The 57,671-nt window shown below is 41.3% G+C and carries 57 protein-coding genes and 1 riboswitch (2 of these 58 only partly in view); of the genes, 19 read left to right on the plus strand and 38 right to left on the minus strand.

The window, feature by feature from the left end; genetic code table 11:
• Nucleotides 1-60: the 3' portion of an FMN reductase gene (msuE, locus tag F909_RS13420; protein WP_005147600.1), read on the plus strand. The gene continues 681 nt to the left of window position 1, outside the view; 60 of the gene's 741 nt are visible here — the last part of the coding sequence; the start codon falls outside the window, past its left edge; its stop codon occupies nucleotides 58-60.
• Nucleotides 61-87: 27 nt separating this feature from the next.
• Nucleotides 88-1,194 (plus strand): dimethylsulfone monooxygenase SfnG, encoded by a 1,107-nt coding sequence (gene sfnG / locus F909_RS13415; protein ID WP_005147605.1) that lies wholly within the window; start codon nucleotides 88-90, stop codon nucleotides 1,192-1,194.
• A gap of 76 nt (nucleotides 1,195-1,270) precedes the next feature.
• Here the strand turns inward: sfnG and F909_RS13410 are convergent, their stop codons facing one another.
• A complete protein-coding gene (locus F909_RS13410) occupies nucleotides 1,271-1,684 on the minus strand; it encodes an Lrp/AsnC family transcriptional regulator (RefSeq protein ID WP_004659927.1) in 414 nt (137 codons plus the stop codon).
• 104 nt (nucleotides 1,685-1,788) lie between these two features.
• Between F909_RS13410 and F909_RS13405 the strand changes: the two genes are divergently transcribed.
• The gene (locus tag F909_RS13405) at nucleotides 1,789-2,331 is read left to right on the plus strand and encodes a cysteine hydrolase family protein (RefSeq protein ID WP_005147609.1); all 543 of its coding nucleotides are present in this window, start codon (nucleotides 1,789-1,791) and stop codon (nucleotides 2,329-2,331) included.
• A gap of 58 nt (nucleotides 2,332-2,389) precedes the next feature.
• Here F909_RS13405 and acs read toward each other — a convergent pair whose 3' ends face one another.
• On the minus strand, nucleotides 2,390-4,333 hold the full coding sequence (gene acs / locus F909_RS13400) for an acetate--CoA ligase (RefSeq protein ID WP_005147614.1): 1,944 nt from the start codon (nucleotides 4,331-4,333) through the stop codon (nucleotides 2,390-2,392).
• 337 nt (nucleotides 4,334-4,670) lie between these two features.
• On the opposite strand from acs, the gene F909_RS13395 reads away from it, so the two are divergent.
• Together F909_RS13395 and F909_RS13390 are read left to right on the plus strand one after the other, a co-directional pair.
• Nucleotides 4,671-5,234: a DUF805 domain-containing protein gene (locus tag F909_RS13395; protein WP_005147616.1), complete on the plus strand. Its 564-nt coding sequence runs from the start codon at nucleotides 4,671-4,673 to the stop codon at nucleotides 5,232-5,234.
• A gap of 131 nt (nucleotides 5,235-5,365) precedes the next feature.
• Entirely contained in the window at nucleotides 5,366-6,337 is a 972-nt protein-coding gene (locus F909_RS13390; protein WP_005147618.1) for a mechanosensitive ion channel family protein, read from the plus strand.
• Here the strand turns inward: F909_RS13390 and F909_RS13385 are convergent.
• A complete protein-coding gene (locus F909_RS13385; protein WP_005147620.1) occupies nucleotides 6,326-7,036 on the minus strand; it encodes a 16S rRNA (uracil(1498)-N(3))-methyltransferase in 711 nt (236 codons plus the stop codon). The genes F909_RS13390 and F909_RS13385 overlap by 12 nt on opposite strands.
• Nucleotides 7,033-8,352 carry a 3-deoxy-D-manno-octulosonic acid transferase gene (locus F909_RS13380; RefSeq protein ID WP_005147624.1) on the minus strand — a complete coding sequence of 440 codons (1,320 nt, stop codon included), beginning with the start codon at nucleotides 8,350-8,352 and terminating at the stop codon, nucleotides 7,033-7,035. The genes F909_RS13385 and F909_RS13380 overlap by 4 nt, the downstream gene beginning before the upstream one ends.
• A gap of 547 nt (nucleotides 8,353-8,899) precedes the next feature.
• On the opposite strand from F909_RS13380, the gene F909_RS20505 reads away from it, so the two are divergent.
• On the plus strand, nucleotides 8,900-9,361 hold the full coding sequence (locus F909_RS20505) for a hypothetical protein (protein WP_157407582.1): 462 nt from the start codon (nucleotides 8,900-8,902) through the stop codon (nucleotides 9,359-9,361).
• A gap of 80 nt (nucleotides 9,362-9,441) precedes the next feature.
• Here F909_RS20505 and F909_RS13375 read toward each other — a convergent pair whose 3' ends face one another.
• The 3 genes from F909_RS13375 to prfB form a co-directional block, all read right to left on the minus strand.
• The gene (locus F909_RS13375; protein WP_005147629.1) at nucleotides 9,442-10,506 is read right to left on the minus strand and encodes an alkene reductase; all 1,065 of its coding nucleotides are present in this window, start codon (nucleotides 10,504-10,506) and stop codon (nucleotides 9,442-9,444) included.
• Between the two features lie 27 nt (nucleotides 10,507-10,533).
• The gene (locus F909_RS13370; protein ID WP_032863220.1) at nucleotides 10,534-10,836 is read right to left on the minus strand and encodes an ArsR/SmtB family transcription factor; all 303 of its coding nucleotides are present in this window, start codon (nucleotides 10,834-10,836) and stop codon (nucleotides 10,534-10,536) included.
• Between the two features lie 162 nt (nucleotides 10,837-10,998).
• A protein-coding gene (prfB, locus tag F909_RS13365) for a peptide chain release factor 2 (protein WP_096089470.1) occupies nucleotides 10,999-12,094 on the minus strand; the annotation gives its coding sequence in 2 pieces (ribosomal slippage) (nucleotides 10,999-12,021 and nucleotides 12,023-12,094; 1,095 coding nt in all).
• Between the two features lie 411 nt (nucleotides 12,095-12,505).
• On the opposite strand from prfB, the gene F909_RS13360 reads away from it, so the two are divergent.
• Nucleotides 12,506-13,318, plus strand: a complete 813-nt coding sequence (locus F909_RS13360) for a putative porin (protein ID WP_005147640.1) — start codon at nucleotides 12,506-12,508, stop codon at nucleotides 13,316-13,318.
• A 55-nt stretch (nucleotides 13,319-13,373) separates the two neighbouring features.
• Here the strand turns inward: F909_RS13360 and recJ are convergent, their stop codons facing one another.
• From recJ to F909_RS13305, 11 genes are all read right to left on the minus strand, one after another.
• Entirely contained in the window at nucleotides 13,374-15,074 is a 1,701-nt protein-coding gene (gene recJ / locus F909_RS13355; protein ID WP_005147641.1) for a single-stranded-DNA-specific exonuclease RecJ, read from the minus strand.
• The gene (pdxH, locus tag F909_RS13350; RefSeq protein WP_005147642.1) at nucleotides 15,075-15,725 is read right to left on the minus strand and encodes a pyridoxamine 5'-phosphate oxidase; all 651 of its coding nucleotides are present in this window, start codon (nucleotides 15,723-15,725) and stop codon (nucleotides 15,075-15,077) included.
• 12 nt (nucleotides 15,726-15,737) lie between these two features.
• Complete coding sequence (glmM, locus tag F909_RS13345; RefSeq protein ID WP_005147643.1) at nucleotides 15,738-17,075, minus strand: phosphoglucosamine mutase; 1,338 nt, start codon at nucleotides 17,073-17,075, stop codon at nucleotides 15,738-15,740.
• 127 nt (nucleotides 17,076-17,202) lie between these two features.
• A complete protein-coding gene (gene guaB / locus F909_RS13340; RefSeq protein ID WP_005147644.1) occupies nucleotides 17,203-18,669 on the minus strand; it encodes an IMP dehydrogenase in 1,467 nt (488 codons plus the stop codon).
• A gap of 141 nt (nucleotides 18,670-18,810) precedes the next feature.
• Nucleotides 18,811-19,176 carry a YkgJ family cysteine cluster protein gene (locus F909_RS13335; protein ID WP_005147646.1) on the minus strand — a complete coding sequence of 122 codons (366 nt, stop codon included), beginning with the start codon at nucleotides 19,174-19,176 and terminating at the stop codon, nucleotides 18,811-18,813.
• Nucleotides 19,177-19,303: 127 nt separating this feature from the next.
• Nucleotides 19,304-20,110: an oxygen-binding di-iron domain-containing protein gene (locus tag F909_RS13330; protein ID WP_005147647.1), complete on the minus strand. Its 807-nt coding sequence runs from the start codon at nucleotides 20,108-20,110 to the stop codon at nucleotides 19,304-19,306.
• A gap of 162 nt (nucleotides 20,111-20,272) precedes the next feature.
• Nucleotides 20,273-20,848 carry a TMEM165/GDT1 family protein gene (locus tag F909_RS13325; RefSeq protein WP_004657162.1) on the minus strand — a complete coding sequence of 192 codons (576 nt, stop codon included), beginning with the start codon at nucleotides 20,846-20,848 and terminating at the stop codon, nucleotides 20,273-20,275.
• 84 nt (nucleotides 20,849-20,932) lie between these two features.
• A riboswitch (yybP-ykoY riboswitch) is annotated at nucleotides 20,933-21,073 on the minus strand.
• A gap of 34 nt (nucleotides 21,074-21,107) precedes the next feature.
• A complete protein-coding gene (locus F909_RS13320; protein ID WP_005147650.1) occupies nucleotides 21,108-21,395 on the minus strand; it encodes a hypothetical protein in 288 nt (95 codons plus the stop codon).
• A 137-nt stretch (nucleotides 21,396-21,532) separates the two neighbouring features.
• A complete protein-coding gene (locus F909_RS13315) occupies nucleotides 21,533-23,503 on the minus strand; it encodes a 2-oxo acid dehydrogenase subunit E2 (protein WP_005147652.1) in 1,971 nt (656 codons plus the stop codon).
• Between the two features lie 2 nt (nucleotides 23,504-23,505).
• Nucleotides 23,506-26,223, minus strand: coding sequence for a pyruvate dehydrogenase (acetyl-transferring), homodimeric type (aceE, locus tag F909_RS13310; protein WP_005147655.1), 2,718 nt, complete (start codon nucleotides 26,221-26,223; stop codon nucleotides 23,506-23,508).
• A gap of 204 nt (nucleotides 26,224-26,427) precedes the next feature.
• Nucleotides 26,428-27,129: a M23 family metallopeptidase gene (locus F909_RS13305; RefSeq protein ID WP_005147657.1), complete on the minus strand. Its 702-nt coding sequence runs from the start codon at nucleotides 27,127-27,129 to the stop codon at nucleotides 26,428-26,430.
• Nucleotides 27,130-27,234: 105 nt separating this feature from the next.
• Here F909_RS13305 and F909_RS13300 point away from each other — a divergent pair, with 105 nt between their 5' ends.
• Nucleotides 27,235-27,675, plus strand: coding sequence for a DciA family protein (locus tag F909_RS13300; RefSeq protein ID WP_005147659.1), 441 nt, complete (start codon nucleotides 27,235-27,237; stop codon nucleotides 27,673-27,675).
• 98 nt (nucleotides 27,676-27,773) lie between these two features.
• On the opposite strand, the gene lpxC is transcribed toward F909_RS13300, so the two are convergent.
• The 9 genes from lpxC to F909_RS13255 all read right to left on the minus strand — a co-directional run bounded on the left by lpxC (nucleotide 27,774) and on the right by F909_RS13255 (nucleotide 37,723).
• A complete protein-coding gene (lpxC, locus tag F909_RS13295) occupies nucleotides 27,774-28,676 on the minus strand; it encodes a UDP-3-O-acyl-N-acetylglucosamine deacetylase (protein ID WP_005147660.1) in 903 nt (300 codons plus the stop codon).
• A gap of 111 nt (nucleotides 28,677-28,787) precedes the next feature.
• Nucleotides 28,788-29,969, minus strand: a complete 1,182-nt coding sequence (ftsZ, locus tag F909_RS13290; protein WP_005147661.1) for a cell division protein FtsZ — start codon at nucleotides 29,967-29,969, stop codon at nucleotides 28,788-28,790.
• Between the two features lie 164 nt (nucleotides 29,970-30,133).
• Nucleotides 30,134-31,396 (minus strand): cell division protein FtsA, encoded by a 1,263-nt coding sequence (ftsA, locus tag F909_RS13285; RefSeq protein ID WP_005147662.1) that lies wholly within the window; start codon nucleotides 31,394-31,396, stop codon nucleotides 30,134-30,136.
• A 62-nt stretch (nucleotides 31,397-31,458) separates the two neighbouring features.
• Entirely contained in the window at nucleotides 31,459-32,316 is an 858-nt protein-coding gene (locus tag F909_RS13280) for a cell division protein FtsQ/DivIB (protein ID WP_005147664.1), read from the minus strand.
• 6 nt (nucleotides 32,317-32,322) lie between these two features.
• On the minus strand, nucleotides 32,323-33,249 hold the full coding sequence (locus tag F909_RS13275; RefSeq protein ID WP_005147672.1) for a D-alanine--D-alanine ligase: 927 nt from the start codon (nucleotides 33,247-33,249) through the stop codon (nucleotides 32,323-32,325).
• A 39-nt stretch (nucleotides 33,250-33,288) separates the two neighbouring features.
• The gene (murC, locus tag F909_RS13270; protein WP_005147674.1) at nucleotides 33,289-34,734 is read right to left on the minus strand and encodes a UDP-N-acetylmuramate--L-alanine ligase; all 1,446 of its coding nucleotides are present in this window, start codon (nucleotides 34,732-34,734) and stop codon (nucleotides 33,289-33,291) included.
• A 13-nt stretch (nucleotides 34,735-34,747) separates the two neighbouring features.
• Nucleotides 34,748-35,845: an undecaprenyldiphospho-muramoylpentapeptide beta-N-acetylglucosaminyltransferase gene (gene murG, locus F909_RS13265; protein WP_081401904.1), complete on the minus strand. Its 1,098-nt coding sequence runs from the start codon at nucleotides 35,843-35,845 to the stop codon at nucleotides 34,748-34,750.
• A 230-nt stretch (nucleotides 35,846-36,075) separates the two neighbouring features.
• Complete coding sequence (gshB, locus tag F909_RS13260) at nucleotides 36,076-37,020, minus strand: glutathione synthase (RefSeq protein ID WP_005147678.1); 945 nt, start codon at nucleotides 37,018-37,020, stop codon at nucleotides 36,076-36,078.
• Between the two features lie 223 nt (nucleotides 37,021-37,243).
• Nucleotides 37,244-37,723, minus strand: coding sequence for a glutathione peroxidase (locus tag F909_RS13255; RefSeq protein WP_005147681.1), 480 nt, complete (start codon nucleotides 37,721-37,723; stop codon nucleotides 37,244-37,246).
• A 177-nt stretch (nucleotides 37,724-37,900) separates the two neighbouring features.
• Here F909_RS13255 and F909_RS13250 point away from each other — a divergent pair, with 177 nt between their 5' ends.
• Both F909_RS13250 and F909_RS20765 read left to right on the plus strand, forming a co-directional pair.
• Nucleotides 37,901-38,353 carry a MarR family winged helix-turn-helix transcriptional regulator gene (locus F909_RS13250; protein WP_005147683.1) on the plus strand — a complete coding sequence of 151 codons (453 nt, stop codon included), beginning with the start codon at nucleotides 37,901-37,903 and terminating at the stop codon, nucleotides 38,351-38,353.
• The gene (locus F909_RS20765) at nucleotides 38,354-38,548 is read left to right on the plus strand and encodes a DUF3565 domain-containing protein (protein ID WP_081401905.1); all 195 of its coding nucleotides are present in this window, start codon (nucleotides 38,354-38,356) and stop codon (nucleotides 38,546-38,548) included. It begins immediately after the preceding gene.
• A gap of 79 nt (nucleotides 38,549-38,627) precedes the next feature.
• Here F909_RS20765 and F909_RS13245 read toward each other — a convergent pair whose 3' ends face one another.
• From F909_RS13245 to F909_RS13235, 3 genes are read right to left on the minus strand one after another with little or no spacing between them, the layout of a single operon-like run.
• Entirely contained in the window at nucleotides 38,628-39,383 is a 756-nt protein-coding gene (locus tag F909_RS13245) for an SDR family NAD(P)-dependent oxidoreductase (protein ID WP_005147685.1), read from the minus strand.
• Nucleotides 39,384-40,685 carry an FAD-binding oxidoreductase gene (locus tag F909_RS13240; RefSeq protein WP_005147687.1) on the minus strand — a complete coding sequence of 434 codons (1,302 nt, stop codon included), beginning with the start codon at nucleotides 40,683-40,685 and terminating at the stop codon, nucleotides 39,384-39,386.
• Complete coding sequence (locus F909_RS13235) at nucleotides 40,686-41,099, minus strand: GtrA family protein (RefSeq protein WP_005147688.1); 414 nt, start codon at nucleotides 41,097-41,099, stop codon at nucleotides 40,686-40,688.
• A 25-nt stretch (nucleotides 41,100-41,124) separates the two neighbouring features.
• Between F909_RS13235 and F909_RS13230 the strand changes: the two genes are divergently transcribed.
• The 4 genes from F909_RS13230 (at nucleotide 41,125) to F909_RS13215 (ending at nucleotide 45,213) form a co-directional block, all read left to right on the plus strand.
• Nucleotides 41,125-42,003 (plus strand): decaprenyl-phosphate phosphoribosyltransferase, encoded by an 879-nt coding sequence (locus tag F909_RS13230; RefSeq protein ID WP_005147690.1) that lies wholly within the window; start codon nucleotides 41,125-41,127, stop codon nucleotides 42,001-42,003.
• Nucleotides 42,004-42,022: 19 nt separating this feature from the next.
• Nucleotides 42,023-42,436: a divergent PAP2 family protein gene (locus F909_RS13225; protein WP_005147692.1), complete on the plus strand. Its 414-nt coding sequence runs from the start codon at nucleotides 42,023-42,025 to the stop codon at nucleotides 42,434-42,436.
• A 126-nt stretch (nucleotides 42,437-42,562) separates the two neighbouring features.
• Nucleotides 42,563-44,272, plus strand: a complete 1,710-nt coding sequence (locus tag F909_RS13220) for a tetratricopeptide repeat protein (protein WP_005147697.1) — start codon at nucleotides 42,563-42,565, stop codon at nucleotides 44,270-44,272.
• 221 nt (nucleotides 44,273-44,493) lie between these two features.
• Nucleotides 44,494-45,213 carry an SDR family oxidoreductase gene (locus F909_RS13215; protein ID WP_005147699.1) on the plus strand — a complete coding sequence of 240 codons (720 nt, stop codon included), beginning with the start codon at nucleotides 44,494-44,496 and terminating at the stop codon, nucleotides 45,211-45,213.
• A 4-nt stretch (nucleotides 45,214-45,217) separates the two neighbouring features.
• On the opposite strand, the gene F909_RS13210 is transcribed toward F909_RS13215, so the two are convergent.
• Entirely contained in the window at nucleotides 45,218-46,054 is an 837-nt protein-coding gene (locus F909_RS13210) for a GNAT family N-acetyltransferase (RefSeq protein WP_005147701.1), read from the minus strand.
• Nucleotides 46,055-46,227: 173 nt separating this feature from the next.
• Here F909_RS13210 and F909_RS13200 point away from each other — a divergent pair.
• Nucleotides 46,228-47,393 (plus strand): IS3-like element ISAba22 family transposase gene (locus F909_RS13200; RefSeq protein ID WP_085940844.1). Its coding sequence is split into 2 segments (ribosomal slippage): nucleotides 46,228-46,486 and nucleotides 46,486-47,393, totalling 1,167 coding nucleotides; the frame shifts between segments, so codons are not numbered across the junction.
• A gap of 520 nt (nucleotides 47,394-47,913) precedes the next feature.
• Here F909_RS13200 and pyrE read toward each other — a convergent pair.
• Nucleotides 47,914-48,564 (minus strand): orotate phosphoribosyltransferase, encoded by a 651-nt coding sequence (pyrE, locus tag F909_RS13195; RefSeq protein WP_005147704.1) that lies wholly within the window; start codon nucleotides 48,562-48,564, stop codon nucleotides 47,914-47,916.
• 41 nt (nucleotides 48,565-48,605) lie between these two features.
• On the opposite strand from pyrE, the gene F909_RS13190 reads away from it, so the two are divergent.
• Nucleotides 48,606-49,430 carry an exodeoxyribonuclease III gene (locus tag F909_RS13190; protein ID WP_004657129.1) on the plus strand — a complete coding sequence of 275 codons (825 nt, stop codon included), beginning with the start codon at nucleotides 48,606-48,608 and terminating at the stop codon, nucleotides 49,428-49,430.
• 430 nt (nucleotides 49,431-49,860) lie between these two features.
• Nucleotides 49,861-50,211, plus strand: a complete 351-nt coding sequence (locus F909_RS13185; RefSeq protein ID WP_032877723.1) for an arsenate reductase — start codon at nucleotides 49,861-49,863, stop codon at nucleotides 50,209-50,211.
• A gap of 71 nt (nucleotides 50,212-50,282) precedes the next feature.
• Here the strand turns inward: F909_RS13185 and F909_RS13180 are convergent, their stop codons facing one another.
• Nucleotides 50,283-50,720, minus strand: coding sequence for a DUF2147 domain-containing protein (locus F909_RS13180; RefSeq protein WP_005147721.1), 438 nt, complete (start codon nucleotides 50,718-50,720; stop codon nucleotides 50,283-50,285).
• 204 nt (nucleotides 50,721-50,924) lie between these two features.
• Here F909_RS13180 and F909_RS13175 point away from each other — a divergent pair, with 204 nt between their 5' ends.
• Together F909_RS13175 and F909_RS13170 are read left to right on the plus strand one after the other, a co-directional pair.
• Nucleotides 50,925-51,836, plus strand: coding sequence for an alpha/beta hydrolase (locus tag F909_RS13175; RefSeq protein WP_005147723.1), 912 nt, complete (start codon nucleotides 50,925-50,927; stop codon nucleotides 51,834-51,836).
• Nucleotides 51,837-52,108: 272 nt separating this feature from the next.
• Entirely contained in the window at nucleotides 52,109-53,296 is a 1,188-nt protein-coding gene (locus F909_RS13170) for a GGDEF domain-containing protein (protein ID WP_005147724.1), read from the plus strand.
• Nucleotides 53,297-53,334: 38 nt separating this feature from the next.
• Here the strand turns inward: F909_RS13170 and F909_RS13165 are convergent, their stop codons facing one another.
• From F909_RS13165 to F909_RS13145, 5 genes are all read right to left on the minus strand, one after another.
• The gene (locus F909_RS13165; protein ID WP_005147726.1) at nucleotides 53,335-54,030 is read right to left on the minus strand and encodes a glutathione S-transferase family protein; all 696 of its coding nucleotides are present in this window, start codon (nucleotides 54,028-54,030) and stop codon (nucleotides 53,335-53,337) included.
• A 5-nt stretch (nucleotides 54,031-54,035) separates the two neighbouring features.
• Complete coding sequence (gene dsbD / locus F909_RS13160; RefSeq protein ID WP_005147730.1) at nucleotides 54,036-55,883, minus strand: protein-disulfide reductase DsbD; 1,848 nt, start codon at nucleotides 55,881-55,883, stop codon at nucleotides 54,036-54,038.
• Between the two features lie 83 nt (nucleotides 55,884-55,966).
• Complete coding sequence (locus F909_RS13155) at nucleotides 55,967-56,734, minus strand: transporter (RefSeq protein ID WP_005147731.1); 768 nt, start codon at nucleotides 56,732-56,734, stop codon at nucleotides 55,967-55,969.
• A 32-nt stretch (nucleotides 56,735-56,766) separates the two neighbouring features.
• Complete coding sequence (locus F909_RS13150) at nucleotides 56,767-57,312, minus strand: ankyrin repeat domain-containing protein (protein ID WP_005147732.1); 546 nt, start codon at nucleotides 57,310-57,312, stop codon at nucleotides 56,767-56,769.
• Nucleotides 57,313-57,456: 144 nt separating this feature from the next.
• On the minus strand, nucleotides 57,457-57,671 hold the 3' portion of the coding sequence (locus F909_RS13145; protein WP_004803557.1) for an HPF/RaiA family ribosome-associated protein. It continues 160 nt past the right edge of the window; only the last 215 of its 375 coding nucleotides appear in the window; its start codon lies off the right edge, out of view — the gene reads right to left on this strand; it ends in the stop codon at nucleotides 57,457-57,459.

Here is a 57,671-nt window from a genome sequence, read left to right on the forward strand (position 1 = left end):
GATGCAGCTGAATCTCGCTTACACCCGAAGTCAGCCAAGAATTTAACCCACGTCGCATAAACCATATCTTTTATGGAGGATACAACGATGACAATAACAGCATCAGCAATTAAATTTGCCTACTGGGTTCCTAATGTGAGTGGCGGTCTCGTTGTAAGCAACATTGAACAACGTACTGACTGGAGCTACGACTATAATGTACGCCTAGCACAAGCAGCAGAAAAAAGTGGCTTTGAATATGCCCTCACACAGATCCGCTTTACCGCTGGCTACGGCGCAGAGAACCAACATGAATCAGTGAGTTTTAGTCATGCTTTACTGGCAAAGACCGAAAAACTCAAGGTAATTGCAGCAATCTTACCTGGCCCTTGGAAGCCTGTGCTTGCAGCCAAACAGCTTGCAACCATTGACTATCTCACCCAAGGGCGTATTGCGATTAATGTGGTCAGTGGCTGGTTCCGTGGCGAATTTGACGCTATTGGCGAACCTTGGCCTGAGCATGATGAACGTTATGTTCGCTCAGAAGAATTTATCCGTACTCTGAAAGGTATCTGGACCACTGACAATTACAGCTTTGAGGGTAAGTATTACCAGTTCCAGAATTACACGCTTAAACCGAAACCGCTGCAAAAACCATATATTGAGGTGTTTCAGGGTGGAAGTTCACGTGCAGCACGTGATATGGCTGCACGTGTATCGGACTGGTATTTTACCAATGGCAACAGTGTCGAAGAAATTAAAAAACAGGTCGATGATGTTCGCGGCAAGGCCAAGTTAGCCAACCGAGACGTCAAAATAGGTGTTAATGCCTTTATCATCGCGCGTGATACTGAGGAAGAAGCCAAAGCCGTACTGAATGACATCATTGCACAAGCCAATGTCGAAGCCGTGAATGCCTTTGGTGATGCGACCCGTGAAGCAGGTGCGGCAGCACCTGAACGCGAAGGTAACTGGGCAAAATCGACCTTTGATGATCTGGTTCAATACAATGATGGCTTTAAGACCAATTTGATTGGTACACCGCAACAAATTGCAGAACGGATTGTGGCCTTAAAGAATGTTGGCGTTGATCTGATTCTTTCAGGCTTTCTACATTTTATTGAAGAAGTAGAATATTTTGGCGAAAAAGTACTTCCACTGGTTCGTCAGCTCGAACAACAACAGGAAATTCAACTGGAGGCAAAATCAGCATAAGCTTGGCATTAAATAAGAAGAAAAATAAAAGCGATTGAATATTTCTTCCCCAAGGCTCGGCTTGGGGATTTTTAATTTAAGCAGTCTCAATTTCTCGCATGACCGTTTCAACCGAATATCGGCACCACTGCGATAGTTGCTCAATAAACTCATTTAATTGTGATGGATTAAAATGACTGACAATCATATAGCAAGCATTCCCGAGAATTTTAAAACATTCATCCACCTGCTCGTATTGTTTAACCAGTAATTCAACTTCGATAAAAGCTTGCTGATCATTCATAAACAGTTGAATAAACTGCTTATGTTCGTACTTGATCGCAACGGTGTAATTTTTGATGATTCCTGCATCCATCAATTGAGCAATACGTGCTCCAACAGCTTGCCCAGTACGATGCACTCGCTGCCCTATTTCTTTATGGCTTAAACGCGAATCTTGTTTGAGAAGTTCAATAATTTTTAAGTCGATGGGATCAAGTTCAATATTCATTTTTCATTACGAAAGAAAACCAGCAACAATGCTTTCATCTGAATATAGCGGATTTTTCACGCTTCCCCTACTCTTGTTTTAACTTAACACTGGAAGTACAAACGATGAAACAGGCCCTCCTGATTATTGATGTCCAAAACGATTATTTTAAAAATGGCAAAATGGAATTGGTCAATCCAGACCTTGCTCTAGCGCAAACCAACCGATTAGAAGATCATTTTATTCAAAACAATTTACCCATTATTTACATTCAACACATCAACCCTGCCTCTGCCAGTTTCTTTCAGGAAAATACAGTGGGTGTTGAATTACATCCACAACTTAAGGTCACAGATCGCTCACTGATTGTTGAAAAACATTTTCCCAATAGCTTTCTAGAAACCAATCTTCAAACCATCCTTGAGCAACATCATGTCGAGCAACTGGTGATTACAGGCATGATGACGCATGTCTGTATTGACTCAGGGACACGTGCTGCCAAAGAGCTCGGCTACCAACCTATCGTGATTGCGGATGCGACTGCAACGCGTGATCTTGAACATGATGGTAAGATCGCCAAAGCAGCCGATGTACAAACTGCATTCTTATCTGCACTCGGTTTCTTTGCCACAGTACAAAGCACGGCTGATTTTTTAGCAAACCATTAAGTAATGCACATAAAAAAAGAGCGTCCTATTGAACGCTCTTTTTAAATTTAAATGGTTTTTATCGGTTTGGATAAACCGTCGCAATCAAATGATCAACCACCGCTGGTTCTGCCAGTGTTGAAGTATCACCAAGCGTATCGAGTTCATTGGCCGCAATCTTTCTCAAGATACGGCGCATGATTTTACCTGAACGAGTTTTTGGCAAAGCAGGTGCCCAATGCAGTGCATCAGGGGTGGCCACTGGCCCAAGCACTTTACGCACCCAGTTGACCAACTCCTTACGTAGCTCCTCAGATTCAGCGACATCAGCTTGTAAAGTGACAAAGGTACAAATCCCCTGTCCTTTAATATCATGCGGCATACCCACCACCGCAGCCTCTGCAACCGCTACATGCGAAACTAAAGCACTCTCAATTTCCGCAGTCCCTAAGCGATGACCTGATACGTTGAGTACATCATCGACACGTCCCGTAATCCAATAGTAGCCATCAGCATCACGTCGTGCGCCATCACCTGTGAAATAGTAATTTTTAAAGGTCGAGAAATAAGCTTCTATAAAACGTTGTGGATCCCCCCAAATGGTTCGCATTTGACCTGGCCAGGAATCCTTAATCACCAGATTGCCTTCAGTTGCACCTACTAGTTCATTGCCTTCACCATCGACCAATGCAGGTTGTACCCCAAAGAATGGACGTGTCGCTGAACCCGGTTTTAAAGCAGTCGCTCCTGGCAATGGTGAAATTAAAATACCGCCTGTTTCTGTTTGCCACCATGTATCGACAATTGGGCAACGGCCTTCACCGACCACTTCATGATACCAATTCCATGCTTCTGGGTTGATCGGCTCACCCACCGAACCGAGTAATCGTAAGCTACTACGGTTACTCTCACGTACATAAGCATCGCCTTCACGCATCATGGCGCGAATCGCAGTCGGTGCCGTATATAGAATGGTGACGTTATGCTTATCAATCACATGACCAATACGTGCCCATGTTGGATATTGTGGAATCCCCTCAAACATCACCGTGGTGGTGGCATTACTGAGTGGCCCATAAAGTAAGTAACTATGGCCCGTAATCCAGCCTACATCTGCGGTACACCAATACACATCATCTTCACGTAGATCGAAGACTTCTCTAAATGTGGTATTCACATACACCAGATAACCACCTGTCGTATGCAATACGCCTTTCGGTTTACCAGTTGAACCCGAGGTATACAGAATAAATAGAGGATCTTCTGCTTTCATTGGTTCTGGTGGACAGTGTTCATCTACTTCCATGATCGCCAAGTGATACCAAACATCACGTTCTGCATTGAACTGAATTGGGTTGCCTGTGCGATGTACCACGATGACGTTTTCAACACTACTGGTGCCATCAATTTCTAAAGCTGCATCCACATTTTCTTTCAGTGGCAGTAACTTTCCACCACGCATGCCTGCATCCGCAGTAATCACCAGTTTTGCTTGACAGTCTTCAATTCGGCTCGCCAATGAATCTGGTGAAAAACCACCAAATACCACACAATGCACTGCACCAATTCGTGCACAGGCCAACATCGCAATTGCCGCTTCAGGCACCATTGGCATATACAGCACAACGCGATCGCCCTTGCGAATACCTTGTTTCTTTAACACATTGGCAAAACGACAAACTTCATCATGCAGTTCAGAAAATGAGATAATTTTATGGCGTGAAGGATGGTCGCCTTCCCAGATAATTGCTGGCTTTAAAGGATTATCTTTGAGATGACGATCTAAACAGTTGGCTGAGACATTCAACTCACCATCAGCAAACCATTCGATTTTGAAATTATCTTGATTAAAACTGGTATTTTTGACCTGTGTGAACGGCTTGATCCATTCAATCTTGTTGGCTTCTTCTGCCCAAAATGCTTCAGGTTGCTCAATCGAATGCTGGTAACGTTTGAAATAGTCTGCTTCAGAGATTCTTGCCGTTTCTTTGAATTTATCAGGCACTGGGTAGATTTCTTTCATAGCTCACTTCCTTGGTTTTTTATCTCATACCTTAGATGTTCTCATCTATTACACGGGTATGTTTTGTTCTCACTTGCAGTATTGACACCATTTACAAGCGCAAACAATGCGGCTTTGGTCGTAGAAATGTCAGGGCTTTTAATCTTTCGACCTAGACTAAGTTATAGGCTAAAATAACAAAGCCCACGCTTTTACGATCACTTTATTTTCAAAAATTTACTCAAAATAATTGAAATTTGAACTGCTTGTCTATGCTTTTTGTTTTTAAAATAAGTGATTATTTTGATCATTGCCAAACCTTTAAAAGATTTAATAATCAGAAAAATAGGAACACTCTATGTTTGATCCTGCAATAACTGCTCAAGTACAACCCAGCAATGACCATCCGCTCTCCCCAAATGGTCGTTTCAACCGTCTCAGCTATATCGCTTGGTATGCCTTACTCAGCTTCATATGTATAGCAGCTTTTTTTGGTATTTTTGCCTTCGCTGGCATTTTTAGTCTCAGCCATGTTGATGAAACATTCTTCTCTACATTTTCAGGTATGACGATCTTTGCTCTGATCGCACTGTGGTTAGTCGCATTTTATTTCCAAATCGTATTTATCATCCGTCGCCTGCATGACCTGAATAAAACAGGGTGGCTATGTTTACTGCTCTTAGTTCCTGTGCTGCAATTTTTATTTAGCTTATATGCCTTATTGGCACCTGGAACACCTCATCGCAATGATTATGGTGATGTTCGCCCATCTAGCGCATGGGAAAAAATATTAGCTTGGATCATGATTCTGTTCAGTCTGTTAATGATGTTGGGGATGTTTGTTTTTGCGTATTATTTTGCCAGCCCAGATTTATGGGATGCACCAACCCAAATCATTCAAAATACAACCGAATATTTTTAAGGAAGCTCATCCAGCGAATTGATTTGATCATTATAGGAAGCAAAAACTGAATTTTGCATGCGTGTTGGCAATAAATTCATTATGATTGCTTCCCTTATTTACTCCTTCCTTTGCGAAATAGAGATCTTGCTGTGGCAAATGAACAAACAACATTGACTGAAGTGGCAAAAGATACGGGTGCGCTGATTCATCAAGCAAGTACCAAGACCACTGAAACAGTTTTGGCCCATACTGAAAAGTATCACGATGCCTATACCACGATTGATAAAATCATGGATAGCTTTTGGGAGCGTATTCCCTACATCGGGATTGCGATCACGGTATTCATCATTTTTTGGCTACTCACCAAGTTGTTTAAATTCTTTATTCGCAAGACACTAGAAAATCGCAGCTATACCCGCCAGAACCTAGTATTGGTACTGAATCGGGTCGGTAGTACGTTTATTATCTTCTTTGGCTTTCTGATTGCGCTGGTCATTGCCATCCCAGGCTTCACCCCAAGTCAGTTGATTGGTGCACTCGGGATTGGTTCAGTTGCGATCGGTTTTGCGTTCAAAGATATTTTTCAAAACTTACTGTCAGGGATTCTGATTTTGATCAGCGAACCTTTCCGTATCGGTGATGATATTGTGGTGAATGGCTTGGAAGGAAATGTTGAAGATATTCAAATCCGAGCAACCTTCTTACGCTCTCCAGATGGCCGCCGTATTGTCATTCCGAATGCAACGGTGTATACCAGTGCTGTTACGGTGAATAATGCCTATCAACGTCGTCGTTGTGAGTTTGTGGTCGGTATTGGCTATGAAGATGACATGCAAAAAGCCAAAAAAATTATTCTCGATATCTTGGATCGCAATCTGAACGTGCTGAGCCAACCTGGATTCTCGGTCAATGTCACCGCACTGGCAGATTTCTCGATTAATTTAACGGTACGCTGGTGGGTCAATACCACTGAAACTAGTACCTCAGCATCTATCAGTGAAATTCAAGAATTGGTCGTGACTGCCTTTGATGAAAAAGGAATTTCAATTCCTTACCCAGTACAAGAAGTCAAAGTCTACCGTGGTGATCAACCTGAACCTCAAGACACTTTAGATAAATAAGCGTCCCAAAATATTCGATACCGCGGTTTCGGTTCGTAAAATTCGGTTGCCCAAGCTCTTTGCTTGGCAACCGTTTTTTATGAGTAGATCGACTTCATAGGGAATAAAACCGCCCTCTGGTCCAACAATCAAACTACAAGGCTGTTGAATTGCATATGGCATTTGCTGCTCAGCATAGGGATGCGCCACATAAGCCGGCTGTTCTGCACTCATCAAAGTTGGTAAAACATCTTCAACAAAAGGTTTAAAGCGTTTATAGAGTTGAATTTCGGGTTCAATGGTATCGCCCGCCTGTTCTAATCCCAAAGTCACATAATCATTGAGCTGCTGTAAAAACGGTGTTTGCCAATAGCTCTTGTCCACTCGGTAACTGTGAATCAGACTAATCCGTTCTACCCCAATCGTCACCGCATCCATAATGATACGGCGCAATACTTTAGGACGTGGTAACGCGAGAATCAGATGCACTGGAAGCTTATCAGGCACGACTTCTAATTGAATAGGTTTCACAATGATCTGGTGTTCAGAAATACTTTGAACTTCCGTAAGATAACGCGATCCATGACGCACACCTACTTTAAGACGATCCCCAATCTTCAGTTGTAAGTGCTGACCTAAATGCTGTAATTGTCTGGGTTGGCGAATCTGCCACGCATCCACCAAACTACACTGCTCAGGTTCAAGTAAAACAATATTCATGACGATACGGTTTGCTGTAAATAATGATCAAGCAATTGAATATGTTTCTGCAGAGAACCCTTATTACGTTGCAAAACCAGTTGTGCTTGCTGAACCAGTTGCTGAGTTTGTGCATCATCCTCTAGACAAGCTAATAATTGTTGCCCTACCTGTGCTGCGTCCTCTCCAATCAAAATGCCTTGTTGAGCCACAAATTCATCCACAATGGTTTGAAAGTTGAAATAACGCGGACCAATGACGGTGGGGACATTCAGCACCATGGGCTCTAAAATGTTATGTCCGCCACCCGGCTCATTCAGTGAACCACCGACAAAACAGACTTGGCTTAAGGCATACCAGAGCCACATTTCGCCCATACTATCTGCAAGGAATACTTGGGTATCCGCTTGAATCGGTTGTTGCAGACTACGGCGTTGAGTTTTTAAATTTAAACTTTGGCAGACTTGGTATACCTCATCAAAACGTTCTGGATGACGTGGTACCACAATACAGAGTAAATTCGGATTTGAATTTAAATGCGGCTGTAATTGTTTGAGTAAACTTTCTTCTTCAGGTGCATGGGTACTCGCCAAGATGGTGATTTGACGACTCGCCAATTGCCAATCTTGTTTCAACTGCTGTGCTTGTTGCAGATACTGTTCTGGTGCTGAAATATCGAATTTAATATTCCCAACCACCTGACTTTTGGCTTGATCAAGACCTAAATCGACATAACGGTGTTGCGTTGCGGCATCTTGTGTCAGCATCCAAGTCAACTGTTGTAACATTGGCTGGGTCAAGCGGCGAACTTTGCCATAACCTTTGGCTGATTTTTCGGAAAGACGTGCATTCAATAAAATACAGGGAATCTGTTGCTGTTTTGCTTGGGCAATAAGATTTGGCCAGATCTCTGTTTCAACCAATGCCAATAGTCGCGGTTGATACAGATTAAAAAATCGTTTTAATAATGCTTTTTGATCGACAGGCAAATACACTGCCTGAAATAAATCGAGATAAGGGGCTTTTAAAAATAGCGATTTTGCACGTGCCTGTCCTGTCTTGGTGGTATTGGTCACTAAAACCGAATGGCCAAGTTTTAAGTAATGCTCGATTAAAGGCTGAGCTGCGTTGGTCTCGCCGACAGAGACTGCATGAAACCAAATCACCCTTAAATTTTTAGGTGCTTGGAATGGGCCAAAACGTTCTATACATTCCTGCTGGAATAGCGCATCAGTTTCCGCCCGCTGTTTGATTTTCCAACGATATAGCGGCTTGATACATGTCAGTAGAAAGTTATACCAGAACGGGGTTTGCTGTACTGCGTTTTGCTGCGCCATCCGAGACCATAATTTACAATGTGATTCCCGCTCATTATGCGGAAATTTATGATTTTTTGACAGTTAGACTTTTAAATGTGTTTTGAAAAAAATATGGAGTTTCTTTCTATATGCTTAAACTAAATTATCTTGTAAATTAGCCAATTGCACATTTTAGTCAATTACCTAAAGAAATGTTATGTTTTAAATCTAAAAGAAAAATCTTTTTGAAATTTCATTACAACCATAAAAGAAATAAAAACGAAGAAGGAGCTAAGCAAATGTATGCTGTTATGAAACAAAAAGGATGCTTTCCAGCTGGGACTCGTATTATCACAGAGCAAGGTCTGGTTCCGATTCAAGACATTAAAGTAGGTGACATGGTTCTGTCTAAGCCACAAATGGAGAGGGAGAACTTTGTTATAAGCCTGTTCTACATACTGTTTCCTATGAAGATAAGGAGATTTGGGAACTAACATATTTTCAAATTAAAGCCAATACTGACATTTCAAAGTTACATAAGGGAAAGTTATTACAACTGTCCCATAAAGGTATGATGGTCAGTAATATGGTAACTCCTAACCATCCATTTTGGGTTAAGGGTTTAGGTTGGACTCGTCTGGATGAGTTGAAAAATGGTCAAATTATAGAAACACATGATCCAGAAATCTTTGCTTTGGTCTTTATGGTTAATCCTTTACGCAAAACGACTATGACTAATGTTGCAGGCAGTTACCATCCTAGTAATGTATTTGATGCAGACAAAAAAGGAGTTAGTATTGAAGATGTTGAATATTTTAGTTTATATGAATTTGGCGATTTAGGTGCCAGTGGGGTGATGGAAGACAATTCACCCAGCCCATTCATTGTGAATAATCAAGAAGTTTATGTTTTAGCGGAAGCATTTCGCCAAAAAGTTTATAATTTTGAAGTGGCTGATTTTCATAATTATTTCGTCACAAAAAGAGGATTATGGGTACATAGTACAAATTGTACAGATGCTTCCTCTGACTTATTGCCTAAAATTTAATCGACCATTTTGAGAATTAAAACAAAAACTCATGCAATTTTAGTAAATCGCATGAGTCATTTTTGAAGTCTTAAAGCGGACTAAGCTTCTAGCTTTTCGAATACAGGATAATCGGTATAACCTTCAGCACCATCAGCATATAAGGTTTGTGGTTGAAGTGGATTTAAAGGTAAATCATGTTGCAAACGTTCGAATAAATCTGGATTCGCAATATATTGTTTACCGAATGAAACTGCATCCGCTTGGCCTGTCGCCAAAATACGTTTCGCAGATTCAGAAGTTAAACCTTCATTGGCAATCCACACCCCTTTAAATTTCGGGCGTAGTTTTGGCAGAACACTATCTGCAGCTTCATATTCACGTGTGAAAATAAAGCCAATATTGCGTTGATCCAGTTGCTCAATGACATAACCAAATGTCGCCAATGGGTTTTCATCGCCAATATCATGCGAATCACCACGTGGCGCAAGATGCACACCAACTCGACCAGCACCCCAAACTTCAATAAAGGTATCGACCACTTGTAGCAATAAACGCGCGCGATTTTCAATTGAACCGCCATATTCATCATCACGATGATTGGTTTTACTTTGCAAGAATTGGTCAATCAAATAGCCATTTGCCGCATGCAGTTCCACACCGTCAAAACCAGCTGCTTTCGCTTGTTCTGCGGCATTTTTATATTGCGCAACGATTTCTTGAATTTCTTCATGCGATAACGCACGCGGCGTTACATAGGGACGCTTTGGACGAAGTAAGCTGACTTCACCAGCAGGTTGAATCGCACTTGGCGCCACAGGCGTATCACCATCCAACAAGTCTGGATGTGAAATACGTCCAACATGCCAAAGCTGAACCACAATTTTTGAACCTTGTGCATGCACAGCTTCAACAATTTTATGCCATGCCTGAGCCTGTTCTTGCGACCACAAGCCTGGCGTATTGGCATATCCCGCTGCTTTTGGGCTAATCACCGTTGCTTCGGTAAGAATAAGACCCGCATTGGCACGTTGTTGGTAATATTCCACCATTAAATCGTTTGGAATACGTTGTTCACCACTACGCGCTCTGGTTAACGGAGCTAAAACCAAGCGGTTTTTAATCGTGAAATCACCTACTTGCAAAGTAGAATTTAGTTCAGCCATGATCGCCTCAACTTACACTTCTTCGATCTAAAGTGCTTGTTTTAAATGTTCGATATATTGCTGAATCAAAGCTTCATTGCGCGTGAAATAGGACCACTGTCCATATTTCTCGACATTAATCAAACCTGCCTGTTGTAGTACAGACAAATGATTCGACATAGTCGATTGTGCAACTTTTCCTAAACGTTCGATGTGCCCTGCACATACACCACGTTCAAAACTACCACCACATTGCTCAACGGGTAGAAATTGCTCAGGCTCTTTCAACCATTGCAAAATCTGTCGACGTAATGGATTGGCTAAGGCTTTGCTTATAACATCAATATCCATAGACTCACCACGTTTCTCAAGCGGCAACACTTTGTTCAGCACCTAAATCCAGTATATCGAAATTTTCAAATATTAATATCCATTTTTTTCGATATTAATATCATATTTTTTCGATTAACCAGTAGGTACTGAACGAGATTGCCGTTTTAATTGGATTAAAACTTATAAACCTTGTTTCAAACTTGCTTCGATGAATTTATCCAAGTCACCATCCAAAACTGCTTTGGTGTTGGAATTTTCCACACCTGTACGCAAGTCTTTAATGCGTGAATCATCTAGCACATACGAACGAATCTGACTTCCCCAACCGATATCAGACTTCGAGTCTTCTAAGGCTTGAGCCGCTTCATTACGTTTGCTCATTTCCAATTCATAGAGTTTGGCACGTAATTGCTTCCACGCATGGTCACGGTTGGCATGTTGCGAACGCTGGTTCTGACACGCCACCACAATACCTGTCGGTGCGTGAGTTAAACGAACTGCAGAGTCCGTTTTGTTAATGTGCTGACCACCCGCACCTGAAGCACGATAAGTATCCGTACGGACATCAGATGGATTGATATCAATTTCGATATTGTCATCAATCTCAGGTGAGATGAATACCGCAGAGAACGACGTATGACGGTTGTTGTTACTGTCAAATGGTGACTTACGTACTAAACGGTGTACACCACTTTCGGTACGTAACCAGCCATAGGCAAATTCACCATCCACACGAATGGTTGCTGATTTGATCCCAGCCACGTCGCCATCTGATACTTCCATCAATTCAGCTTTAAAGCCGTGACGTTCGATCCAACGTAGATACATGCGCAATAGCATCGACGCCCAGTCTTGTGCTTCTGTACCGCCTGAACCTGATTGAATTTCAAGGAAGCAAGGGTTTGGATCCATCGGATTACTGAACATACGGCGGAATTCAAGATTACCTAATGCTTGTTCAGCACTGTCTAATTCTGCTTGAACATCCAACAATAAACTTTCATCATCCGCTTCAACCGCAAGGTCAAGCATGGCTTTTGCATCATCTAACTGTTCAGCAAGACGATCAAATACACCTAATGTGTTTTCTAAACTGCCCTTTTCTTTAGCGATGGCCTGAGCACGGCTTTGATCATTCCAAATCGCAGGGTCTTCTAATTCTCTTAAAACTTCTTCTAAACGCTCAGCTTTTAGATCGTAGTCAAAGATACCCCCGTAGTGTTTGGCTACGATCAGATAAGTCTTTCAATTGAATTAAATACGGATTAATTTCCACGCGTCTTTTCTCACACTATTTTTTCACTTAATCCGCTATTTTAACATAACTGTTTTAGTCGACACAGCCATGTCATTTTGAATACATTTATTTATTAAAATTGATTTTTTAAATTACTTAATTTTATGCCTGAAATGTTTAGTCCGATATGCTAGATCCAAGTTTTTGTATAAAAATTAGACCAAGCGCACTAAAACACACAATCTCTCCTAAGTTTTAATAAATCAAAACAATGATTTTTTTACAATAAATATCAAATAGATAAAATGTCAAAATTACAAGTCAATTACATTCGTACTGTTCGATTACCTTATCAAGATTGACGATCACGAAAATTGCTCTAGACTCAAGTTGTAACAAAACATGTATTAGTGTTTAACACTTGGTTTAAATCTTAATGAGGAAACAACCATGAAAAAATTAGCAATTGCATCAGCACTTTTATCTGCAATCGCAGTAACAGGAACTGCTCATGCTTATCAAGCTGAGGTAGGTGGTTCTTATACCTATAAAGACCAAGATCGTTTTGGTGACAGTGATCGTTTCAGCGTAGACGGCAAATATTACTTTAATCCAGTACAAACACGTAATGCACCTCTTGCAGAAGCAGCGTTCCTTGACCGTGCGAGCAATGTAAAAGCACAGTACGCTTATGAAAAAGATGATGCATTCAAGAACAATCAATATGGCGCAGGTATTGAATACTTTGTTCCTAACAGCGATTTCTATTTAAGCGGTAATATTGGCCGTGAAGAAATCAAACCAAATTCTAAATATGCGACTGATGAAGACAAATTAAAAATCAACCATTATTCAGCTGAAGTGGGTTACTTACCAGCACCTGGTTTATTGGTTGCAGCAGGTGCAAAAACTGTTGACGTGAAAGACGGCGACCGTGAAACAAGCCCAACGCTTCGTGCCAAGTATGTGACTAAAATGGGTCAAAATGATGTGAACCTAGAAGCATATACCGCTTTTGGTGACAACAAAGAAGTAAAGTTAAAAGGTGATTACTTCATCGACAAAACTTTAAGTGTTGGTGTAGATTATCAAAAACTTGATTATGACAACACATTCATCAACTCAAATGAATGGGGTATTTCTGCGAAGAAATTCTTCAATCAACAAGTGAGCTTGGAAGGTCGTGTAGGTTTCGGTAACGATAAATCGTATATTGATAACGACTACACTTCATTCGGTCTTCGTGGTGCATACCGCTTCTAAGACTTGAACAGAACTGTTTTATATCGGAAAAGCCCTGAATCATTCAGGGCTTTTTTTATTGTTTTAAATAAGCAATTTGCAGTTGCAGACTGGTGTTGCCATTAAAAACATTACGTTCCAAGGTATAAACTAAATCCACATAACCCAGCATTGGATTAAATTCAAAACGGTCCACCGCATTAAATGCAATCGCATCAATAGAATGTGATCCGACCGCCAATTTGAGTTTTAAATGTTGCTCTTTGAGCCAACGATAATCGATCACTTTGAACCGCCCTTCAAACTGCGGTAAGGGAAATTTCTGCCCCCATGGACCCAATTGCTCAATCCAGTCCAATGTGCCCAAATGCAGATCTGAATCAGTCAGTTCACCATCCGTCCACAAGGTAGCATGAAATAAATCTTCATCCATTTCAGCAACAGATTGGGTAAAAATAGTTTTGAATTCATCAAAATTTTCTTTTCTTAGGGTTAAACCTGCCGCAGCCGCATGTCCACCAAAATGACTAACCAAATGTGGATATTGCTCCGCCACCTGCTCAATGGTATCTCGGATATGAATCCCCTCAATCGAACGTGCGGAACCTTTGATATGGATCCCATCTTCATCTGGAGCAAAGACAAGACTTGGTCGATGGAACTGTTCCTTTAAACGACCAGCCACAATCCCAATCACGCCTTGATGCCATTGTTCATCAAACATCACCAGCGCAGCAGGCAAATGTGAGGTTTCTAATTGAATATGTTGCAAGGCTTGCATAGCCTGTTGCTTCATTTCAGTTTCAACCTGACGGCGTTCAATATTCAGCTGATTCAGCTGTTGTGCAATCGGATAAGCTGTTGCCATATCAGCTGCGAGCAAGCATTCAATTCCGATCCGCATGCTTTCCATACGACCTGCCGCATTAATCCGAGGACCAACAACAAAACCTAAATCCTGTGCACGTAAACTGGCGGCATCTCGCCCTGCAATATCCAGTAAAGCCAAAATACCAGCACGACATTGATGCTGCTGAATACGTTTTAAACCTGCATCAATCAAGATACGATTGTTATAATCCAAACTGGCGACATCAGCATAAGTGCCCAATGCAACCAAATCGAGATATTGGGCCACTTTACTGCTGCTTTTGCCTTGCTGGCTGCGTGAACTGGCTAATTTTGCCAATACATAAAAAGCCACCCCAACCCCAGCCAAAGCCTTACTTGAAAACTCACAACCGAGTTGGTTCGGATTAACCACAGCTTCAGCGCAAGGTGTCGGCTTGGTGGTTAAATGGTGATCAGTAATGATCACCTGCATACCTAAAGCTTGAGCAGTGTCTACACCCGCATGGCTGGAAATGCCATTATCCACGGTAATCAAAAGATCTGGCTGATAACTTTGTTTTGCCAATTCAGCAATTGCAGGCGTGAGTCCATAACCATACTTAAATCGATCAGGAACCAGATACTCAACTTTGGCACCCATATCTTTCAACGCTAAAACCATCAATGCAGTACTGGTTGCACCATCAGCATCATAGTCTCCCACAATGACAATCTGCTTTTGTTGATCAATGGCTTGATCAATCAATGTAACTGCCTGCTCTAATCCCTTAAGCTCTGGAGATAGCAAGTGTTTAAGCTTCAGTTCCAACTCTTGCTCAGACTGTACGCCACGTCTTGCCAAAATTTCGGCGATAAACATAGGCACGCCCTGAAACTGTTCAGGGCGTGTAAGCAATGGTCTTTTTTGAATTTGAATCTGTGTCATTTATGGCATCAAACGTTGTATAGTCCAAAGACCGTTTTGTTTTTCATAACTTAAACGGTCATGTAAGCGATTTGGTCGCCCTTGCCAGAACTCATAGTAATCTGCTTCGAGGCGATACCCCCCCCAAAATTCAGGCTTATCCAGTTGATTCTGGGCTTGACTCTGCAATGTTTGAAAACGTTGTTGCAATAATTCTCGGCTCTCAATTACACCACTTTGTGGGGTACTGATATGCGCGGCGATCTGACTATCACGTGGACGTTTATGATAATAATCCGTCGATTCTTGTTCGGAAATCTTCATCACCCGACCACCAATACGTACCTGACGTTCTAGACTTGGCCAGTAAAACAGTAATTCTGCATACGGGTTTTCAGCTAAATCTAAACCTTTCTGACTGTCATAATTGGTATAAAAGTCATAACCTGCTTCCGTCGCACCACGTAACAAAACCGTACGTACATGCGGACGTCCTTGAACATTTGCTGTCGCTAGAGACATAGCATAAGGCTCATGTAGATGAGCACCTAATGCATGATTAAACCAATTTAGAAACTGTAAATGTGGCTGCTCACTGATTTGTGCTTCATGCAATTCACCTTGCTCGTAACTCAAGCGCAGTTCGCTCAGGTCCTTAATCACATCACTCATGATCGCTCTCCCTTAAGCAGCTTGGGCTTGAGCTCGTACTGCATCTGCCAAATGGTTCGCTAATGCTTCAACTTCTTGTTGTTGATCACCTTCGACCATGACACGGATCACAGGTTCTGTCCCTGATTTACGAATCAACAAACGTCCACGACCTTTTAGTTGCTGTTCCGCTTTTTCAAATTCAGCCACCAAAGTAGGAATCGAATACGGGTCAATCATGTCTTGTAAACGGACATTGACCAACACTTGAGGGAATAATACAAAGCCCTCAACCAACTCATGTAGTGCTTTGCCTTGTTCTACCATCACAGTGAGTACTTGTAATGCTGCAATAATTGCATCACCTGTAGTGCTCTTATCTAAAGTCAGAATATGGCCTGAAGGCTCACCACCTGTCATCCAAGCATTTTCTTCAAGTGCTTGTAATACATAACGGTCACCAACACTCGCACGTACAAAAGCCACATTGGCTTTTTCTAATGCCAACTCAAGTGCCATATTACTCATCACTGTGCCAACAACACCCGCTGGCTTATTATTCGCCTGTGTTGCAAGGATATACAGGATATGGTCACCATCAATCAACTGACCATTTTTATCCACCATCACTACACGGTCAGCATCACCATCAAAAGCAATACCAAGATCGGCTTTATGTTCAATCACTGCTTTTTGCAATTGCTCAGGATGGGTTGAACCACAGTTTTCATTAATGTTTAAACCATCTGGCTCATTAAATAATGGAATGACTTTGGCACCTAGTTCACGGAAAACCGATGGTCCAACGCTATACGCTGCTCCGTTAGCACAATCCACCACAATTTTTAAATTACGCAAGTCAAAATGATATGGGAAAGTCGATTTACAAAATTCGATATAACGGCCGTTGGCATCTTTTACACGTACACTTTTGCCCAGATTCGCTGTGTCCTCAATGACAAGATCTTTCTCTAGCTCTTGATTGATCTGCTCTTGAATTGCATCTGGAAGTTTTTTGCCTTCACTCGAGAAAAACTTAATCCCATTATCAAAATACGGATTATGCGAAGCCGAAATGACGATTCCCGCGTGTGCATGCAACGCACGGGTTAAATGTGCAATCGCAGGGGTTGGCAATGGTCCCAATAAATGGACATAAACGCCCGCAGCATTCAAACCTGCTTGCAATGCTGCTTCTAAAATATAACCCGACAAACGTGTATCTTTCCCCAGTACTACAATCGGTTTATTTTTAGGGCTATTTCTCTTTAATACTTTTCCTGCTGCGAAACCCAATTTTAATGCAAACTCTGGGGTAATTGGCATTTGTCCAAATTTGCCGCGAATTCCATCAGTACCAAAATAGCTCATCTTTTACTCACTTTCTTATCTTTATATGGTGTCTAACCATATCCTTCTTCATCGTATTCACTTTACACCAAAACAAAAAAAACCGTCAGTGTCCTGACGGTTTTTCAATCAGCAAAATTACCAAAAATCAACCAACGCGATAGTTTGGTGCTTCCTTGGTAATTGTCACGTCATGAACATGTGACTCTGACATGCCTGCTGATGTAATTTTCACAAATTTCGCATTTTGACGAAGATCTTCAATAACAGATGAACCCGTATACCCCATTGATGAACGTAAACCACCCATCATTTGATGTACGATGTTACCCATTGGTCCTTTGTATGGTACACGACCTTCGATTCCTTCTGGCACTAACTTTTCCGCACCCGCTTTAGCGTCTTGGAAGTAACGGTCAGCAGAACCAGATACGCCTGCCATTGCACCCAATGACCCCATACCACGATACGCTTTGTAGTAGCGGCCTTGGAAGAATTCAACTTCACCAGGCGCTTCTTCAGTCCCGGCAAGTAGTGAACCGACCATAATTGTGCTCGCACCAGCGCCAATCGCTTTCGCCATGTCACCAGAGAAACGAATACCACCATCTGCAATCAAAGGAATTTGATCTTTCAGTGCGTTCGCAACGCTATCAATTGCAGAAATCTGTGGCATACCGATACCTGCCACAATACGTGTTGTACAGATCGAACCAGGACCGATACCGACTTTCACCGCATCTGCACCTGCATCAAGCAATGCCAATGCTGCATCACCTGTTGCGATATTTCCACCAATGACTTGAACTTGCGGGTAGTTTGCTTTAACCCAGCGTACACGTTCAATGACACCCGCTGAATGACCATGGGCAGTATCCACCACAATCGCATCTACACCTGCATCGACCAACGCTTCTACACGGCTTGGTGTTTCTGCACCTGTACCAACTGCAGCACCAACACGTAAACGACCCAAATCGTCTTTACAACTGTTTGGGTAGCTTTCCGCTTTACGGAAGTCAGTTACAGTAATTAAGCCTTTAAGCTCATTGTTCTCACCAACAACCAAAACTTTTTCAATACGATGCTTTTGTAGCAATGCTTGGATATTTTCTTTCGATTCGCCTTCACGAACAGTCACGAGACGATCTTGACCTGTCATGATGTTGCTTACAGGTTGCTCAAGATTGGTTTCAAAGCGTGTATCACGACCTGTGACAATCCCCACAACTTTGCCATCTTTTACAACAGGCACACCGCTAATATTATTCGCTTGGGTAATCGCAATCAGCTCACGCACTGTTGTTTCAGGACCAACCGTAATTGGGTCTTTTACCATACCAGCTTCAAATTTTTTCACACGGCGAACTTCAGCAGCTTGCGCTGCAATATCCATGTTTTTGTGCAAAATACCAATACCGCCATTTTGCGCCATCGCAATTGCCATACGTGATTCAGTCACTGTATCCATTGCAGCAGAAACGAGAGGGATATTAAGTTGAATTCCGCGAGTTAAACGTGTCTTTAAGGAGACATCTTTTGGGAGAACAGTTGAGTAGGCAGGAAGTAATAAGACATCATCGAAGGTTAGCGCTTCTTGAACGATGGTCAGCATAACAATCTCACTGGTAATTTCCGTGAGCTATTATAAACAAATTTCGATGTGATTTTCATTTTCTATGATGAAAATAATTTCAAGCGTTGCTTAAAAAGCTTTTTGATGCACGCTTATCCCTGCCAAATCCTATCAATCCAGTTAGCAAACCTGACCATAATTGTCATTATTTTCAGAGGGCTGCTGCTCAATCGTAACCAACGGAATCAGTTTGTGCGCCAACCGAGCCTTGTTACAATGTGAATCGGCAATCTGCACTTCCTTGCAACTTGAACTGCGAAATGGATAGATGGAACAGCTCACTTGCTGCCCCACTTCCCCTTGCAAAGCCACACATTTGACTTGTGCTTGATTGGTTCCCTTCATACAGGAATAGACGGCTGTAAGCGGTTCAACCATGTGCTCAGGGATCTGTTCTGCCTCAGCCCAATAGAAAGAAACACGATAATTTGCACAGCAGGCACCACAACTGACACACGCATCTGGTGTCGCAATTTGAGACAACATTTTCTTAAAATTCTCGTTATCAAATTCAATCCTTTATCTGATGAATCCTAAGAAAATTTATTCATGTCGACAAGAGTGCTCAATCAGCAATTTATGTATTTTCCAGTCATTTTCCTGACGCAGAAATTTAGCTCATTTCAGTGGGTAAACTAAAAACAGATTCATTCATCAAATCTACACCACATGCCAGCGTTTCGATCCAGTCTAGAAATTGATTGATCATCTCCTTACCGACAAAAGCGGTTCCATGTTGCGGCACAATCATGTCGATATCCATTTGACGCACCATGTTAACCCATAAACGAATCACTTTATTGGAACACATATAGCGCTGATGGAAACCTTTCATCTTTTTAGTATGTGCCTCAAAATCCGTAATCGGTAGACTCGCATCATCAACAATCGAAGCACCCATATCCCCCGAAAATAGGATTTTGGCAGTTGGATCATAAAACTGGAAATTACCAACGGAATGCAGAAAATGTGCAGGCACTGCAACAATCGTAGAGTCACCTAAACTGATAATTTGGCCTGTATCTGACAATTCGATCAAACGTTCCTCCCAATTCCCCTTCATGCGCTCACTCATAAAGGCAGAGTTGAGATGTGGTAAGAAGCGCGCCCACAGTTTGGATGCCACTACTTTGGCATCGGTATAGACCAGCCAGCGTGGCATTGAGGTAATGATGTCTGGGTCTTGATGCGAAGCCATCACATAATCCAGATTTTTCAGTTTGGTATAGCGATTAAGCTCCATGGTGAGAGGCACATAAGTCAGGTCGCCACCAGGATCTAAAACAGCCGCCCGATCATGATCAATAATTAAAAACTGATTGGCCTGAATACCTTCCCCTTTAACCAAACTGGTAAAACTAATGCATTTATGTGTGCCATTATCAAACAAGATTTGCGATGTTGTCCGCTCAAAACTCATAACCACCCCAGAAAAATTCTTTAAATATGAAATATTTTTAATTCCATAATAAAATAATGGGATTTAGTTCATGTTTCAATCAGATATTGGATATTTATCCTAATTTATAAGAAAAACCCATCACTACTGGATGGGTCTGGACTGATTCTAAATTCAAACCATTTAGAAAAAATAATGCTGCACTAACGTAGAGACACCCACAATCAAGAAAATCGCGGCACCAATTTTATGGATCAGGGAAATCGGTAATTTATCCGCTAGCTTATTCCCAATAAACACCGCAGGGGCATTAGCAAGCATCATTCCGAACGTGGTGCCTAACATAACCCAAAACACACTATCAAATCGTGCTGCCAAAGCTACGGTTGCAATTTGAGTTTTATCACCAATTTCAGCCAAGAAAAATAAGATAAAGGTGGCACCAAATACCCCAAATTTCTGCCATTTATTAATGTTTTCAGTTTCATCTCCCAACTCATCTGGAATCAACATCCAGATCGCCATCCCAATAAAACCAAGCGCCAAAATCCACAATAGAATTTCAGGACTGAGTACAGTCGTAATCCATTGTCCCAAGACAGCAGAAATACCATGGTTAATGGTGGTGGCTAATAAAATAGCAATTAGAATCGGAATCGGTTTACGAAAACGTGCAGCAAGTAATAGCGCGAGCAGTTGTGTTTTATCACCCATTTCAGCAAGGGCAACAATTGAGGTGGAAATGAGAAATTCATACATAGTTGAATGCTCTGGCTAGCAAAATATACCGATGACCTACCCCTCCTGCTAGCCAAAATCAAATAGATTGATGCAGAGTGGTAAATCAAAGGTCTTGCCAACAAAAGCACAGCTGAGAAGCTGTTCTTGGTTCTTTGCTATGATGACCATGTTCGGTTGAACAATTATGTTGATCATCACCTCTTTACTTTGCGTAAAGAGCGGCTACTCCCCAATGAAGTGAAACTATTCTAGCAAACAATAAAATAGTTTTAAATCTTTAAACCCAAAATTTTTGGTAACTCCAGATCAACACACGCAGACAACCAAGTAAAAAAGCCAAATAAGCACTTAACCCAAGAAAACCAAAGCTCCCCCAGCCACTCGCTCCGCCCACATCTTGAGCTTGATATTCCATCGCCATGACGACAGTCGCAAGCAGCACTTCGACACCCATTACGACATACATCATCCAATCCCAAGGAAAATGCAGGAAGCTCACCCACAACCCCATTAATACAAAAACGATGAGTAATAAGGGCACCATCACCCGATAAATCATTAACATCCTTGCTCCTTGATTCAAAAAATCGTTATCAATACGAATTTATTTTAGGCAAAAGTATTTTCAAATAAAGCCATATTTTTATCACCCTAAAAATAGAAAACCCCGCTTAAGCGAGGTTTTCTAAATTCAAATACTAATTAGAGCAATAAGCTACGAATATCTTTGAGCAACTTGGTCAGCTTATTGGTAAAGCGCGCGGCATCTGCACCATTAATCACACGATGGTCATAAGACAATGACAATGGCAACATCAAACGCGGATCAAAGTCTTTACCATTCCACACGGGCTGCATGGTTGCTGGTGAAATACCTAAAATCGCAACTTGAGGCCAGTTCACCAACGGTGTGAATGCTGTTCCACCAATACTGCCTAGGCTGGTAATGGTAAAGTTAGCGCCTTGTAAGTCTTTCGGTGACAACTTGCGATCACGCGCTTTTTGGCTAAGTTCAGCCAATTCAGCTGCAATTTGCTTAATTGATTTCTGGTCTGGATTACGCAATACAGGAACGGTTAAGCCATCTGGCGTTGCGACTGCAATCCCCATATGAATCTCATTACGCAATAATACTGACTTTTGGTCATCCGCCAAATGCCCTGCAAAATAAGGCTCTTCTTTCAGCAGGTGTGCAACGGCTTTGGCAATAAAGGCCAAAATGGTTAAGCTGAGACCTTGCTTTTTAAAACCATCTTTCAGCTCACCACGCCAAGCTTCGAGTTCAGTAATATCCGCCAAGTCAAACTGCGTTACTTGAGGAATGAAATTATTCAATGACAATTGCGGAACAGAAACCTGCTGCAAACGTGTCATCGCTTTCGCTTCACCACCACCAAATGCGCTAAAGTCTGGCAACTTCGGTAAGCCTGAAGCCACTGGAGCTGCTTGAGAGCTAGGTGCTGCCTGTGGTGCAGTAAGACGTGTTTTCACATAAGCAAATACATCTTCCTTAATGACACGATCATGCTCACCAGACGCTTTCACCTGTCCAAGCACAACACCCAACTCTCGTGCTAATTTACGCACAGCTGGACCAGCATAGACCTTGGCATTTTCTGCCTCTTGCTCTTTGGTTAACTTCTCAGCATGTGCTGGTGCACTTGGTGCTGCAGCCGCTGTTGCTTGCGGTTTTGCTGGTGCTGCTTGAGTAGCAGGCGCAGTAGCTGGTTGAGCTTTTGGTGCTTCTGGAGTAGCAGCCTGACCACTAACCTCAATCGTTGCCAAAGCTACGCCTTGACGCACTTCTTGATTGGCAGAAACATGAATCGCTTTCACAATCCCCGCTACCGAGCTTGGCACTTCAACAGATGCCTTATCCGACTCAACCACACATAGGCTTTGTTGAGCTTCAACACGATCACCGACATTGACCAGAATTTCTGAAACAAGTGCTTTTTCTACACCCAGATCAGGCACTTCAATTTCAATATTACCTGTTGAAGTATTGCTTGCAGCTGGTGCTTCAGTCGTTGCGACTGGCGTTTCTATTTGAGTTGGAGCCGCTTGCGGTTCAGATGGCGTTGCAGCGCTCGCAGTCTTGACCTGAATCAATACCACGCCTTCTTTGATGCTGTCGCCTTCTTTAATCTGGATTGCTTCCACAATCCCCGCAACCGAGCTTGGTACTTCTACAGTCGCCTTGTCAGATTCAACCACAACAATACTTTGTTCAGGTTCAATTTGATCACCGACTTTGACCAACACTTCTGCAACCAACGCTTTTTCGACACCAATATCTGGAACTTTTACATCCACAACCTGACTTGCTGTCGCTGCTGGAGTGGCAGCTGGTTGTGCTTTTGTTTCAGCTTGCACTGGTTTTGCTTCTGCCTTTGGTGCTTCTGATTTCGGTGCTTCGTTCGCAGGTGCTTCAGCAGCAGACTCAGACTCAGACTCTAATTCAACCAATGCAACGCCTTCAGAGACTTCATCACCCTGTTGAACCAGAATACTTTTCACAATACCTGCCGCAGTGCTTGGTACTTCTACCGTTGCCTTATCTGACTCTAAAACCAGAAGGCTATCATCAACTGCAACATGGTCGCCAACTTTGACCAAAATTTCTGCAACGAGCGCTTTATCTACGCCAATATCAGGTGCTTGGATTTGCATAATTATTTCCCCTCACCTGTTTGTGTTTCATTGTATTCAGCAACTGCCTGAACTTCTGGATGCGCTTGTGGTGCCCATGCCACTGGACGATCCGTATCTAATTCAAAGTTAGAAATTGCATCTTTGACTAAACGTGCATCTACTTCGCCTTCGTCAGCGAGTTTTTTCAAAGTCGCAACCACGATATGCGCAGCATCAACACCAAAGAAACTACGTAAGTTTGCACGCGTATCTGAACGACCGTAACCATCAGTACCTAATGCAACAAATGGACGACCATCTGGGAGATATGCACGGATTTGTTCGCTATACGCACGCATATGATCTGTCGCAGAAACGACAATACCTTCCGTACCACGTAACTGTTTAGATACCCAAGATTCTTTCACTTCTTCAGTCAGTGGGTGTAAGCGGTTGTATTCTTCACATGCCATGCCATCACGAGACAACTCATTGAAGCTAGTTACACTCCAAACGTTTGAGTGAATTTGGTATTCATCACGTAAGATTTTCGCAGCTTTAATCACTTCACGCAGAATGACACCTGAACCCAGTAATTGCACAGTGGCTTTTTCGTCTTTTTCGAACAAGTACATACCACGTTTGATGCCTTCCTCAGCGCCTTCTGGCATTGCAGGATGCTCGTAGTTTTCGTTCATTACGGTTAAGTAATAGAACACTCGCTCTTGGTTCACATACATCCGTTGTAAACCGTCATGGACGATCACAGCCAATTCATAGCCAAAACACGGATCATAAGATACACAGTTTGGAATTGTGTTCGCCAAGATATGTGAATGACCATCTTGGTGCTGTAAACCTTCACCGTTCAATGTGGTACGACCGGCAGTCGCACCAAGCAAGAAACCTTGTGCCTGTGCATCACCAGCAGCCCATGCAATGTCACCAATACGTTGGAAACCAAACATTGAGTAGTACATGTACATTGGAATCATCGGCAAGTTATTGGTTGAATAACTGGTTGCCAACGCAGCCCATGCACTCATCGCACCGGCTTCGTTAATTCCTTCTTGCAACATGTGACCGTCACTTGCTTCACGGTAATGCATTAACTGTTCTTGGTCTTCTGGGGTATATTTTTGACCGTGAGCGGCATAAATACCGAGCTGACGGAACATCCCTTCTAAACCAAAAGTACGTGCTTCATCTGGAACGATTGGTACTACGCGGTCTTTAATTGCTTTCTCTTTCAGTAAAGCAGCAATTAAACGCACCATCACCATCGTAGTCGATTGCTCTTTACCACCTGAACCATTTAATACGGCATCAAATACAGATAATTCAGGAATCGCTAAAGTTTCACTTTCTCGACGACGTGCAGGTAGATAACCCCCTAATGCTTCACGGCGCGCCTTCATATACTTCATTTCTGGAGAGTTTTCACTCGGGCGATAGAATGGGAGCTCTTCTAACTTATCATCTGTAAATGGCAAGTTAAAACGGTCACGTACATATTTCAAAGAGTCGATCTGCATTTTTTTGATTTGGTGAGTTTTGTTCACCGCTTCAATTTCTTCAGACAAGCCGTAACCTTTAACCGTTTTCGCAAGAATAACGGTTGGTTGACCTTTGGCTTTCATTGCTTCTGCATACGCAGCAAAAACTTTGTACGGGTCATGACCACCACGGTTAAGATTATCGATGTCTTCATCGCTTAAATCTTTTACAAGTTCCGCAGCTTCAGGGTACTTGCCAAAGAATTTCTCCCGTGTATACGCACCGCCTTTCACTTGATAACGCTGATACTCACCATCAACTGTTTCATCCATCACCGCTTTTAAAGCGCCTGAGCTGTCTTTTGCAAGAAGCGGGTCCCAATGACGGCCCCACACCACTTTAATGACACGCCAACCCGCACCGCGGAATAAAGATTCTAATTCTTGAATAATTTTACCGTTACCACGTACAGGACCATCGAGGCGCTGTAAGTTGCAGTTCACCACCCAAATGAGGTTATCAAGCTTTTCACGACCGGCCAGTGAAATTGCACCCGTACTTTCTGGCTCATCCATCTCACCATCGCCAAGATATGCCCAGACTTTACGATCTTCTTCTTTGATCAAGCCGCGATTCATCAAATATTTTTGAATGTGTGCCTGATAAATCGACATGATTGGACCAAGACCCATTGAGACGGTTGGGAATTGCCAATAGTCCGGCATTAAATATGGATGTGGATAGCTTGGTAAACCGTTACCGCCCACTTCACGGCGGAAATTACTTAACTGCTCTTCATTTAAACGTCCTTCGAGAAAAGAACGTGCATAAATACCAGGAGCACAGTGACCTTGATAATAAATCATATCGCCGCCAAAGTTGTCAGAGGCAGCGCGGAAGAAATGGTTAAAACCAACGTCGTACAATGTTGCAGACGATGCAAAACTTGCAAGGTGACCACCAAGGTCATCGCCCGTTTTATTCGCACGTAATACCATTGCCAAAGCATTCCAGCGGATCAAGGCACGGATACGGCGTTCCATATCCTGATCGCCAGGCATTGCTGGTTGTTCTTCAACTGAAATGGTGTTGAGATAAGGTGTATTGATGCGTTGGATTGGAACGTGTTTTGCAATAGCCCGTTGATAAAGTTTTTCTAGTAAGAAGGCAGCACGTTCCGTGCCCATATGTTGTAATACTGAATCAAATGCTTCTTGCCATTCTTGGGTTTCTTGCGCGTCAGAGTCGCCATAAAACGCCATACAATTCACCTTTTCCCTTAAGTTATTTGTCGACCCTATTTTTATCATGTTTTGCTGTGATAGAACTATTGCCCCAGATGAATGCAAAACGCCTTATTATTTTCTGACAAAATAGTCATTGACCTAAATGAAACAAAACACATAAAAAATCGCCAATAAAGGCGATTTTTTTAAATATTGATATACAACTGTTAACAAATTACATTAAGGCAACATTGCTAAATAAGTTGATGGATTTTTACGTTGCCCATCTTTTACAACTTCAAAGTGTAAATGTGGTCCAGTACAACGACCTGTACAACCTACATTTGCAATATGTTCACCAGCACCTACACGATCACCAGCACTGACGATTAAGCGCGAAGCATGTGCGTAACGAGTGATGTAACCATTGCCATGATCAATTTCAACATATTGACCATAACCCGTACCCCACCCTGATTTTGTCACCACACCAGGGCCTGTTGCATAGATTGGCGTACCAGACGGTGCAGCAAGGTCAACACCTGAATGGTGGCGAGTAGAACCGAGTAGTGTGCGATTGCCCCAAGAAGAACTTACGCGACCTTCTTCTAGCGGATGGCTAACTAGCCAAGAATAACCAGTGTTTGCTGAAAATGACGGTGCGTTGTCTTGAGTTGAAATCGCTGAACGGCCATATTTCTTCTCGATCGTCGCATTATTCAATTCAATGGTTTTTTCGCGTAATTTAACTGACACATTCGATACAGCTGGCAAATCCATATCAGCTGAATGAGTATAAGAACCTTGAGCTAAGGTTTTTGATAATTGCTCTAAGCGGTCATCGCCTGTCGTCTGACCAATGTTCTGATAATCTGCAAAAGCAACCGAAGCAGCTGAAGCAGCCAATGAAAATGCGAGTAAAATACGACGCGTATGATGCATAAAAAACCTCTTGAAACCGTCCTTCAAACGTTCCTTTATCATCTGTTCCTTGATAACAGCTGAACCAAACGCTTAAGATGGACACATTACCTCCGAGGAAGTCACATGTCTGAACCTAACAACGTTTTCCAACAGAAAGGACAACATATAAAAACTGGAAACTTAACGCTTCTGACGACGCAAGTAACACAATGGAAACAACTTACGAAAATTATTCAACCGTTATTACCCCAACCAGAGCAATGGCAAGTTGTTTGTTATCAACACGGGGTTTTGATCATAACCGGTGAAAATCAAGCAATGATTAGTCAACTCAGCTATTTACAAAGCCACTATGTTGCGCAGTTAGCTCAGCTCGAAGGACTCAAGGAATTACGAAAAATCCAAGTTCGTTTAAGAAACAAGAATGTTGTCTCTCGTGAACCCTCTCCCCCAACAAAAACACTGACATCAGAGACCCAAGAGCTTTTACGCAGCGCCGCTGAATATGTGAGCGACCCTAAGCTTAGCCAAGCTTTACTACGTTTGGCAAGCAATAAAAAGTAAACTTCATATATTAAGTGTTGGAATACACACTATTTTTATGTGATGCAAATCTCATATTTAATTGTTATAACATAACATAGGCAATAAAAGACAATGACTTATGTCACACTTACATAAGGAATTGGACAATCACTCTCGTTATTAAATGTTACAATTTCATAGCTGCTTGGATCATTTTGAACATTGCGTAATAGCTGATTATTCAGCGCATGCCCTGACTTATACCCATCAAACTTGGCAATAATTTGATGCCCAAGCAAATACAAATCACCCACCGCATCTAGAATTTTGTGACGCACAAACTCATCGGCAAAGCGTAAACCCTCCTCATTCACCACCCCTGTATCATCGACACCAATCGCATTTTCTAAACTCGCACCTAGTGCCAAATTATTGGCTTTCAAATAATCTAAATCTTTCATAAAGCCAAAGGTCCTTGCTTCACTGACTTCATAGACAAAAGTTTCTGTAGAAAAATCGATGGTGGCTGACTGGTATTCTTTGGCAAATGCTGGATGGTCAAAATCGATGGTAAAGTTGAGTTGGAAGCCTGAATGTGGTGAGAAAATTGCTTTTTTGTCATCAATTAAAGCCTCGACTGGCTTTAAAATACGAATGAACTTCTTTGGTGCATCTTGCTCCGCCAGTTCACCTTGCATTAGCAAATAGATAAAGGGCCCCGCACTTCCATCCATAATCGGCACTTCAGAGGCAGACACTTCAACGATCAGATTGTCGATTCCTAATCCAGCAATCGCACTCATGACATGTTCAATAGTACCAACCTTGATGTCTTCACGAACTAAGTTCGAGCACATAAAGGCTTCTTGAATCAATAAAGCGTTGGCAAGAATGTCAACAGGGGGATTTAAGTCGATACGGCGAAAGACAATACCTCCATCAATATGATGTGGAACAAAATTAATCAGCACCTTCTGACCACTGTGCAGACCAATCCCGCTCGCTTTCACCACACGTTTGAGAGTACGTTGTTTCAACATGCCATACCAACTTCATTTGCAAAAACCGATATAACTTAGCATATTTTGCCATTTTAAAAAAATAAAAAAGGGGGCAATTCGTTGCCCCCTTTCTCTAAATATATGATTTTATTATTTACGCTGTTGATTTTTCAGATAGTCTTGAATGCTCATTGGTGATGAACGTGGCGTAGAATTTGCTGCTGCACTCGCAGAAGCATCAACATTTGCACGTTTGCTGATCGCTGGAACATCATCTTCATCCACAGATTGCTGAGCCGCTTGCGAAGCAGGTGCATGTGAAACCACCGCACGTCTCTTCTGATCAACTTCACTCGCATTACGTGTTAAACCTGTTGCAATCACAGTAACACGGAGTTCATCACGTGCATCTGGATCAAACACAGTACCGTAGAAAATTTCACCTTCGTCCAAATCAACGATTTGGTTGACGACATCGGTAATAATTTCAGTTTCACGCAAGGTGATATCATCACCACCCGTAATGTTGATCAATACGCCTTTCGCATTGATAATATTCACATTATCAAGCAATGGACTACGAATCGCCTGTTCAGCTGCTTGACGAGCACGATCTTCACCACGACCCAAACCAGCACCCATCATCGCATAACCGCGCGTACTCATTGCTGTTTTCAAATCGGCGAAGTCGAGGTTAATATGACCACGATTAACCACCAAATCAAAGATACTACGTACAGCATTCAACAATACATCATCTGCCTTTTTATAGGCATCTTTCATTGAGATATCACCATAAACGCTGAGTAAGCGTTGGTTTGGAATGATGATCAATGAATCAACGTGTGCTTCTAAAGCATCAATCCCTTTCTCAGCAGACTTTTGACGACGACGACCTTCAAAGTTGAATGGCGTAGTCACCACACCCACGGTCAAGATACCCATTTCTTTGGCAACTTCAGCAACCACTGGCGCAGCACCTGTACCTGTACCGCCACCCATGCCTGCAGTAACGAACACCATGTCAGTACCTTCAAGGTGCTGACGGATCACGTCACGACTTTCTTCAGCTGCAATTTGACCAACTTCTGGATTCGCTCCAGCGCCCAAACCACGCGTACTTTGTTCACCCAATTGAATTTTGAATGGTGCATTCATGCTATCTAATGCTTGTTTGTCTGTATTTGCACAAACGAACTTTACACCCTGAATATCAGATTGCGCCATATGCTGCACGGCATTACCGCCACCACCACCAACACCAAATACTGTGAAACGGGCTTGACCGTTGCCATTGTCTAGTTCATCTTCTATAAATTCAAATGAGGCCATGACCTTTAGATTTCCTAATATTAATGGCAGTTACTTCAGCCCGTTACTGCCCTGATTCTTAAACAACTGATGTGTAGGATGCTGTTCAATAATCACCAGCTTGTCAAGTACAGTGGCGGATTTAGAACAACTTCCTAACAAATTTTCCCAAAAATAACTACAACTTAAAAGATGGCCTTTAATTTGCTATTTAATGCATTCCAACCATTGGCAACACGATCAACAAAACTACGATCACTTGCTTCTTCTGGTTCTTCAACGGTATCTTGCAAATCGCTTTGGCTAAACATCAATAAGCCCGATACTGTAGCGTACATTGAACGACGCAAGGCTGGTAAATGTTGATCATCTGCATAAACTTGTAATGGCGGATTGCCCAAGTGTGCAGACACGCCCAGCATACGACGCGCCAAATTCACCATACCTTCAATTTGACAAGAATCGCCTGTGAGTACCACACCATGGTAGAGACCATGAATCGCACCACTATGTTCCAGTTCTTCACGAATTAAACTGAAGATTTCTTCATACCGTGCAATGATGATTTCTGCAAGCTCAATACGACTGATGGTTTGCGTACCGTCAATCGCTTGCACTTGAATCATGTGATCTGGTTTCACCACACTTAAGTCAACACAACCATGCAAAATTTTGATGCGTTCAGCTTCTTCGGTTGTGGTCTGTAAAACAGCGGCAATATCACGGGTGACATTCTCACCACCACGCGGCAAGGTTCGTGCCAAAGCCAAACGACCATCCAAATACACCGCAATATTGGTAATTCCTGCACCAATATCAACTAAACATACACCATATTCTTTTTCATCTTTGAGCAGACTGGCTTCAGCGGTTGCCAAGCAAGACACCACCATTTTTTCCACCCCGATATTGGCCCCTTTCATGGCACGATCAAGGTTTTGCATGGTGCTGATCGGCATCATCATCAACTGATAATGACCCGTCATGCTATGCGCAGACATATTCACCGGGTTTTGTACCCATTCAGCTGAATCACCAAGCTCAAAGCCCAATGGCACAGCACTGGCGAGGTAATAATCTGGTGATACATGACTCGCTTTAGCCAACTCTAGTGCACGAACCACTTCATTCGTCGTAATAATATGATCGTGGTTGGCGACTGGGGTACGGCCTGATGCGTAAAAACTTTGTAATTCTGTACTTGGAATCGACACCCACGCACTATGAATACGACACTCCGCCATATCCTCAGCTTCGGATACTGCATTCTTAATCGCCGCAATCACCTTGTCTAAGCTAACAATCTTGCCTTTAACCATACCTCGGTTGCGAGCAGTTGCCATGCCAATGACTTGGATCTTATCTGGTGCATGGATCTTACCAATCAAAACTGAGACTTTATGAGTCCCAATATCAATCGCAACAACTGAGGGAACAGCTTCACTCATTACTTCAATACCATATCTTTAGTGTTGTTTAGGACAACTGTCCTTTATTTTCAAGCCACGTATTATGGCTTTGCCTGAATTGCCCCTGCAAGGCTTGTGTCATCAATCGTTACAACTAACTGACCGTTAACAATCTTTGGCGGAGCTGCGTTTTTCCACTGAATAGCCAAACCATTCCGATAACGCAAATCAATCGCCGTGATTTTTGACCATACAGGTTTTAAATCCGTTTGTGCCAAATGGCTTAAGCGTTGCAACTTATTCATGGTTTGATCTTGGTCTACAATAATCCGTAGGCCTGAATCAAACTGCATGAACCAAGTCATACGCTCGGTTAAATACAATTCTTTTAATCTCAAATTCGCTGGATGAAACAGTTGATTAATTTCATTATAGCGACGCATCATCATTTTGGATTGGCTGGCTGGCCCGTGTAAAAGCGGCAAGTTTGGATGTGCTGTTGGCACTGCCTCACTAAATACATCGCCATTGTCACTCAGCAAACGCCCTGTTCCCCAACGTGCAATCGCATGACGCGGCATTACCCGCACTCGAATTGCATTTGGCCAAGCCCGTGACACCACCACACGATCAACCCAAGACACTTTTAATGCTTGATCTCGAATCTGTTCTAAATCTGAAGTGAAGTAGTTATCTTTAACAATTGGATTGAGAAATTGAACCAGCTGTTGATTTTCAACATCAGAATTGGTCCCAACGACCTGCAACTGCGCAACTCGTGCATCCGTCATGACTTTATACAAGCCAAACAGACCCAGCGCCAATACAGCAAATGCAATCACCAGTAACAACCAACCGCCCGCATTCACCATTTTTTGTTTAGGCGAAGGCGGTTTCTCGTGAATCGAGCTAATGGCCGGCCGTGTTTTACGGCGCATAGAGGCAGGAAGCTGAGCCATAAATCGTTAAGCCGATGCTGCTAAGGTTTGCTCTAAAATAGCAACACAAAGCTGATCAAAACTATAACCGACAGCTTGCGCTGCTTTTGGTACCAAAGAATGGCTGGTCATACCTGGAACTGTGTTCACTTCTAACAACCAGAAGTTCCCCTGTTCATCCTGCATCGCATCAATACGGCCCCAACCTTCTGCACCTACGGCTTGGAAAGCGCGTAAGCAGAGTGCTTGTAAGCTCTTCTCTTCTACTTCGCTTAAACCGCAAGGAATGCCATATTCCACATCATTACGCTGATACTTTGCTGCATAGTCATAAAAGGCAACGTCTGCTGGTGGCTGTAAACGAATCACGGGCAATGGCTGACCATTCAAGAATGAGATCGTAAATTCACGACCTGTAATCCATTTTTCTGCCATCACTACAGCATCATGCTGAGTTGCTTTTTCAATTGCAGCAGCAAAATCCTCAGCTTTCTCAACCTTGCTCATACCGACACTTGAGCCTTCATGCACAGGCTTGATAATCACAGGTAAGCCCAAGTCAGCAATCACAGGTTCAAGATCCGTATCTTTGGTGATAATCCGATAAGGTGCGGTTGGCAAGTCACTACCCTGCCAGATTTGCTTGGTTTTAACTTTATCCATACCAATCGCAGAACCTTGCACGCCTGTGCCCGTATAAGGAAGGTTTAACCACTCCAATACACCCTGGATCTGACCATCTTCACCGCCACGACCATGCAATACGATAAATGCACGATCATAAGCAACTAACTCAGTCACACTACGATCTTGCGGGTCAAATGCTTCAGCCTGAACGCCCGAACGCAATAACGCCTCTAAAACAGCTTGGCCGCTGTCCAATGACACAGCACGCTCAGCCGACTTCCCACCAAATAACACAGCAACTTTGCCGAATTTTGCAGCATTTGACACGTTTATATCCTTAAAACTTTTAATAATCACAAAACAAAATTATTTGGCATACAAGCGATGCTGAGCCAATTCTACCGAAATTGCACCAACGTTACCCGCGCCTTGTGTTAATAACAGGTCATCCGCTTGTAACACTTTTTGTAAAACGTTCGGTAAATTGCCTTCCACTGGATCAACCAAGATCGGTTCAACTTCGCCACGCAGGCGAATACTGCGTGCCAAAGCACGGCTATCTGCACCCACAATCGGTTTTTCACCGGCTGGATAAACCTCTAGTAATAATAGTTGATCAACTTGCGATAACACATCAACAAAATCGTCAAAACAATCACGGGTACGGCTAAAACGGTGCGGCTGGAACAACATCACTAAACGACGGTCTGGATGGCTGGCACGCGCTGCTTTAATAGTGGCTTCAACTTCTTTTGGATGGTGACCATAGTCATCCACCAATTTCACTAAGCCTTCACCCACTTCATATTCACCTTGAACTTGGAAGCGACGTCCCACACCACTAAAGCCTTCTAAAGCACGGCAAATCGCACCATCAGAAACACCTTCATCAGTTGCTACACCAATCGCAGCCAATGCATTCAAGACATTATGCAAACCTGGTTGATTAATGGTGACTCGCAATGGCTCACGGTCTTTACGTAATACGGTAAAATGCGACTGCATGCCTTCTTGTACAACATCTATCGCACGGATGTCATTGTCTTCAGCAAAGCCATAGGTCAATACTGGACGACCAACACGTGGAAGAATCTCACGAATATTGGCATCATCGCCACAGACCACAGCCAAGCCATAGAATGGCAAGTTATGTAAGAATTGAATAAAGGTATCTTTTAACTTATCAAAGCTACCTTCATAGGTATCCATATGATCTGCATCGATATTGGTCACGATGGCAGCCATCGGCTGTAAATACAAGAAAGAAGCATCTGACTCATCAGCTTCCGCCACAATAAAACGGCTTTCACCCAATGCTGCATTTACACCTGTGCTATTCAGCAAACCACCAATCACATAGGTAGGATCAAGATTTTCTTCTGCCAACATCGTCGTCAACAAACTGGTGGTCGTGGTTTTGCCATGCGTTCCCGCAACCGCAATACCATGACGGTAGCGCATCAATTCACCTAACATTTCCGCACGACGCACGATTGGCGTACGCTGTTCGATGGCTGCTTTAATTTCTGGGTTTTCAGGATCAATCGCAGTCGACACCACCAACACATTGGCATTTTTAATATTGTCAGCTGAATGGCCAATAAATACTTTAATACCATTGGCTTCGAGTTGAGCTGTGGTTTTCGACGCTTTAATGTCTGAGCCTGAAATTTTATAACCTTGGTTACTCAATACTTCAGCAATACCGCACATCCCCGCACCACCAATACCAACAAAGTGGATATTTTTAATACGGCGCATTTCTGGCACTTTAATCAGCTTTTTGGCTTGGTTTGGATTTGTAGGAGACATAAATAAACTCGAATTACAATTTTTTAATCAGATCAACCACATGCTGAGTTGCATTCGGTTGTGCTTGTTGACGTGCTTTTACAGCCATTTCAGAGAGGAGCTGACGATTTAATAGGGTCGCTAATAACTCATCTAAAACAACAGGTGTCATGTCTGCTTGTTGGCAAATCTTGGCCGCGCCTGCATTCGCCAAGAATTTAGCATTTGCCGTTTGGTGGCCATCCACCGCAATTGGTAAAGGTACAAAAATCGCTGCCAAACCTGCTGTTGCGACTTCAGTAACAGTTAAAGCGCCAGCACGGCAAATAATCAAATCTGCCTCACTATAGGCTTTTGCCATATCGTGAATAAAGGGTTCTACTTGAATATCCAAACTTGCAGGTGCACCTTGATACATCGCACGCGTGGCATCTTGCTTGTTTTGACCACACTGGTGGAATACCTTGAGCGGCATATTGACCTTTTTCAAAGCTTCAGGCAAACGCTCATTCAATGCCTGTGCGCCAAGTGAACCACCAACAATCAGAATATTGATTGGCAATTGTTCCTGTTCACGGGTTTGATAGCGCCAAGAAGGATTTAAAATCGCAGTGATTTCCGCACGCACAGGATTACCTGTGGTCACGACTTTACCACTGTTTGCAAATGTATTTGGAAAAGCCTGACACACGGTCTTGGCAATACGTGCCAATTGAGTGTTGGTAAAACCTGCAATCGCATTTTGCTCATGAATCAACACAGGAATACCCAGTAAGCGTGCAGCCAAGCCACCTGGGCCTGCGACATAACCACCAAAACCAGCCACAGCATCAATTTTCAGCTGTTTCATGTAGCGCATTGCGCTTAACGTTGCTTTTAAAATTTTAAAAGGTGCGCTGAGCTTTCGGACTAAGCCATTGCCCCGTACACCTTGAATATCAATTTGATAAATTGGAATATTTTGATCTTTGAGTAACCGATTTTCCATTCCCGTAGGCGTCGCTAACCAAGAGACTTGGCAGCCCTCCTGTTGCAGCTGTTTGGCAACAGCAAGTGCGGGGAAAACATGTCCACCAGTACCTGCGGCCATCATCATGACATGTTTGGGTTTGTTTTGCGGTGAATTGGTCACGGTCTAATTCTTCAACTCAAAAAAAAGAAGGTTATCGTCTATTGTTTTCGGCAGTTATTTTAATCCTAAAGCTTCATTCACGAAAAGCGAATTTCACTTGTTTACAACAGAAAGCTGGGCTTTTTTCGATTCTTTGTTAAAAACAAGGTTCTGCCGATATGCAAATGCCCATTTGCATCCAAATTTTCATTCAATACAAACGGGCATTTTGGTCAAAAAGTGAAACTTTTTTAGTTTTGACGACCTGCTTCTAACACCGCAAAAAGATCATCGGCAATTGACGTCCCAAATTGTGCATCAATCTCACGAATACAGGTTGGACTCGTCACATTAATCTCAGTCACATAGTTACCAATTACATCCAAGCCAACAAAGACCAAACCTTTTTCACGTAGGAATGGACCGACTTTCGCGGCAATTAATTTATCGTTTTCACTGAGTGGACGCGCCTGCCCCAAACCACCTGCTGCCAAGTTACCACGCACTTCCCCATTTTGTGGAATACGCGCTAAACAATACGGAATCGGTTCACCATTCACCATCAAGATACGTTTATCGCCCTCGACAATCTCAGGAATATAGCGCTGCGCCATGATTGGGCATGTCCCCATTTCTGTCAGCATTTCCAAAGTCGAACCAATATTCACCCCATCTTGATATAAACGGAAAATCCCCATACCGCCCATACCATCTAATGGTTTCACAATCACATCGCCATGTTCTTTGATAAATTCACGAATCAGGCTTTGTTGTGAAGTCACTAGAGTTGGGACTTGTAGCTCTGGAAATTGGGTTGCAAACAGCTTTTCATTACAATCACGTAATGATTGTGGTTTATTGATGATCCAAGCACCTTCACGCTCAGCCTGTTCCAAAATATAGGTGGTGTAGACAAAATTCATGTCAAACGGTGGGTCTTTACGCATTAATACCACATCGTAATCCGCCAGTGATTCTTTGCGTTTTTCGCCCAGCTCATAATAATGGTTATAATCTTCAAACACTTTTAAAGGTGAGATCAGACCAAAAGCTTTGCCTTGGTCGATATATAAATCGTGTTGTAATGCATAACCCAATTCATGTCCGCGACGACTGGCCGCCCATAACATCGCCATGGTTGAATCTTTTTTGAGATTCACGGTTTCAATCGGGTCCATCACTACAAGTACACGCATATTCTGACGCTCGTATTTTTAATCTTGGCAAAAAGTATAACGAAGTTTACTGATGATGTTTAAACAAGTTATGTAATTATTAAATCTAAAAAATTCTAATTTATTCAAATCACTAGATTCAATTTATTTGAATAGGCTACTTTATTACAGATGAAAAATAAAAAATTACTGGCAAATGAATCCACCGCCAGTAATTTGAAAAGCATTGCAATTTAAATTTAAATCAAGCCAAAAGTTTTTGAATATCTTTGGCAATTTTTTCAGGTTTAGTGATTGGCGCATAACGCTTAACCACTTCACCGTTTTGATTGATTAGGAATTTGGTGAAGTTCCATTTAATGCTGCTGCCGAGGAAACCTTTAGCTTCAGAAGTGAGATATTGATACAAGGGATGTGCAGTTGGACCATTGACATCGACCTTGGCAAACATCGGGAAAGACACCCCATAGTTACGCTGACAGAAGCTGCCAATTTCTTCATTGCTCGATGGATCTTGATTGGCAAATTGATTACATGGAAAACCGAGAATCACCAGACCTTGCTGTTGATAGTCCTGATATAACTTTTCCAAACCTTCAAATTGTGGCGTTAGACCACATTGACTTGCGGTATTCACCACCAATAAAACTTTGCCTTGGTAGTCCGCGAGGTTCTTTTGTTCGCCTTCTAGCAGTTCAGCCTGAAAATCATAAATCTTGCTCATAGGTGTTCTCTCATCTATCCAATATGGAATTGCTCAAAATAGTTTGCTTAATCATTCAGCTTGTTTATTTAATATTGCACACAATTATATTGTGCGCAAGTTTATTATGTACAATGTACTTTTTGTGCAATCCAATTTATACTGAATGTTCAACAATCAAGTCGAGGAAAAAGCATCATGGCTGAAGTTTCATTTTTGGAAAACCAAGTGTGTTTTGCCATGTATTCCGCGACCAATGCGATGATTCGCCAGTATCGTCCTTTGCTGCAGGAATATGATCTGACCTATCCGCAATTTATTGTATTGCTGGCTTTGTATGAGCAAGACAATGTGATGTTGTCTGAGATTGGACAAAAGACTTTTTTTGATTCGGGAACGCTGACACCGATTATTAAAAAACTCGAAGAAAAGCAGTTTTTAAAACGTGTTGCGGTCAAAGAAGATGAGCGGATGAAAAAAGTAATTTTGCTGGAAAAGGCGCTGGCGTCAAAAGATGAAATCACCCTGATTCCGTTTAAGCTTGCCTGTTCGTTGGGTATGGACCCAAATGATCTGCTGGCGATTCATAACTTATGCCATCGTTTTTTAAAAGGTTTGGAACAATCTAAACTCGAGTCTATGGAAAATTAAATACAGCAATCGATTGTCGGTTTTCATCTCGATGAGCAAAAACATTGGGTTGCAGACCTCGCCTGTGGACATGGGCAGCATATGCGCCATGATCCACCTCGGCAAAATCGTCCTTGGGTATTAACCGAACAAGGGCGCAATGAAAAATTAGGGGTGATGCTGGAATGTAAGAAGTGTGAGGGAAATAAAACCTGATGAGATGTATAAAAGTTTATAGTAAACATCAACTAAAAAGCCCAATAGATGATTGGGCTTTTTAGTTGATACATATTGTTTATATATCCATTTTTTTAAATAAAAAGAAAGGTAAATTTCGAATAATCATCATAATGATTGCCCATTTACCTGGTGTGTAAATGGTTAATTTACCTTTATCAATTCCTTGCACAATATCATTCGCAACTTGTTCTGGTGACGCAAGCTTACCTTTGCCTGACATTCCAGCCGTCATTGGCGTTGCTGTCGGACCGGGTTTGATTAAAGTTGCTGTGACTTGAGAACCGATTAAAGCAAGGCGATGTTGCAATCCTTGTAGATACTTATCAAGCAGTGCTTTTGATGCACCATATACATAATTTGATTTACGACCACGATCACCCGCGACTGAACCAATCACGGCCAATTTCCCATGATTATGTTCAATCATATGTTTCGCAATAATTTCAGTAAATAGCACAGGTGAAAGCGCATTCACTTCGATTGCCTGCTGACATTGGACTAGATCATTTTGACATTGCTCTTGATCAGGTAAATTGCCATGTGCAACCAGAGCAATATCGATTTTTCCCTGTTGATTGATGCTATCAATACAATCCTGAATTGCCGCCGCATTTAAGAAATCAACGGTCTGCAATTCGATATTCGCTTGCGGAGTGCGGACTTTAAGATCATTCGCAACACGCTGTAATTTGTCTTGGTCTCGACCTAATAGAATAACCTCACAAGGTTGCTGCTTCAGCCAGAGTCTGGCGCAGTGTTCGGCAATAGCAGAAGTTCCACCCACAATTAAGATTTTTGCTTGATTTGACATTTAGGCCCCTAATAGACGACGAGACATTTCCGAGCTGATGCCTGGGTCCCGATATTTTAAAAATTCAGTAAAGCGTGGATAGCCCGCTTCAAATAGTGATCTTGGCATACGAGCATCTTTGGCTAAATAAAGACGACCTTGTGCTTGTTGCACAATATGATCCAATTCATTTAACAGCTTTAAGGTTTTTTCACCACGATTTGGGAAATCCAATGCCAACGTAACACCCGATTTTGGAAAACTCAGTAATCCACCTGACTCACGATCGCCAAATGTTTTTAATACTGCTAAAAATGAGCCTTCACCTGATTTTTTAATGGTGTTTAACATTTCTTGAGTGACTTCTTTGCCAATGTCTTTCGGCACTACACTTTGATATTGGTAAAACCCTTTTGGTCCATACATTTTATTCCATTCATGCATAGCATCTAATGGATAAAAGAATGGCTCATAATGTACTTTTTGCGGCTGTCTTTTTAGCGAGTTTCCATGGAAATAGGAAAAATTAAAGATCGGTAAACTAAGTTTATTGACCAATGAAATAGGCGGATTAATCGGAAATACTTTATCTTTTATTTTAGGTTCGATTTGAGTCGATTGACCCGCGAGATTACCTCGTGAAAAAAGTCCCTTAGCATTTGCACCATTCATACAATCAATCCAAGATACCGTATATTCCCAATCTGGTTCAGATGAATCAGAGAGTGCAAAAAATTCATCTAGATTGTGATAAGGAATGGTTTCTGAATCAATCCAAGAACTTTGGACTGGACGTAACTGAATTTTGGCTTCTAAGATTATACCAGTTAGGCCAATCCCACCTAAGGTTGCATAAAACCAATCTGCCCTTTCAGTCTTTGAGCACTCAATAATTTCACCATCCGTACGCAGTAATTTAATCTGCAGAACATGGTCGCCAAAAGAGCCAAAAGCGTGGTGGTTTTTACCATGGACATCATTGGCAATGGCTCCACCTACGGTAATCATCTGCGTGCCTGGTGTTACAGGTAACATCCAGCCTTGCGGGATCAGTGTCCGATGAATGTCTTGTAAAGTAGCACCTGATTCGCAGTGTAAAATTCCAGTGTTCAAATCAAAAGAAATCAAATGATTCATAGCTGTGGTCAGCCATAAAAGGCCACTACCATTTAATGCCACATCACCATAACTACGCCCCATACCATGAGCGATACCTGGGAACGTACCATGTCTTATTTGTCTGGATGCTCGTGAAGGTGTTAGTAAAGGAATAACCTGATGTTCAGCGTCAGAAAGCCTACCCCAAGCCTGCATTGTTTTCATTTATGCCCCAACTTTACGAAACACAAAATGTTTATCTAAATAATATTTGCAAATATAGCCAATCATTAGACCGATTATTCCACCCATGTAGCGCATTTCTTTGGTTCCAAAAACTGCATGAAAGCCAAACTCAAAACCCCAGAAAATAATCGTAGTAAAGATACCCATAATGGTATACAGCAGAAAAACCTTTCCATCATGTTTGGTATTTTGTGTTTTATATTTAAAAATATACTTTTTATCTAAGATATACTTAACAATTAAACCAACACCTGTACCGACAAAAATTGAAATAAAAATATAAAAATTTCCAACATAAATATAACTGGAAATATCTTGTGCTATAATATTGCAAAAAGTAGCAACCATAGCAAATGCTGTATAAAGCAGCGCGAGCTTAATCGAGTCCATCATTTATATTTAATAGCGCTGAAAAAAAATGTATGATATAGCAGAAAATCGGTCTTTTCTAGCGGAAATCCCAGGACTGATAAAACTAATAAGACCTAAACAATGGCTTAAGAATAGCTTTGTTTTCGCACCTCTGATCTTTGCAGGCGAATTCCTAAATTTAGGATCCATTTATTCCGTATTATTTGCGGCATTTTTATTTTGTCTAGCAGCCTCAGCGGTCTATATTGTTAATGACTTAAAAGATATAGATAAAGATAGGGCACATCCTGAAAAGGCATTGAAACGCCCTTTAGCTTCAGGTCAAGTAAGCCCCCAAAGTGCAATTATTTTATTAACGTTGATTTATATTGCTTTAGGGTTCGCTTGGTTAGTTGCACCCAAGGTAATCTACGTGATCGTCGTATATTTACTGCTGAATTGGGCCTACACCTTTAAACTGAAACATGAACCAGTGATTGAAATTTTCATTGTCGCCTTTGGTTTTGTTTTACGTGTATATGCCGGTGCTGTCGCCTTGGCCGTGCCAGTATCTCACTGGATGTTTATTACCACATTAAGTATTTCACTTTATCTAGCCTCAATTAAACGTCGTCAGGAACTGATACAAAGTGGCTCACAAGGACGTGGTGTACTTGAACACTATTCAGTAAGCTTGATTGACCGATTTGCCGGTATCTCTGCAGTTACAGCCATTGTTTTTTATAGCTTGTACACGATGGAAGTGCAGCCACAACTGATTATCACTATCCCATTTGTTATGTTTGGCTTATTCCGTTACTGGTTTATTGTTGAAACATTAAAAGGCGGAGAATCTCCAACTGACGTGATCGCTCAGGACTGGCAAATCTTATTAACCGTTGTTTTATGGGTTGCATGTTGTATTTGGACATTATTACCAGCTTAGTTTTATTTTGGATTGTTTTGTGACGTATTATATTTACCTTATTACCCCATTTCTAGCTTGGCTCGTTGCGGGCTGTCTGAAGTTTCTTATTAATTCAATTAAGGCCAAGAAATTGGCCTTTGGATTAATTGGCTATGGTGGATTACCGAGTAATCATAGTGCCATTGTAAGTAGTATGGCCGCGCTTATTGCCTTTAAGGAAGGGATTGATACACCTGCTTTTGGGGTTGCGCTTACGCTCTCATTTATTGTGCTATTAGATGCAAACAGTTTAAGACAAGCTATTGGTAAACATGCGGTAGTGATTAATCGTCTAGCTAAAGATACACCTGAGTATCAGCAATTACGAGAACGCATGGGACACACAAAGATTGAGATCTTGGCGGGTGTCGTTGTCGGTATTTTTGTTGCTTATTTAGCTAGCGCGCTGTAAATCGAATATTAAGTTGTGACTATATAACTGGTAAATGTTAATTGAGTCACTAATTTAATTCTTGTTTACCCTTCCAGTGTTAGTTAACTAATAGTCATTTCATAATTAATTTTTAGTAGCGCATTTATGAACATGTTCATTAAAAGTAATAAAGAACATATCAAATTTATTTTATATTCTTTATTAACCCTTATTGTAATTCTATTTATTCACAGCAATATATATTCTTTTGATTTTACAATAAGATTGCATGACTATTTATATTCACAATGGGTATTTAGCTATGACTATGGCTTTGTCAGAAGAGCTTTACCCGGTGAAATATTAAGCATACTAGGAGTGGATCCAACTTATAGACATGTTCGTCTAGTATCCATTCTTTTATTAATTGCATTATTCTATCTTTTTGCAAGAATTACATTTGTTTTTTTCAAAAAATTAGAACTTGAAAATAAATATGTTATCACTTTTTCGCTATGTGTTTTTAGTTTATCCTTCCTAACCCCCCAGTGGGTAAGAGAGTTATCTCGTTTTGATCATGTCGGTCAAATTATTCTACTCACATCTATTTTACTCATATTAAAAAATACAAAAAGCTCTATTGTTCTAGCTTTTATATTATTATCATTGCCAATAATGGCATTGACGCATGAAGCGATGCTAATATTTTTTGTTCCAACTTTGGCATTTATATATTATCAGAAATATAGAAAAATAAGCCACATCGTCCTAATTGGAATAGAGTCTATTATACTATTGATAGCAGTAGTGATCTATGGAAAGATGTCTCCATTTCAAGTTAACTCTATCATTAAAACTTTTATGTATTACGACCACTTTCAATCTTATGCTGTCAGTACATCGTTACTGACTTTGAAAGAAAATTTCGTAACAAACTATCAAACTTTCTTTGAAACTAAAGCATATTTAAAAATATTTTTTACATTCCTATTTTGCTCTCCTATTCTTTTATTTATTAAAAAATGTACAGACAAAAAAACGTTCATTCTCATATTATTTTTTTCAGCATCTCCATTAGCTCTAACACTAATAGCATTTGACTATATTAGATGGATTGCACTATTCCTATTCAACTTATCTATAATATTTATGTCATTAGCAATAATGAATAATATTGACAGAAATTTAATTGCATCAAACTTCATGAGTCTAAAAAAACTCATATACTCTTATGCTCTTGTTTGCTTATTACTTGGCCCTTTAGGTATAGGCAATATCTTTATCAACTTCTATGAAATAAATTTCCCTTGGGAAAAAAGAGAGCAATGGGACCAAGACTTACTTGTTAAATTAAATGATCCAATCCCCTTATCTAATATTAGATTGAGTATTGATGATGTTAACTCAATTACACAACTTTACTTTTTAAACCAAGAAAAAATTAAACAAGAGAAGATAAACAAAGCTGTTATTAATTACTATGTCAAAGCTTCAAATGAAGGAAATAGTGATGCCCAGAACACTCTCGGTTTTTTCTATTTTTATGGAATACATACATCTATAAACTATTGCTCAGCTTTAGCAATGTTTAAAATGGCTGCCCAAGATCAAAATAAGCATGCCTTATACAACCTATCTACTTTATATAGAAATGGAATTTGTGTCGAAAAAAACATTAAAAAAGCGAATAATTTATTAGCGCAGGCCTCTTCACATGGAAATGACTTAGCTAAATTCATGTTAGCTATTAATTATTTACATGGTGAAAATGGATTTGTTAAAAATAAAAAAGAAGCTTTAAAAATATTAACTGAGTTAAAGAGTAAAGGAAACTTACCAGCAGAAATTTCCTTGGAAGCACTTAAACTGAAATAACATTAAATACTTAAGCCTAACAGCAAGCCGTTCTGGAGTTCATTGCACTAGAACGGCTTGCTAGTAATTTTTATTTTATAACCCATTTTCTACCAGAAGCAATCAAATAAATTAAACAAGCAATCTTCAGATATTTTTCTTATATCCCAAACTTAGCTCTTGACCTCAAGCCAACTTAAGCTTTTATAGTTGTCCCTTAATCTAAAAATACGGAGAGATTGATGGATAACTTGAATAAAACATTTCTCATATACGGCGTCAGTAAAGGACTCGGGAAAGCAATTGTTCAAGCTGTAGCAAAGCCAACAAATACGATCTATGGCGTATCTCGCACCCAACCACAAGAAATTCTGAATTTAAACTGGATTTGTACCGATCTATCTAAGCCAGAGTCGGCTGTAAGCGATGTAAAAACAGCAATTGGACAGCAACAAATTGATGTACTGATTTACAACGTGGGCATCTGGGAACAACAGGCATTTAGCGACAACTATAATTTTGAAAATATTTCTGCTGCTGAAATCAACCAAATCATTCATACCAATATCAGCACCTGTATCCTGTCGATTCAATCTCTCATTGAAAATCTCAAACTCTCCAACAACGCCAAAATTATTCTGATCGGTTCGACTTGGGGTGTTGATAACCATAACGGTAAAGAACTTGTGTTCTCCACAACCAAATTTGCCCTAAGAGGCATAGCGCAATCACTACGAGAGATTTTACGAGAACACTTGATTGGTGTGAGTGTATTGAACTTAGGCTACCTTGCCAGTGAATATGAGATTAACAAACCTGTTCAAGACATTTTAGAACAAACTAAATATTCGCTCATTCCCTTGACCGATGTGATTCAAGCAATTCATTTTATTATTTCAACCAGTAAGGCAAGTTGCGTCAAAGAAATCTTGATGCCTGCGATGTTGGATCAGAATGTTTAGCTCTTTATGAATACTCCAAATAACCAACATAAGAGGAGCCAACACATTCAAAGCCCATTTGGCGGTAGAGTTCTATTGCAGGGTCATTATCCATATCAACAATCAAATGTGCGATACTCCTACTCTCAACGATTTGATTGACGGCAAATGCCAGTACTTGCTCAGCATAGCCCTGCCGACGGTATGCAGGAAAGGTGTAAGTTCCACCTATACTGACTAAACGATGAGTTTCAATCCCGAATCGAACAACAGAAACAATTTGTCCATCAACTTCAAGCACAACAACCTTAGCTTGCTGAATAAGTACATCCCAATCAGATACTTCATCAACTGAACGTTCTTGATTGTATAAACGCTGATATTCAATAAGGCGAGGAATATCTGATGCAATTGCTAGACGTCCGTTTGCTTTTGGGAAATGACGCGTACAGACCATAATCGATTGATCGTACTCGCGCACTATGCACACTTGATGTCCGATAGAAGAACGCAACACATCACGGCCAAAAGAGGTCGTAACAATTCGACGAGGCTGAAGTTTTAAAATCTCTGCACAGAGTAATCCAGCGGAGTAATTCTGCTCGGGTAACCAAAAGCAAGCGCCGCCAGCCAAGACTACAGCAACACCCAACAGAGCATTTGCCTCATTTGAATCATATAACCGCAACAATTGCCATTGTGTATCAATAGTTCGTGTCTGATCCAAAAAGGCAGTGATACCTAGAGAGTGATGAAATCGTGAATCAAGCCATTCAGAGATAAGCTGATACTCTCTCAGAGATGTTAAAGACCCTCTTATAATTTTCAGAATCGAACTCTCTGATTCCATCTTGTTCTTCATACCTCTTTTCTCTAACTGTAATTAGGATCAATCTGAAAACAAAATAAAAAATACCTTTGGGTCCAAGCTAATTTGAGTCTTTAGAATAATCTCAATATTTCTAATTCTGATGTGTGCTGAAAAAACAGGAGGTTTTAACTTGGTAAACTAAACACACTCATCAGGAGTTTACCATGAGCAAGAAACACAAGACTTACACCACAGAATTTAAAGCTGAAGCCATCAAATTAATTGAAGCCAATCAAGGCAATGTCTCGGAAACAGCTAGACAACTTAGCATTTCAATGCAAACTCTTTCAAATTGGAATACCAAAGCAAAGGCTGGAACTTTAGCAGGTACAAAACAGTATTCACCTGATCTAAACGCTCTACTCGAAGAAAATAAAAAACTCAAACAACAGCTCAAAATAGCTGAAATGGAACGTGAATTTTTAAAAAAGGCAGCAGCGTACTTTGCCAAAGAAAGTCAGTAAGGTACGCCTATATGAAACAAAAAAGATATTCTTTTCCAATTACCTTAATGGCTCGATTACTTCATGTTTCAGTTTCATGTTTTTATGATTGGCTCAAGAGAGGCGTGAGCAAAAGAACGATTCAACGAAATCAACAGACGATATTGGTGAAAATAGCCCATGAGGAGACAAGGCAGAGCTATGGTTATATTCGATTAACCAAATACTTACAAGCTCAGGGTATAAAAATGAGTATGTACGCTGTACGTCAGATAAAAGCGCTGAACCACCTGTATTGTAAGCGACACAAGCGTTTTAAAAGGACTACGAATAGTGACCATAATCGAGCGATCTATGAAAACCTGCTGGAGCAACAATTCTCAATGACTAGACCAAATCAAGCATGGTCAAGTGATATTACGTACATATGGACTGTTGAAGGATGGCTGTATTTAGCAGCGGTAAAAGACCTTTACACGAAGCAAGTGGTTGGCTATAGCTTAAATGAGCGCATGACAACACAGCTTGTTTGTAATGCGCTAAATATGGCTATTCACAATCAAAAACCAACCAAAGAACTGATTGTGCATTCAGACAGAGGAAGTCAATATTGCAGCCATGAATATCGAAATATACTTGAGCAATATGGTTTTCAAGGTTCAATGAGCAAGCGCGGAGACTGTTACGATAATGCACCGATTGAAAGCTTTTGGGGAATATTGAAAAATGAGTTAGTTCATCATTACAACTATCAAACTAGAGAAGAAGCCAAAGCAGATATTATAAAATACATTGAGTTATTTTATAATCATCGAAGAATTCAAAAGGGTTTGGGTTTTAAGACACCAAATCAAATGGCCGAAGACTTTTATAAGTTGGCTGCCTAGAATCTCCCAAGGGAAAGTCTCCTGATAATTCAGCGTATATCATTCTTTATCAAAATATTTTTGAGAAATAACCTAGAGACAAATCTAAATAGGGTTATGGTGGCTTCTTTCTTTCGTTCACATAGAAATGAGTTTAGGCAAGCGACACAAATATTAATAATGATATTAAATAGTTAAGAGGTAAATTAAGGTTTCGTTTTTAGGCCGAAAATTATGCAAATACCCAATAAAATATAGATATGCAGAAGAAAAATATTGGCATTATCTTTGGAGGAAAATCTACTGAGCATGAAGTTTCCCTCCAATCATCAAGAAATTAGAAAGATATCGATTAAAGCTTATGAAGTTTTGGGAAGCGAGTGAGCTAACTTATTCTAATCTCATTACCCGTTTATCATGAAAATAGTGCTCAACTACAAAATACAGTTTCTTTAAACAAGAAAGAGGAATCGTATTTTCCCGCTCAAAACCAAGGAATAAAAAAGGAAGCCTTCGCTTCCTTTTCTTTTACATCTAAAACTTAGATGCCATATTTTTCACGATATGCCTGCATATTGGCTAAAGCATCTTTTTCACCTTTTGCATCCAGATAATCCATCAAATCTTTCATGGTAATCAATGCATGCACAGGAATTTCTAATTCTTTTTGCACTTCCTGAATCGCAGAAAGCTCTCCTTGACCACGTTCTTGACGGTCTAATGCAACCAACACACCTGCAATTTCAGCACCTGCATTTTTTAAGATAGTCACAACTTCACGAATCGCAGTCCCCGCAGTGATCACATCATCAATGATCCAGACTTTTTGACCTGTAACCGATGCACCCACCAAAACACCGCCTTCACCATGATCTTTGGCTTCTTTACGGTTAAAGCCCCAAGGTACGCTTTTGCCATGAACTTGAGACAACGCCACTGCTGTTGCTGCTACAAAAGGAATTCCTTTGTAAGCTGGGCCAAAAATCACACCGACATTGTCACACTGTACCAGTTTATCGGCATAGCCTTGCGCTAACAAAGACAGTGCTTCACCATCGTTTAACAAACCCGCGTTAAAGAAATAAGGACTGACACGGCCTGATTTTAAGGTAAACTCACCAAATTTAAGCACTCCACGTGATAATGCGAGTTCGATAAAAGCTTGCGGATGAAATGACACAGGCGTTGTCATATAAAGTGCTCCAAATTCTTCAATTGAGGTTAAACAGACGTATGATACCAAAGGATAGCTATCCAAGTGATGTAAAAATTCTTCGAGTCGTTTCAATCAACGTAAATGGCTTGCGTTCATCAGTCACCAAAGGTCTACTCGAATGGCTAGAACAGTCGGGTGCTGATGTGGTTTGTATGCAAGAAAGTCGCATCACGCATGAACAATGGACCGATAAATTTAAGCCCGAAGGCTGGTATACCCACCTATTCCCTGCTGAACGCGCAGGTTATGCAGGTACGGCGATCTATAGCCGTCTGCCATTCGTTTCAGTTAAAGATGGTTTAGGCTTTGAATTAGCTGATTCTCAGGGCCGTTTTATCACCGCTGAATTTGATTTAGGACTGTCACAAACTGTTCATATTGCCTCGTTATACTTGCCATCAGGATCTAGCGGTGACGAAGCGCAAGCACGCAAAGACGTGTTTTTACAAGAATACGCCAAAATACTAAAACAGTGGCGAGATGAAAATAAATCAATCATTGTCTGTGGGGATTACAATATCGTGCATAAACGCATCGATATTAAAAACTGGTCCGGTAACCAGAAATCTTCTGGGGTATTGCCACATGAACGTGCTTGGCTCGATCATATGTATGATGAGTTAGGTTATGTGGATACATTCCGCGAAGTTCGCCCTGAAGCAGAATTGTATTCATGGTGGTCAAATCGCGGTCAAGCGCGTGCAAAAAATGTTGGGTGGCGTATTGACTACCACGCTTGCTCTCCAGACTGGAAAGCACGTACAACAAATGCATGGGTCTATAAAGAACAATGGTTTAGTGACCATGCGCCGGTCATTATCGACTATAAAATACACGAATAAGTGAACACTTGTTCACTTTGCCCGCTTCTTTAGCTTACATAACTTGTCGCTTTTGTATATTTTTATTTCACTTCTAGAACGGCATTATAGCTTCACGGCACAGGGAAGCGGTCAGGATGACCAAAAAGGGATAGGACGCCGTAGGAAGATAAAATAAACTTAGATTAAGTTTATTTGCAAGGATGAGACATTGGACGTTGAAATGAGACCCGCATAATCAGGAAGATTATATGCGGGTTTTCTCTTTTCTAGATCTTAGATTTTCTTTCTTAGCTTTGTCTTTTGCTCGAATCGCATGATCATTTTCACCATTTAATTTCTGCTTCACATATTCTAGCGATCAACTTTATAAAAAATTTCAACTGGTACAGTGCCCTTCTTTTGCGTTAGGCTTTGGCCCATATCTTTTATTCTTTTTATGGGTTTCGGTATGTTTAAAATTTACGGCATTAAAAATTGTAATTCGATGAAAAAAGCCTTTGATGCATTACAAGCCAAAGGTATCAATTACGAATTTCATGATTATAAAAAACAAGGCATTGATGCAGATACTTTAGCAATCTGGTTAAAAGAGATTGGTGCAGACAAAGTATTGAATAAAAAAGGCACCACATGGCGCAAATTAAGCGAGGATGAGCAAACACACGCGACCAGCAATGAACAGAACCTGATTGAAGCCCTGATCGCGCAGCCAAGCCTGATTAAGCGTCCTGTGCTGCAAACCCCACAAGGTTTTGTGATTGGCTTTGATGAGGCCACCTATCATGCTTTATCGGCTTAAATGCTCTAGATGAGTAGGTAGTTACAAAAAAACCGAGTCGTGAGACTCGGTTTTTGTTTTTTAAATCTGGCTTAGTTGGTACGAATCCAAGTTTGATTACGACCTAAAGCAGCTACACCGATATAGCCACGTAATTTCAGCTTTTTACCACCTTCGATAATTTCAGCTTTCAATTTATAGGTTTTACCATTTTTAGGATCGATAATTGAACCACCATCGTAATTCACACCACCGACATTTTTCAGGCCATTCACAATGGTCACGCCTTTAAGTGGTTTGTTATGATAAGTTCCTTCACATTTAGAGCAAGCATTTTCCTGACCTGCCACTAAATATTTTTGAATTGACGCCGTTAGCGTTCCATCCTTTTGCTCCGTGAATTTCACGATCGCCTTTGGCTGTTTTGTTTCATCATCAATCGTCTGCCAAACACTGCCATTCAGCGCATCCGCTGCATTGGCAAAAGTTGTCAAACCGAGCAATCCAAATGCTAAAGCAATTTTCTTCATTTTTGTAATATCCTTAAGGGGTCTTTCAAACTGAAAGTATTGAGAACTTCAATCAATATTGCAATTCTTGATTATGACTATTTGGTATAACCTGAGTAAGAGTGTCGTAGTGCACATTTTTTCAGATTTTATCGTCGTGCTTCGACATAGCTTATTTTCAAGAACTTTCTTATTGCTATACTGATCTAACAATATGGAAAAATTATGAAATTTGCTACTGTTTGGAAATATTATTTTACTGAATCCTTACTTAAAGCGACGATTCGAACACCCAGTCAGTTCAATTTGGCTCCCAATGCATTACGCCCCTTGCTCGATCAACTGTGTCGTCTCTTTCCTCAAGATTCAACAGTACAAGTTCGCCCAATACGTCTAGCAGGTGTGCGCGGTGAAGAAATCAAAGCTCAAGCTGCTGCCACGCAGTTGATTTTCCACATTCACGGTGGTGCTTTTTTCTTGGGGAGTTTAAATACCCATCGTGCCTTGATGACTGATATTGCAGCACGCACTCAAATGCAAGTCATTCATGTCGATTATCCACTTGCCCCAGAACACCCTTTCCCTGAAGCACTCGATGCGATTTTCGATGTCTATCAAGCCTTATTGGTTCAAGGCATTAAACCCAAAGATATTATTATTTCTGGAGACTCCTGTGGTGCAAACCTTGCTTTGGCCTTGTGTTTACGTCTCAAACAGCAGCCAGAGTTTATGCCAAGTGGCTTGATATTGATGTCGCCTTATCTCGACCTCACCTTGACCAGTGAATCGCTACGCTTTAACCAAAAACATGATGCGTTATTATCTATTGAAGCCTTACAGGCAGGTATCAATCATTATCTTACCGAGAATATTCAAGCCGATGATCCGCGTGTGTCACCGCTATTTGATGATTTAAAAGGATTACCACCAACTTTGGTGCAAGTCGGTTCGAAAGAAATTTTACTCGATGACTCTAAGCGCTTTAGAGAAAAAGCAGAACAGGCTGATGTCAAAGTTCAGTTCAAACTGTATACCGGCATGTGGCATAACTTCCAAATGTTTAATGCGTGGTTCCCTGAAGCCAAACAAGCCTTGGCAGATATTGCTGAATTTGCGCATGCGCTCGATCGCGACTAACCTCTTTACAATCGTGTAAAAAATGGTCAGCTATGTCTGACCATTGTCATTGTTAATTCACTTTTGTCATCATAAAATAAAACTGATTGGATATTCAGATAAGAGCTGATTTTTCAAAGAATTTTTCCCGTCCTGTTTTGCACTAAAAAGCCCAGAGCTAGACTTTTTTCTCATTCTAAAGATGCTATTGTTATTTTAATTGTCGTTCTTCAATATTTTGACGACAGATATACAGTTCCTAGGAATCTCATTGCATAAAAGGATGCATGCCAATGGTGAAGATTCGTTTTAATAGGTCAACTGACACAACAAGATGGGGCTTTAGGCTTTCTTGGGAACATCACATTGTCGTCAATTGGACCATACTCAAAAAAAGTATTTTATTGCTGATACTTGCAGCATTTATGAATCTGTTTTGGATCAGCTGGGATATTTTTGTCTTAATCAACCCACAGTACAATGAGTGGGTACATTTGAATCTGGTACGTTCACAATTATGGACCAGTCTGATTATGCTGGTCGTTTTATCATTGCTGATTATCCCTTGTCACCTATTTAGAGAACAGCTTTGGGCACAAAGTATTTTGCCTATTCTGAGCGTCCAGGTTTTTACTGCAATGCTGTGTCATAACAGCTATTTGGTTGGAAGTTTCAGTCCTGCCACTATGGTGGGCTACGTCAGTGTAGTCGGTGTAGGTTTGGTGCTGTTTGACCGTAGGATGGTGTACTGCGCACTCATTCCTGCAACACTTGCCTTATTGCTATGCAACTACCTCAGTATGGTTGGAGTACTGAGTTATGCACCATTGTTTAATATGCAGCGACTAAATCAAGTGTCGATGCACCCATTTTGGGTTGGCAGTATGATGTTTTTCTTATTGCCGATCATGTTGGCCTGTTTATTTCTGTTTGAAATTCTGCTGACCCAATGGCGGACTCGGGAGATGACCATTCAAATCCTGAGTCGACTGGACCCACTGACCAATGTACTGAATCGACGCAGTATTGGCAGTTACTTAGAAAAGTTACATCAACAACCAGATCCGCTCTATTCGATTGTTTTGCTTGATCTCGATCATTTTAAAAGTATTAATGATCATTTTGGGCATAGCATGGGCGATCAGGTGTTGGTTACTGTGGCTAAATGCTTGGCAAAAAATTTACGTGATCAAGATGTTATTGGTCGTTTTGGCGGTGAAGAATTTATTTTATTACTTCCCAACACCACCACAGTACAAGCAAGGAATGTCGCTGAACGCTGCCGCCTTGCGGTATCACAACTACAGTTTATTAGCGAAGATAAGCAAGAGTTTGTAGTGAGTGCCAGTTTTGGGATCAGTAGCTCACTCAGTGCCGATGAACCGCATCTCATCATTAGCCAAGCAGATCAGGCACTGTATGCGGTCAAAGCTGCTGGACGTAATCAGGTTAAAATTTTTACTGAGCTTACCGCGAGTTAAAACAATGAAGGCACAATCTGCCTTCATTGTAACCTTGATTAGCCTTTCAAAAACTCTTCACGATGCTGGCGATAAGGCTCATCAAAATCTACAAACATTTGTTCCTGTTTAGCCTCGGCAATCCATTGCTGTACTGAAGGCAAAGCCAAGATGTTCTGCATATAGGCCTGACTGGAATCAGAAAGTGGAAGTTGATAGCATTCAAAACGCATCACCACGGGTGCATAGAACGCATCCGCAATACTAGATTCACCACATAAAAAACTGTCTTCACTCGGACGTTCTGACCAAATCTGATCAATTCGAGCAACATCAGCACGCAATTGCGCATGCTCTGCCCAAAGCTGTTTACCGACATGTGTCAGATCAGCTTCAACATTCATGGGGCATAGATTGCGTAAGCTTTGAAAGCTACTGTGCATTTCCGCACTGATACAACGTGCTCTGGCCCGTAACTTTTGATCTTGAGGCAGTAATAATTTTTCAGGATACTGCTCTGCCACATATTCACCAATCGCCAGACTGTCCCAAACAATCAGATCGCCATCAGCCAATGCAGGTACTTTCCCTGTTGGATTCAGTTTCAGAATTTCTGTTTTGAATTGACTATCTGCATCAAAGCTATCGAACTGAATCAGCTGCTCCTGAAATGGAATACCTGCTTGTTTCAATAAGATCCACGGCCGCATTGACCAAGTCGAATAATTTTTATTGCCAATAAAAAGTTGATACATATTTATTATTTTCCTTTAAATAAGGCGAGTTGTTGTAATAGCTCAGCTTTTTGGAATGCGCCAGTTAAACGCAATGAGCGAATTTCTTGTTGTTGCTGGTCTAAGAACAAATACGTCGGTGGTCCTAAAATATCCCACTGTGCTAACAATGCTTGGTGTGACGCATCATAATGGCTTAAATCCATTTTGATTAAATAATAGCCCGATAAAGCCTGTTGTACCTCTGCATCTTTTAGAATGCGATGCTCAATCGGCTGACAAGCCACACACCAATCCGCATAGACATCAATCACAATGCCACGGTCTTTGGGCGCATTGGCTAGAATCTGCTGAAATTCATCTGCTGTTTTTGCCACATGCCATTCGGCCAGCTTATCTGCCTGAATTGAACTGAGACTTTGAATATGCTGATATTGATTAAAGGCCAGTGCTGGGATCGCTAAAATCAGCAATATTGCATAGAGCCATTGTAGTTTGGATTTTTGTCCAAACAAGCGATACACGGCATAAATAATGAAAGCTAAACCTAAAATCAGGCTGAGAATTTGTAGGGCTAATTCAGGCAATAATGGACGAATAAAATAGAGGCTTAAAGCCAGCATTAAAAAGGCAAAAATGATCTTGATTTGATTCATCCACTCGCCAGCTTTAGGTAAGGCTTTTGCTCCCAAAACACTGGCCAACAGCAATGGTATGCCCATCCCAAAACCAAGTGTAAACAGCAACAATCCGCCTTGCCATTGACTCTGTGTTTGTGAAATAAAAAGTAATACGCCTGCTAAAGGTGCGGTCATACATGGCCCAACCAACAGTGCAGAGATCATCCCCATGACACTTGCACCCACCAGTGTGCCGCCTTTTTGATTGGACTGCATTTGATCCAGTCGATTGACCCAGTTCTGTGGCAATTTCAACTCAAATAGACCAAATAAATTGAGGGCAAACACCACGAACAATAAGCTAAATGCAATCAGTGTCGCGGGCTGTTGTAACCAACGCTGGAAATTCAATCCTGCCGCTGAAGCAATCAGACCTAATACGGCATAGACCAAAGCCATACTGACCACAAACGTGAGTGCAATCGACCAAGCTTTAACCCCTTTATTATCACGCACAATCAATGAGGTCAAAATCGGTAACATTGGTAAGGAACATGGCGTAAATGCCAGTAATATCCCTAAGCCTAAAAATAATAAAATGCTATAGGCCAGCGAATGCTGTTCGAGTGCGCTCGACCATTTTTGGTCTTGTGCCATCACACCTGCATGATTTGAATTTGTCGTTTTTGTAATTGGCTCCGCTTGAACCTCTTCATTTGCTGCCATTTGAGCATTTAAAGTGTTGGATGAACGCGCAGCATCTAAAAAGCTTTTTTGCGAGTTTGCACTGACATTCTGAGCACTGACCAGACCATCAGCATCGGTCTGAAATTCAATATTTTGTGGAGGATAACAAATTCGGTCTTTGGCGCAGCCCTGCCAAGTGACACGATAATGCTGCGAAGCTTGAGTGGGAATGCTAAATTCAACTTGTTGATAATAAACTTGGCTGTGACCGTAGTTCTCATCGTACTGCTCTACCGCTTTCGGTAAAGTCAGTGCAACGGGCTGATTGCCCTGCTGCACTTCAAACTTATGCTGATAGAGATAATAATTTGGCTGGATCGACCAATGCAAACGTGCCTGATTCTGTGCAGTCGATTCAACCGTAAATGCAAAAGCCTGTTCGGGGCTAAGCAATGGTGCGGATGAATTCTCTTGGGCGTAAGTCAAAGACCCACATAACAACAATAAAGTCCCGAGAAAGTAACTCATCAGCGGGAAAAATTTCCCAGCCTGAACAGACATTTTCATGATTATCTCGCTATCCCTCTCCTGAACCTCCCTCCCACTAATGCAGAAGTAAATTTAAGAGAATTCAGGAGCATTCATTATTGTTAGAATAAAACCGATACGCCGAAGCCACCGTTATAACTTTTTTGATCGCCATTAAGATCTACGCCAATGCTTGCATCCAATTGCGTGCGATTATTCAAGGCATAAATCAGACCTGTACCGAGACCATATTCGTAGTCTTGGCTCTCTGCTTTACGATAAACGAATTCTGAATAACCTGATAATTTACCTGCAATTTTATAATCAATCTTTGGAATGGCAGTCACGGCCCAATTACTGTTTTGCGCCTCATAACGCATGGTAATAGAAGTACCGATCAAATCGCTAAATTCATAAGCAACTGCAGAAGTTAAACTATAAATATCATCATGGTTGGTAAATTCATCATTACCCGTTGCAATAATGGCTTCAGCCAATAATGCCATCGATAAACGATCATCTTTTAGATCAATCGCTTTCTTCAAACCAATGCTCACATCGCCTAGACCATTGCTTTCTTTTTTAGTGCCTGCACGCTTGTACTGCTGCCAAACAGGTCCCTGCCAACCCAATTGCAATTCCAGACCATCAGCCAAACCAGTACGTAACAACATGTCACCATTCAGGGTCAAGGTCTTGTCTTTGACTCCATCTACTTTACCTTCTTGATAGTGCACACTCGGTAAACTTTGCTCCCATGCCAACTGTCCAACAGGGGTAATACCTGTGCCAATACCCGCACCTGGGCGGTCAAAGGAAAAATCGGCCGCGAAAGTACTTGTGGTTATCATTGATGCAGCAACTAAGCTCAATGTTTGCAATGTTTTCATTCTATTCCTCGTTCTATTTCTAATGGCTTGGCTTATGCGCCTAGCTCTTTTGACATTTTTGCACCATGCTGACGTAACAATTCCAGTGTTGTACGTTCTTCTGGCAACGATTCTGACCAGTCAATTTCATCAAATTCACAGTCAAAGAAAAGCTGGCTAATAGATGATAAAACGGTTAAACCTTCTTCATCACGAGTATTTGGATCTACTTTTTCATCAAGTAAGCGCTGCACTACAGGCACGCAAGCAGAACTCGCCGCATCCCAAAGCGGACCATAAAACTCTTCTGAATCCCATAAATGTAAATTTGCTTTGGCCTGAATCAGAGCATCTAAAATATCTAGATAAACTTGAAGCGATTGTTGCTTTTCTTCTTGGCTTAATGGCTGGCCTGCTTCGTACGCTTCACAAATTGCTTCCCACCATGTGAATAAACCATCGCAAATCATAGATACAGGTGGCCCTTGTTCAGGGTCAATAAAATTCGGGTCGAGTCCTTCAGCAAGTAAAGATTGCACTTGGTCCAAATCGAGTTGTTGTATGGCTTGCACCAAGGCCTGCTGTTGCTTATTTAACATGACCAGTTCTCACAATATTTTTTAATGGCTCTATTATGCCGAATATCCTGACAGGATTTTATAAAACCATCTAAAAAATCATGTATAAATTTGATACACACGTAAAAAAAGCCCAAGAACTGGGCTTTTTCTTTGCATTTGTGGCTATGCTTCATCATCCACTTTTACGTCATCATCGACATCAACGTATTCGGGTAAACCACCACGATGGTGCTCTTTTTTCTCATAAAGATGCTCCAGACTACGTTTCAATTTATCAATTGCACCATGAATCGAATTATCAATATTTGCTGCTTTATGTGTCACTGCGACAGGTTTCATTCCTGCTGGGCGAGCTTCAATCATACATCGTTTGTCAT

The sequence above is a fragment of the Acinetobacter sp. ANC 3929 genome (assembly GCF_000369405.1).
In the GTDB taxonomy this organism is placed as follows: domain Bacteria; phylum Pseudomonadota; class Gammaproteobacteria; order Pseudomonadales; family Moraxellaceae; genus Acinetobacter.

What these genes read in the sequence shown, in the direction of transcription:
- sfnG (WP_005147605.1), top strand. Translation starts at nt 88, where the DNA reads ATGACAATAACAGCATCAGCAATTAAATTTGCCTACTGGGTTCCTAAT.
- F909_RS13410 (WP_004659927.1), bottom strand. Translation starts at nt 1,684, where the DNA reads ATGAATATTGAACTTGATCCCATCGACTTAAAAATTATTGAACTTCTC.
- F909_RS13405 (WP_005147609.1), top strand. Translation starts at nt 1,789, where the DNA reads ATGAAACAGGCCCTCCTGATTATTGATGTCCAAAACGATTATTTTAAA.
- acs (WP_005147614.1), bottom strand. Translation starts at nt 4,333, where the DNA reads ATGAAAGAAATCTACCCAGTGCCTGATAAATTCAAAGAAACGGCAAGA.
- F909_RS13395 (WP_005147616.1), top strand. Translation starts at nt 4,671, where the DNA reads ATGTTTGATCCTGCAATAACTGCTCAAGTACAACCCAGCAATGACCAT.
- F909_RS13385 (WP_005147620.1), bottom strand. Translation starts at nt 7,036, where the DNA reads ATGAATATTGTTTTACTTGAACCTGAGCAGTGTAGTTTGGTGGATGCG.
- F909_RS13380 (WP_005147624.1), bottom strand. Translation starts at nt 8,352, where the DNA reads ATGGCGCAGCAAAACGCAGTACAGCAAACCCCGTTCTGGTATAACTTT.
- F909_RS20505 (WP_157407582.1), top strand. Translation starts at nt 8,900, where the DNA reads ATGGTAACTCCTAACCATCCATTTTGGGTTAAGGGTTTAGGTTGGACT.
- F909_RS13375 (WP_005147629.1), bottom strand. Translation starts at nt 10,506, where the DNA reads ATGGCTGAACTAAATTCTACTTTGCAAGTAGGTGATTTCACGATTAAA.
- F909_RS13370 (WP_032863220.1), bottom strand. Translation starts at nt 10,836, where the DNA reads ATGGATATTGATGTTATAAGCAAAGCCTTAGCCAATCCATTACGTCGA.
- F909_RS13360 (WP_005147640.1), top strand. Translation starts at nt 12,506, where the DNA reads ATGAAAAAATTAGCAATTGCATCAGCACTTTTATCTGCAATCGCAGTA.
- recJ (WP_005147641.1), bottom strand. Translation starts at nt 15,074, where the DNA reads ATGACACAGATTCAAATTCAAAAAAGACCATTGCTTACACGCCCTGAA.
- pdxH (WP_005147642.1), bottom strand. Translation starts at nt 15,725, where the DNA reads ATGAGTGATGTGATTAAGGACCTGAGCGAACTGCGCTTGAGTTACGAG.
- glmM (WP_005147643.1), bottom strand. Translation starts at nt 17,075, where the DNA reads ATGAGCTATTTTGGTACTGATGGAATTCGCGGCAAATTTGGACAAATG.
- guaB (WP_005147644.1), bottom strand. Translation starts at nt 18,669, where the DNA reads ATGCTGACCATCGTTCAAGAAGCGCTAACCTTCGATGATGTCTTATTA.
- F909_RS13335 (WP_005147646.1), bottom strand. Translation starts at nt 19,176, where the DNA reads ATGTTGTCTCAAATTGCGACACCAGATGCGTGTGTCAGTTGTGGTGCC.
- F909_RS13330 (WP_005147647.1), bottom strand. Translation starts at nt 20,110, where the DNA reads ATGAGTTTTGAGCGGACAACATCGCAAATCTTGTTTGATAATGGCACA.
- F909_RS13325 (WP_004657162.1), bottom strand. Translation starts at nt 20,848, where the DNA reads ATGTATGAATTTCTCATTTCCACCTCAATTGTTGCCCTTGCTGAAATG.
- F909_RS13320 (WP_005147650.1), bottom strand. Translation starts at nt 21,395, where the DNA reads ATGTTAATGATTTATCGGGTGATGGTGCCCTTATTACTCATCGTTTTT.
- F909_RS13315 (WP_005147652.1), bottom strand. Translation starts at nt 23,503, where the DNA reads ATGCAAATCCAAGCACCTGATATTGGCGTAGATAAAGCGCTCGTTGCA.
- aceE (WP_005147655.1), bottom strand. Translation starts at nt 26,223, where the DNA reads ATGGCGTTTTATGGCGACTCTGACGCGCAAGAAACCCAAGAATGGCAA.
- F909_RS13305 (WP_005147657.1), bottom strand. Translation starts at nt 27,129, where the DNA reads ATGCATCATACGCGTCGTATTTTACTCGCATTTTCATTGGCTGCTTCA.
- F909_RS13300 (WP_005147659.1), top strand. Translation starts at nt 27,235, where the DNA reads ATGTCTGAACCTAACAACGTTTTCCAACAGAAAGGACAACATATAAAA.
- lpxC (WP_005147660.1), bottom strand. Translation starts at nt 28,676, where the DNA reads ATGTTGAAACAACGTACTCTCAAACGTGTGGTGAAAGCGAGCGGGATT.
- ftsZ (WP_005147661.1), bottom strand. Translation starts at nt 29,969, where the DNA reads ATGGCCTCATTTGAATTTATAGAAGATGAACTAGACAATGGCAACGGT.
- ftsA (WP_005147662.1), bottom strand. Translation starts at nt 31,396, where the DNA reads ATGAGTGAAGCTGTTCCCTCAGTTGTTGCGATTGATATTGGGACTCAT.
- F909_RS13280 (WP_005147664.1), bottom strand. Translation starts at nt 32,316, where the DNA reads ATGGCTCAGCTTCCTGCCTCTATGCGCCGTAAAACACGGCCGGCCATT.
- murC (WP_005147674.1), bottom strand. Translation starts at nt 34,734, where the DNA reads ATGTCTCCTACAAATCCAAACCAAGCCAAAAAGCTGATTAAAGTGCCA.
- gshB (WP_005147678.1), bottom strand. Translation starts at nt 37,020, where the DNA reads ATGCGTGTACTTGTAGTGATGGACCCGATTGAAACCGTGAATCTCAAA.
- F909_RS13255 (WP_005147681.1), bottom strand. Translation starts at nt 37,723, where the DNA reads ATGAGCAAGATTTATGATTTTCAGGCTGAACTGCTAGAAGGCGAACAA.
- F909_RS13250 (WP_005147683.1), top strand. Translation starts at nt 37,901, where the DNA reads ATGGCTGAAGTTTCATTTTTGGAAAACCAAGTGTGTTTTGCCATGTAT.
- F909_RS13245 (WP_005147685.1), bottom strand. Translation starts at nt 39,383, where the DNA reads ATGTCAAATCAAGCAAAAATCTTAATTGTGGGTGGAACTTCTGCTATT.
- F909_RS13240 (WP_005147687.1), bottom strand. Translation starts at nt 40,685, where the DNA reads ATGAAAACAATGCAGGCTTGGGGTAGGCTTTCTGACGCTGAACATCAG.
- F909_RS13235 (WP_005147688.1), bottom strand. Translation starts at nt 41,099, where the DNA reads ATGATGGACTCGATTAAGCTCGCGCTGCTTTATACAGCATTTGCTATG.
- F909_RS13230 (WP_005147690.1), top strand. Translation starts at nt 41,125, where the DNA reads ATGTATGATATAGCAGAAAATCGGTCTTTTCTAGCGGAAATCCCAGGA.
- F909_RS13220 (WP_005147697.1), top strand. Translation starts at nt 42,563, where the DNA reads ATGAACATGTTCATTAAAAGTAATAAAGAACATATCAAATTTATTTTA.
- F909_RS13215 (WP_005147699.1), top strand. Translation starts at nt 44,494, where the DNA reads ATGGATAACTTGAATAAAACATTTCTCATATACGGCGTCAGTAAAGGA.
- F909_RS13210 (WP_005147701.1), bottom strand. Translation starts at nt 46,054, where the DNA reads ATGAAGAACAAGATGGAATCAGAGAGTTCGATTCTGAAAATTATAAGA.
- pyrE (WP_005147704.1), bottom strand. Translation starts at nt 48,564, where the DNA reads ATGACAACGCCTGTGTCATTTCATCCGCAAGCTTTTATCGAACTCGCA.
- F909_RS13190 (WP_004657129.1), top strand. Translation starts at nt 48,606, where the DNA reads ATGATACCAAAGGATAGCTATCCAAGTGATGTAAAAATTCTTCGAGTC.
- F909_RS13185 (WP_032877723.1), top strand. Translation starts at nt 49,861, where the DNA reads ATGTTTAAAATTTACGGCATTAAAAATTGTAATTCGATGAAAAAAGCC.
- F909_RS13180 (WP_005147721.1), bottom strand. Translation starts at nt 50,720, where the DNA reads ATGAAGAAAATTGCTTTAGCATTTGGATTGCTCGGTTTGACAACTTTT.
- F909_RS13175 (WP_005147723.1), top strand. Translation starts at nt 50,925, where the DNA reads ATGAAATTTGCTACTGTTTGGAAATATTATTTTACTGAATCCTTACTT.
- F909_RS13170 (WP_005147724.1), top strand. Translation starts at nt 52,109, where the DNA reads ATGGTGAAGATTCGTTTTAATAGGTCAACTGACACAACAAGATGGGGC.
- F909_RS13165 (WP_005147726.1), bottom strand. Translation starts at nt 54,030, where the DNA reads ATGTATCAACTTTTTATTGGCAATAAAAATTATTCGACTTGGTCAATG.
- dsbD (WP_005147730.1), bottom strand. Translation starts at nt 55,883, where the DNA reads ATGAAAATGTCTGTTCAGGCTGGGAAATTTTTCCCGCTGATGAGTTAC.
- F909_RS13155 (WP_005147731.1), bottom strand. Translation starts at nt 56,734, where the DNA reads ATGAAAACATTGCAAACATTGAGCTTAGTTGCTGCATCAATGATAACC.
- F909_RS13150 (WP_005147732.1), bottom strand. Translation starts at nt 57,312, where the DNA reads ATGTTAAATAAGCAACAGCAGGCCTTGGTGCAAGCCATACAACAACTC.